We start from the raw sequence: 57,174 nt of genomic DNA, 5'->3' as shown, positions 1-57,174 counted from the left end.
CACGGCCGGCGACCTGGACGCGCGCTGGGTCATCCACACCGTGGGCCCGGTGTTCTCGCCCACCGAGGACCGCTCCGCCCTGCTCGTCTCCTGCTACCGCGAGTCCCTGCGGGTGGCCGACGGACTCGGCGCCCGTACGGTCGCGTTCCCTGCCGTTTCCACGGGTGTCTACAGGTGGCCGATGGACGACGCGGCCCGTATCGCCGTGCAGACGGTGCGGGAGACGGAGACCGCCGTGGAGGAAGTCAGGTTCGTCCTGTTCGACGAGCGGGCGTTCGAGGCGTTCGCCGGGCAGGTCCACGGGCACGGGAACTAGGGAGTATCAGCCGGTCGAGCGGTACTGGGCCTTCCAGTGGCCGGAACCCGGGATGCACCTCGGTTCCGCGATGCCGCTCGGGGCGTCGGGGATGTGGCGGATCAAGGGCCGGCTCACCTGAAGCCGCACAGGCCGAGTCGCACAGGCCGAGTCGCACGGGCCGGGCCGGCCACATGGGCGGGGCCGGTGACCGTTCGCACAGGACGGGGACGGTCACCGCCGTGATTCACTCGGCCGCGGGTGGGCCCGCCACGGGTTCGTCCACGGCGATCAGCCGGATCCCCGTCACCAGGTCGGGGTGGATACGGACCGTGTAGTCCATGGTCTGCTGCACCCAGGGATGGAGGAGCGCCCGGTAGCGGGCCAGTTCGCGCGGATCGGTGACCAGGCGGGCGTACCCGGTGACGACCACGCTCCACCCGAGGCGCGTGGCGGGGTCGATGTCGTCGGCCTCGTAGGCGACGACGACACCCGGGCCGTCCGAACCCTCCGAACCGCCCGGTCGGTCCGAACCGTTCGAGGCGTTGGAGTGACGGGTGTGCGACGTCAGGGCCGAGCCCTCGTGGGTGCGGATGATGATGGAGCCGTTGTCGAGAAGGTGGTTGACCGGGCGGATGGTCGGCAGCGCGTGCTGGGTGAAAACGATCCTCCCCAGGGAGACGCTGCCGAGCAGCCGCAGGGCTTCGGAGCCGTCGAGTGCCACGCTCTGCCGTGGCCCGGCGGTGGAGGGCAAGGCGCTGTTGATCGTCATGGTGGATGTCCGTATGGGGTCGTCGCTCAATGCCGTGTGTCTCCCGGCGGGCGTCCGCGGCGGCGGACCACGGGCAGGGTGGATCGGTCCATTGGACGCCGCGCGGTGACAGTGGCGGTAGGGCCGTTCGGTCCCGGTCCGCGTCCGGCCGAGGTGCGCACCGGGCGCGGGCGGAAATCAGGGCCGATCGGCCCTGGCCCTCCGGCCCTGGAACGAGAAGGATCCGGAGCGGGAGACTGATCCGTTCACCGGCGGACACCGGCACGGAGCGGCACGGAACGCATAATTCGGTAGACCGTGTACAACTCTGAACGCGACGCACAACGAGGAGCATCGACGATGGCGGACGGCGAACAGCCCGGACCCGACACCCCGATCCGGGTCTTCCTGCTGGACGACCACGAGGTGGTCCGGCGTGGGGTGCATGACCTGCTGAACGACGAGCCGGGCATCACCGTGGTCGGCGAGGCCGCCACCGTCGAGCAGGCCCTCGTCCGGGTCCCCGCCCTGCGCCCGCAGGTCGCGGTCCTCGACGTCCGCCTGCCGGACGGCGACGGGGTGACCGTCTGCCGGGAGCTGCGCTCCCGCATGCCCGACCTCGCCTGCCTCATGCTGACCTCGTTCGACGACGAGGAGGCCCTGCTGGACTCGATCATGGCGGGGGCCTCCGGATACGTGCTGAAGCAGATACAGGGCTCCGACCTGGTGTCCGCCGTCCGCACGGTGGCCCGCGGCCAGTCGCTGCTCGACCCCAGCGCGACCGCCAAGCTGATGGCCCGGCTGCGGGGCGGCCAGGAGAAGAAGGAGGAGCCGGACGCACTGCCGGGGCTGACCGAGCGGGAACGGGAGATCCTGGCCCTGATCGGCGAGGGACTGACCAACCGCCAGATCGGGCAGCGCCTCTACCTCGCCGAGAAGACGGTCAAGAACCACATATCCCGCCTGCTGGCCAAGCTCGGTGTCGAACGCCGCATCCAGGCGGCCGTCATCGCCACCGAGGCCCGGGACCGGCTGCGCCACGGCGGCCACTGACCTGGAGCCGCGGTCTCCCCCGCCGCATTCCCCCGAGCCCCCCTCGCATCCCCCGACCTGACATGGAGAGCATGTGGAGATCGTCGCGTACGGCGTCCTCGCGGACGAGGAGGCCCTGCTCCAGCAGGCGCTCGACCGGGCGTTCACCGGCAGCCATGAGCTGCGCTGTCTGAGGATGTTCCTGGACGCGGACACGGTACCCACCGCCGCGGGCCACGAGATCGTGCTCAGCAGCGTCAACGACACCCTGGACGCGCGGGTGCTGCGGGCCCTGGCGGACGGCGGGACCAGGATGATCGCCCAGCGCTCCACCGGCTACAACAACATCGACCTGGCCGCCGCCGGCGAACTGGGCCTGACGGTGGCCCGGGTCTCGTACTACTCGCCGTACTCGGTCGCCGAGTTCGCCTGGACACTGGCGCTCTCCGTCAACCGCAGGATCGTGCGGGCCGCCCACCGTACCCGCGAGTTCGACTTCCGGCTGGACGGGCTGATGGGCCGCGACCTGCACGGCCGGACGGCCGGCGTGGTGGGCACCGGCAAGATCGGCGCCGCGTTCGCCCGGATCGCCCACGGCTTCGGGATGCGGCTGCTGGGCTGGGACATCAACGAGAACCCCGACTGCCTGGCCCTCGGCATGAAGTACGTCGAGCGCGACCGGCTGTTCGCGGAGGCGGACCTCGTCAGCCTGCACGTGCCGCTGATGGAGAACACCCACCACCTGGTGGACGCCGACGCCCTGGCCCTGATGAAGGACGACGCCCTCCTGGTCAACTCCAGCCGCGGCGGCCTGGTCGACACCGACGCCCTGCTGGCCACCCTGCGCGCGGGGCGGCTCAGCGGCGTCGGCCTGGACGTGTACGAGGAGGAGGCCGGGGTCTTCTTCCTCGACAAGTCCCTGGAGGTGATGACCGACGAGCGGCTCGCCCGCCTCATGACCTTCTCCAACGTCCTCGTCACCTCCCACCAGGCGTACTTCACGCGCGACGCGGTCGGCCAGATCGTCGAGACGACGGTGGCCAACGTCGGGGACTACCTCGCGGGCCGTCCGCCCGGTTCCGGTGACAACTTCCTCGTCGGGCCGCCCGCCGGGGCCTGAGCCCCGGCCCGCCGCCGGTAGACCAGGTAGGGGCGGACGAGATAGCCGACCGGCGCGCTCCACACGTGGACCAGGCGGGTGAACGGCCAGGCGGCGAAGAGCAGGCAGGCGGTCAGGGCGTGGAGCTGGAACAGCAGCGGAGCGCCGCTGATCGCCTCGGGCTGCGGCTGGAGGGTGAACAGGCCGCGGAACCAGACGGAGACCGTGGAACGGTAGTCGTAGCCACCGCCGAAGACGTTGTGCGCGGCGGTGGCCGTGATACCGAGCACGACGGTCGCGGACAGCAGCGGGAAGAGGAGCTTGTCGCTGCGGTCGGTGCCCAGGCGGATCCGCCGCGTCAGCAGCCGCCGGGCGCACAGCATGCCCAGCCCGGCGACCATGGCCACGCCCGCGACCGAACCGGCCCAGACGGCGGTGGTGTGGTACGTGTGCTCGCTGATGCCGGCCGCCTCGGTCCAGGAGGCGGGCACGGCCAGCCCCACCACATGCCCGGCGATCACCATGAAGGCACCGAGGTGGAACAGCGGGCTCCCCCAGCGCAGCCAGCGGTGTTCCAGGAGCTGGCTGGTGCGGGAGGTCCAGCCGAACTGGTCCTGCCGGTACCGCCAGACATGTCCCACCGCGAAGACGGCGAGGCAGATGTAGGGCACGGCGACCCAGAGGAGCAGGTCGGCGGCGTTCATCGGGTACCTCCTGGGATCGTGAGGGGCGGTACGAGGGTGGGGGCGGCCTGCTCGGGCGGTACGAAGGCGCCGGGCGGCGCGAACTCACCGGCGCCGTACGTTCCGTAGGGGTCGAGGCCGACCTCCTCGTCGGGCGGGCCCTGGGCGGCCAGCTCGGCCACGGCCCGCGCATCGGCCTCGGTGGGCGGGGGCAGCAGCGTGAGCAGCGCGGCCAGGACGTGCCCGTAAGGCGAGTCCGCGTCGGTCAGCGCACGGTGGATCAGAGCCAGACCGCGGCGGTGCCGGCGCAGCGGTGCCTCACCGGCGCGCGGCCCGGCGAGCGCGGCGTACTCCAGCACGACCGGGAGGTGGTCGGGGAGTTCGCCCGTGCCGGCGTCCCAGCCGGCGGCGCGGTAGCACTGGGCCAGGGCGAGCAGGGCCATGCCCCGGCGGCGGGTGTCGCCGTGCAGGTAGTAGGTCAGGTACAGGCTGCTCTTGCGGCGCAGGTCGAACATGTCGACGTAGTGCCGCTCCAGTGCCTGGGGCTCCTGCCCGGCGAACCAGGTGGTGAAGGCGGCCAGGTGCACGGCCGCCGCGGAGGGCGGCAGCGCCTGGACGGCGGCCGACAGCTCGGGCCGGGCGGCAGCGAGCTCGGCGTCCGGGTACTGCAGCAGCAGGGACGTCAGCCGCAGCAGCAGGGCGCGTTCCTCGGCCTCCTCGGGCGTGAGCGAGGACGGCCGGACGGGGCGGGGCGGGCGGCGCAGGGCCGCGCGGACGCGGCCGCGCACCATGCCGCTCACAGTGGTGGGCTGCGGGCTCACGGGCGGCCTCCGGCGGGGGCTTCGGGCGCACGGCGGCGCAGGGTCGGGATGCCGAGGGACACACGGCGGCCGTCGGCGCCGGACGGTTCGCCGGACGACTCGACGGGGCAGCGGTTCTCCATCGCGGACAGCGCGGCCGCGTCCTCCTTGTGGGCGGCCGGGACGACGTACCGGTCGGCGTACTTGGCGACGGCGAGCAGCCGGTGCAGGTCCTCCGCCTCGCGCGCGGTGAGTCCGACGGCGTCGAGCACGGCCTCGTCACCCGGCTCGCCGAGGGTGCGCTCGCGCATGTACGACCGGAGCGCGGTGAGCTTCATCAGCACCCCGGCGACCACGTCCGTGTCCCCGGCCGTGAACAGTTCCGCCAGGTACTCCAGCGGGATGCGCAGCCGGGTGACGGCCGCGAAGACGTGGTCGGGGTCGTCGGAGTTCCCGCCCGCCGCGCCGACGGCGTCCAGCACCGGGGACAGCGGCGGCACGTACCAGACCATCGGCAGGGTGCGGTACTCCGGGTGCAGCGGCAGCGCCACCTTGTAGCGGGACACCAGGTCGTACACGGGGGAGCGGCGGGCGGCCGCCAGCCAGTCCTCGGGGATGCCGGACTCCCGTGCCGCGGCGATCACCTCGGGGTCGCGCGGGTCGAGGAAGACATCGCGCTGGGCGTCCAGCAGATCCTTCTCGTCCGCGGTGGCCGCGGCCTCGCCGACCCGGTCGGCGTCGTACAGCAGCAGGCCGAGGTAGCGCAGGCGGCCGACGCAGGTCTCGGAGCAGACGGTGGGCTGCCCGGCCTCGATGCGGGGGAAGCAGAAGGTGCACTTCTCCGCCTTGCCGGTGGCGTGGTTGACGTACACCTTCTTGTACGGGCACGCGGTGACGCACATGCGCCAGCCCCGGCAGCGGTCCTGGTCGACGAGCACGATGCCGTCCTCGGTCCGCTTGTACATCGCGCCGGACGGGCAGGCGGACACACAGGCCGGGTTGAGGCAGTGCTCGCACAGGCGGGGCAGGTGGAAGAGGAAGGTCTGCTCGAACTCGAACCTGACCCTCTCCGCCCACTCCCCGGTGAGGTTGGGGTCGCCGCCGGCGTGTTCGGGTGCGCCGCCGAGGCCGTCCTCCCAGTTGGCGCCCCAGGTGATGGAGGTGGGCTTGCCGGTGAGGACGGAGCGGGGGCGGGCGACCGGCAGGTCCGGTCCGGCCGGGGCGCTGACCAGGTTGTCGTAGTCGTACGTCACCGGCTCGTAGTAGTCCTCGATGCCGGGCAGGTCGGGGTTGGAGAACAGGGAGAGGAGCCGCTTGACGCGGCCGCCCGAGCGCAGGACCAGCCGGCCGCGCTTGTCGAGCATCCAGCCGCCCTTCCACTGCTGCTGGTCCTCGTAGCGGCGGGGGTAGCCGACGCCGGGCTTGGTCTCGACGTTGTTGAACCAGGCGTACTCGACGCCGGTGCGGTTGGTCCACGTCTGCTTGCAGGTGACGGAGCAGGTGTGGCAGCCGATGCACTTGTCGAGGTTCATGACCATCGCGATCTGAGCCAGCACCCGTCCGATAGTGGCTTCGCCACGGGGCATCAGTAGTCCACCTCCTGGGCGCGGCGGCGGATGACGGTGACCTCGTCGCGCTGGTTGCCGGTCGGGCCGTAGTAGTTGAAGGCGTAGGTGAACTGGGCGTAGCCGCCCGCGAGGTGGGTCGGTTTGAGCAGCAGCCTCGTGAGTGAGTTGTGCATACCGCCGCGCCGGCCGCTGACCTCGGTCTTCGGGACGTTCACCGTGCGGTCCTTGGCGTGGTACATGTACACGGTGCCCGCGGGCATGCGGTGGGTGACCACGGCGCGGGCGGCGACGACGCCGTTGCGGTTGTACGCCTCGATCCACTCGTTGTCCCTGACGCCGATCTTCTCGGCGTCGGTGGTGGACATCCAGATCACCGGGCCGCCGCGGGAGAGCGCGAGCATGTACGCGTTGTCCTGGTACTCGGAGTGGATGGACCACTTGGAGTGCGGGGTGAGGTAGCGGACGGTGACCTCGGCCCGGCCGTCCTCGTGCAGGTGCTCGTCCCCGTAGTGCCGTACGGCGTTCAACGGCGGCCGGTAGACCGGGAGTTGCTCGCCCAGTTCGGCCATCCAGTCGTGCTGGACGAAGAAGTGCTGGCGGCCGGTGAGGGTGTGCCAGGGCTTGAGGTGCTCGACGTTGATGACGAACGGAGAGTAGCGGCGGCCGCCCGTCTCGCTGCCCGACCACTCGTAGGAGGTCATGACGGCGCGGGGCTGGGTGCGGGTGTCGGCGAAGGTGATGCGCTCCGCCTCGCGCTCGGCGGCCAGGTCCACCAGGCCCTCGCTGCCCGTCTGCCGCTCCAGTTCGCGGAAGCCCTCGGTGGCCAGGCGGCCGTTGGTGGTGCCGGAGAGCGCGAGGATCGCCTCACACATGTCGGACGCGGTGGCGATGGAGGGGCGTCCGGCGGCAATCCCGTCGCGTACGGTGCCGTTACGCCGCCGCAGCTCGTCGAGCTCCCGGCCCGGGTGGACGGTGATGCCCTTGGTGGTGGTGCCGAGGCTGTCGAGCAGCGGGCCGACCGCGCGCATCTTCTCCGCCACGGCGGCGTAGTCCCGTTCGACGACGACCAGCTTCGGCATGGTGCGGCCGGGGATCGGTTCGCATTCGCCGGCCTTCCAGTCCCGTACGACCCCGCCGGGCTGGGCGAGTTCGTCGGGGGTGTCGTGCAGGAGCGGCACCGGGAGGACGTCGGTACGGGTGCCCAGGTGGGTCGCGGCGAGCTCGCTGAACCGGTCGGCGATGGTCAGGAAGGTGTCGTGGTCGGTGCGGGCCTGCCAGGGCGGGGCGATGGCCGGGGTGAAGGCGTGCACGAAGGGGTGCATGTCCGTGCTGGACAGGTCGTCCTTCTCGTACCAGGTGGCGGCCGGGAGGACGACGTCGGCGAGCAGGCCGGTCGACGTCATCCGGAAGTCCATGGCGACCAGCAGGTCGAGCTTGCCCTCGGGGGCCTCGTCCCGCCACACCACGTCCTCGGGGCGGTGCTCGGGCGGGGTCTCGTCGGAGCGGACGGCGGCGTCGGTGCCGAGCAGATGGCGCAGGAAGTACTCGTTGCCCTTGCCGGAGGAGCCGAGGAGGTTGGCCCGCCAGACGGTCAGTACGCGGGGGAAGTTGGCCGGGTCGTCGGGGTCCTCGACGGCGAACCGCAGCCGCCCCTCCTTCAGCTCGTCCACGATGTGCTCGGCGACGGGACGGCCGGCCGCGGCGGCCTCGTCGGTCAGGTCCAGCGGGTTGCGGTCGAAGCCGGGGTGACCGGGCGTCCAGCCCAGCCGTACCGCCTGCGCCAGGCAGTCCGCGAACCCCTTGCCCGCGAAGCGGCCCGCACCGAGCGGCGAGGCGAGCTCCTCGGGGCCGAACGCCTCGTACCGCCACTGGTCGGTGTTCAGGTACCAGTACGAGGTGCCCGCCATGTGCCGGGTCGGGCGCTGCCAGTCGAAGGCGAACGCGAGGTGCTGGAGCCCGGTGAGGGGACGGATCTTCTCCTGGCCGACGTAGTGGGCCCAGCCGCCGCCGTTGACGCCCTGGCAGCCGGTCATGGTCACCAGCGCCAGGAAGGCCCGGTAGATGGTGTCGGAGTGGAACCAGTGGTTGGTGCCCGCGCCCATCGCGATCATCGAGCGGCCGTTGGTGCGCTCGGCGTTGCGGGCGAACTCGCGGGCGATGCGGGCCGCCTGCTCGGCCGGTACGGAAGTGATCGTCTCCTGCCAGGCCGGGGTGTACGGCTCGGTCGCGTCGTCGTACGAGGACGGCCAGCTGCCCGGGAGGCCGGGGCGGGCCACGCCGTACTGGGCCAGCATCAGATCGAAGACCGTGGTGACCAGGCGTCCGCCGATACGGCGCACCGGTACGCCCCGCACCATGACCGAGCCGCCCTCGGTGGCGCCCTCGTCGAAGCGGGGGAGCGCGATCTCGGCCGTGCGCTCGGCGCGGTCGATGAGGCTCAGCTCCGGGACGACGTCGCCCAGGTCGAGGTTCCAGCGGCCCGGCTCGGCCTCCCCCCAGCGGAAGCCGAGGGAGCCGTTCGGCACGACCGGTTCGCCGGTGGCCGCGTCGAGGAGGACCGTCTTGGATCCGGCGTGTTCCGTGTCGTGTCCGAGGTCGGCGGCGGTCAGGAACCCGTCCGGGACCAGACCGCCGCCCCCGTCGCGCTCGCGCAGCGCCACCAGGAACGGCGCGTCGGTGAATGCACGGAGGTACTTACGGAAGTACGGCACCTCCCGGTCGACGAGGAACTCGCGCAGGATCACATGGCCCATGGCCATCGCCAGCGCCCCGTCCGTGCCGGGATGCGGGGCCAGCCACTCGTCGGCGAACTTCACGTTGTCGGCGTAGTCGGGGCTGACCGCGACGACCTTGGTGCCGTTGTAGCGGGTCTCGGTGAGGAAGTGGGCGTCAGGGGTGCGGGTGACCGGGATGTTGGAGCCCCACATCACCAGATAGCCGGCGTTCCACCAGTCCGCCGCCTCCGGGACGTCGGTCTGGTCGCCGAACACCTGCGGGGAGGCGATCGGCAGGTCGGCGTACCAGTCGTAGAACGACAGCAGCGTGCCGCCGATCAGTGACATGAAGCGCGCCCCGGCCGCGAACGACGCCATCGACATCGCCGGGATCGGCGAGAAGCCCGCCACCCGGTCCGGGCCGTACGCCTTGACGGTGTGGACGTGGGCGGCGGCGACCAGCTCGGCCACCTCGTCCCAGTCCGCGCGGACCAGTCCGCCCTTGCCGCGCGCCCGCTTGTAGGCGCGGGCCTTCGCCGGGTCGCCGGTGATCTCGGCCCAGGCCGCCACCGGGTCACCGAGCCGGCGCCGCGCCTCGCGCCACAGCTTCAGCAGCGCACCGCGTACGTACGGGTAGCGGACCCGGCTGGGGGAGTAGGTGTACCAGGAGAACGACGCCCCGCGCGGGCAGCCGCGCGGCTCGTACTCGGGGCAGTCCGCGCCGATGGACGGGTAGTCGGTGGCCTGATGCTCCCAGGTGATGATGCCGTCCTTGACGTACACCATCCACGAGCAGGACCCGGTGCAGTTCACGCCGTGGGTGGAGCGCACCACCTTGTCGTGGGCCCAGCGCTCCCGGTAGAAGCCCTCCCACTTGCCGTCGTTCTCACCGAACACCGCGCGTCCGTCGGCCGACACCTCGGTGCGGCTCAGCAGCCGGCGGCCGGCCAGCGGCCAGTTCCGGGCGGGGGCGACGCGCGACTGTCCCCGTCGAGCGTTCTGGTCGTTCTCCATGGTCCAGACGCTAGGTGGCGGCGCCGTGCGGAACCCGGGGCCGAAGGTCCCTTCCCGGGCGGCTCTCCGGCCCGATCCAGGACCGTACGGCCCAGGTGCCGGCACCCGTCAGGCGGAGATGCTGGTCCGTGACCGGCCGGGGCGGGCGGCCGCGGACCGCCGGACCGTCGCGTTCGGCCGCGCATTCTCGTCTTCTCGTGTGCGGTGGCAGCAGCGGTGGCGGGCGCGGTGTGCTCCTCCGGACCGGTTCCAGCAGAGGTGAGTGGCAGAAAGAGGGCATGTCATGAGTGGTGCGCACCGACGGACCGGCGCGCTGGTGGGAACGGTCGGCGCGGCGCTGCTCGCCGCCGGTCCCGTCATGCTGCTGCGCGGCCGCGGCGGACGGAAGGAGATCCGTACCGAACTGGCCGCCCAGCGGATCACGTTCCCGGACGGCGGGCTGCCCGTCGAGCTGGCTCCGTTCGCGGGGCGGACGGTGGAGACCGGCCCGCAGGCCCGGGCGTACGCCGAACTCATCAAGGACCACCTGGCCAAGACCACCGGTGGCCGCACCTACGCCGAGATCACCGACGAACTGCACGCCGCGGACAACGACGACGAGAAGCTCGCCCAGCTCCGCCAGACCGCCTTCATGGGGGAGACCCTGCGCGGCTCGCTGCTCTCCGCCTACCAGGCATGGGAGCTCACCACGCTGGTCACGGGGCTGGGCGCCGTGCTGACCGGGCTGGGAGCGGCCCTCGTGGCCACCGGCGGGGCTCTGGGGACGGACACGGGGCGGCCCTGAGCGCGGGAAGCGCGGTGCCGCGCACAGAGGGACCCTCGGCCCACCCGCGAGGGACTGTCGGCCGAAGCGCCGGCCTCGCGCGGCACCGCATGCTGAAGACGACCGAACCGGAGGTACCGAAGGTGTACGACCGCAACGGGCGCCCGCCCGGTCCATCCCGCCGTCCCGGGACCAGGGCGGTGCGCCGTGCGGCCCGGTCCGGTCACCGTCCGGCCGCCCCTCACGTCTGCCCTGACGCACGGGCGGCCGGACGCACGCGGCGCGACTGTCCGGCGCGGGTGGCGGTGACTTCGTGGTGAGCGCGGCCCGAGTGGTGCGCCGACAGCACCAGGACGTGGCGGACAAGCCGTTCATCGTGATCTGGGAGTCCACCCGGGCCTGCCCGCTGGCCTGTCTGCACTGCCGCGCCGAGGCCGTGCCCGGCCGTGATCCGCGCGAGCTGGACACGACGGCGGCCAAGGACCTGATGCACCAGGTGGCCGCCTTCGGGCAGCCCGCGCCGCTCTTCGTCATCACCGGCGGCGACCCCTTCCAACGCCCCGACCTGCTGGAACTGATCGCCCACGGTGAGGCGGCGGGCGTCCGCGTCGCCGTCTCCCCCTCGGGCACCCCGACCCTGACCCCGGACCGGCTGCGGGCCGTGCACGCGGCGGGCGCGGTCGGGCTGTCGCTGAGCCTGGACGGCTCCACCGCCGCCCTGCACGACGGGTTCCGCGGGGTGTCCGGCGTGTTCCGCTGGACGCTCGACGCCTGGGACGCGGCCCGTGCGCTGGGTATGAAAGTGCAGATCAACACCACCGTGGCCCGGCACAACCTGCACGACCTGCCGGACGTCGTCCGTATGGTGCGCGATCACGGGGCGATGCTGTGGAGCGCCTTCTTCCTGGTGCCCACCGGCCGCGGCAGGCAACTCGGCGTGCTCAGCCGGGCCGAGGCGGAGGACGTCCTGAACTTCGTCCACGACATCGGCATGGCCGTGCCCGCGAAGACCACCGAGGCGCACCACTTCCGCCGGGTCGCGCTCCAGCGCAAGGTGCTGGCGGACGCGGGCGAGGACCACGTCAAGGTGCTGGGCCTCGGCCGTCTGTACCGCCAGCTGCGGGACCGCGCAGCCGAGTTGGGTCTGCTGTCCGCGGCCCGCCGGGCCCGCCGGCCGCCGCTGGACGTGAACGCGGGACGCGGGTTCGCCTTCGTGTCGCACACCGGCACCGTGCACCCCAGCGGGTTCCTGCCGCTGGGCGCGGGCAGTGTGCGCACGACGCCGCTGACGGAGATCTACCGGACGTCGGAGCTGTTCACCGGCCTGCGGGACCCCGACCGGCTGGGCGGCCGGTGCGGGCGGTGCGAGTTCCGTACCGTCTGCGGCGGCTCCCGGTCCCGGGCGTACGGCGTCACCGGCGACCCGTACGCCGAGGAGCCGTGGTGCGGGTACCGTCCCGGTTCCTTCCCCCACCGACGTGAACTCGCGGCCCTGCTGGCGGATCACGGACAGCGAGACAGCCGCCCGTCGGGGCGCCGAGGAGCAGCGAGAGCATGACCAGCCGGCACGACGGCCCCGCGCTCGGCGGTGGCCGGTTCCCGAGCAGGTTCCGGGCGTCGGGGCTGAAGCGGCGTCATCTGCGCGCCCACGTCGTCATCGTGATGTGGGCCGGGCTGGCGCTGACGGCGGCAACCGGGCAGCAGTCCCTGCCGGTGGCGCGCTGGCTGGCGATCCACCTGTTCCTGCTGGGTGCCGCCACGACGGCGATCGTGGTCTGGAGCGAGCACTTCGCGGTCGCCCTGCTGCACGCCCGGGTGCCGGACGAGCGGTGGAGCGACGCCCGGCTCGCCGGGGTGAACCTCGCCGTGGCCGGGGTGCTCATCGGTGTCTGGGCGGACCGGCCGGCGCTGACCGGCGCCGGGTGCGCCCTGCTGGTCGCGGCGGTGGCGGCCCACTGGGTGGTGCTGGCCCGCATGGGCCGGGGCGCGCTCGGGGGACGGCTCGCCCCGGTCGTCGGCTACTACCGGGCCGCCGCGGCGGCGCTCGTCGTGGGTGCGGTGCTGGGCTGGCTGCTCGCCACCGGCCGGGCCGGAACCGGCGGGTACGCGGGCGTGCGGCTGGCCCACGTCCATGTGACGCTGCTCGGCTGGATCGGACTGCCGGTGCTGGGCACGTTGTTCATGCTGTGGCCGACCGTGCTGGGCGTGCGGATGAGGGAGCACACCACGAAGGTGGCGCCCCGGGTGCTGGCCCTCACCGGGGGCGGCCTGCTGACCGCGGTCGCCGCCCTGGCCGCCGGACGGCGGTGGCCGGCCGTGGCCGGGGTCGCCGCGTATCTGCTCGGGGTGGCCGTCGCGGCGCGCCTGTTCGCCCGTACGGTGCGTGGGCGCCGCCCGGTCTCGGCCGCGGCCGCCTGGTCGCTGGGCGCGGCCGCCGGCTGGCTGCTCGCCGGAGTGACGGTGGACCTGGGCGCCCTGGTCACCGGACCGCTCGCCGAGGCGCAGGACGCCGCCGGGTCCCTGGTCCCGGTGCTGCTCGTCGGCTTCGTCGCCCAGGTCCTGATCGGCGCCCTGACCTATCTGCTGCCGGTCGTCCTCGCCCGGGGCCCGGAGGAACGGGCCGCGCTGCGGGCGGTGCTGGAGCGGTGGTGGCCCGTCCGGCTGGTCGCCCTCAACCTCGGCGTCGGGCTCCTGCCGCTGTCCGGTCCCGGCGGTACGGCGGGCACGGCACTGACCGCGCTGTCCGGGGCGGCCTTCCTCGCCCAGGCCGTCTCCGTGCTCGTCCGCGGCGGCCGCGGCGCCGGAGAGGAACGCCCCTCCAGGTGGCCGCTCCCGCTCGGCACGGCCGCCGGAACCCTGCTGACCGTACTGGCCGTGCTGGTCGCGAACAGCGGCGGCGACACGGGCGATCCGGCCGTCGCCGGCGGTTCCGGTACCAGCGCGGGTGCCAGTGCCAGTGCCGGCACCATCACCCGCACCGTCGACGTCACCCTGGCCGGCATGCGCGTCCGGCCGAGCCGGATCGAGGTCGCCGCGGGCACCGTCCTGCGGCTCCAGGTCACCAACGAGGACGCCCAGCGCCATGACCTCCGGGTCGACGACGGACCCGCCACCCCGCTGCTGGCCCGCGGCCGGTCCCACACCCTCGACGTCGGCCGGATCACCGAGGACCGGCAGGCGTGGTGCACGCTGCCCGGACACCGCGCGGCCGGCATGACCCTGGACATCGTCGTCGAGGACAGCGCGAGCGAGCACACCGGGGGACACGACGGACGGGACTCCCTCGCGGACGGCACCGGCAGCCCGGACCTCTCCGGCGACTTCTCCAGCGGGTGGCGGCCCCGCACGGCCGGCCTGGCCCCGGCCCCCGGCGGTACGGTCCACAAGGTCACGCTGCGCGCCGCCACCACCGACATTGAGGTCGCCCCGGGTGTGCGGCAGCGCATGTGGACCTTCGGCGGCACCGCCCCGGGCCCGACCCTGCGTGCCAAGGTCGGCGACGTCCTGGAAGTGACCCTCGTCAACGACGACGACAGCATGGGCCACGGCATCGACTTCCACGCCGGGTCCCTCGCCCCGGACCGGCCCATGCGCACCCTCCAGCCCGGTGAGCGCCTCACCTACCGCTTCCGCGCCGAGAAGGCCGGGGCCTGGCTGTACCACTGCAGCACCGCGCCCATGCTCCAGCACATCGGGAACGGCATGTACGGGGCCGTCGTCATCGACCCGCCGGACCTCCCCGAGGTGGACCACGAGTACGTACTGGTCGCCTCCGAGCTGTACCTCGGCACTCCCGGCAGTACGGCCCAGGTCGCCAAGATGCGCCGGAACACCCCGGACGCGTGGGCGTTCAACGGCGTCGCCGCCCAGTACGCCAAGGCCCCGCTGACCGTGCGCGCCGGGGAGCGGGCCCGCTTCTGGGTGGTCGCCGCCGGGCCCAACGACGGGGTCGCCTTCCACGTCGTCGGCACGGTCTTCGACACCGTCTACAAGGAGGGCGCCCATCTGCTGAAACGCGGTGGGGCAGGGGGTGCGCAGGTGCTCGATCTGGCCACGGCCCAGGGGGGATTCGTCGAGACGACGTTCCCGGAGGCCGGCCACTACTCCTTCGTCGACCACTCCATGCGCCACGCGGAAGCCGGCGCCCACGGCGTCGTGGAGGTGAAGTAGGTGGACACCGTCGGACTGTGGTCCCTGGTGCGGTTCGCCCATGTGGCCGGTGCCGCGCTGTGGGTCGGCGGGCAGCTGGCCCTGTCCCTGGTGATCCTGCCCCTGGCCCGCCGCCTGCTCCCGCCGGAGGCCAAGGACACCTTCACCGCCCGGGCGGGGCGCCGCTTCGGGCTGCTGACCGGGGCGGTGTTCCTGCCGGTGCAGCTGGCCACCGGCTGGGCCATGGCCTGGCACAAGGGCGTCACCTGGGCAGCGCTCGCCGATCCGGGCTACGGCCGCACCCTGACGGCCAAACTCGGTCTGTTCGCCCTGGTGATGCTCGCCGCGGCGGGCCACGGCATCGCACACGCCAAGGGCCGCCCCGAACTGGCCCGCGCCCTGGCGGTCGTGTCCCTGGCCGGCTCGCTCGGCGTCGTCCTGCTGGCCACCGCCCTGCCCGTGACATGACCGGCGACCCGGGCCGCCGTTCCCCGGCCGGCGCCGCGGCAGGCGCCGGCGGCCGGACCCGCGGCCCCGGACGACACAGGAGGCACCATGCGCACTCCCATCCTGGACGCCGCCGCTCTGGAGACGCTGCTGGCAGCGGCCGTGGCGGCCCCGTCGATCCACAACACCCAGCCCTGGCGCTTCCGGGTGAACCCGGACGACTGGTCGCTGGAGGTCCACGCGGCGGCGGAGCGATCACTGCCGCGGACCGACCCGCAGGGGCGCGCCCGGCATCTGTCGGTGGGCGCGGCGGTGCTCAACCTCCGCCTCGCCGCCGCCCATCTGGGCCTGCGGCCGAGAGTGCGGCTGCTGCCGAAGCCCGGGGAGCCCGACCTGCTGGCCGCCGTCCACCTGACCGGGCCGCCGGACGGCCGGAACGGCCCGGACGGCCCGGGTGACCAGCACAGCCCGGAGCCGGACCTCTACGGCGCGATCGCGCGGCGGCACACCAGCCGGATGCCGTTCACCGGCCGCCCGGTGCCCGAACCGGTCGTCGCGAGGATGACCGCGGCCGCGCGCACCGAGGGCGCCCGGCTGTACGTACCGGACTTCGCCGGCACCCGGCGGCTGCTGCGGCTGACCGCCGCGGCCGAGGCCCGCAACCACGCCAGCCCGCTGCGCGCCGCCGAGTCCCGTGGCTGGATCGCCGCTCCGGGGGCGGACGCTCCCTACGGCATCCCGTTCACCGCTCTGGGCCCGGCGGACGCGACGGGGCGGATGCCGATGCGTGACTTCACCGGCCCGCATCCCGCGCTGCGCCCGCCCGCCCTGCGTTTCGAACGCCACGCCCAGGTGGCCCTCCTGTGGACCACGCAGGACGGGCCCGAGGACTGGCTGCGGGCAGGCCAGGCCCTTCAGCACGTGCTGCTGACGGCGACCGCGCACAAAGTGCGCACCTCACCGCTGCACCAGGCCGTCGAATGGCCGGACCTGCGGGCGGCGATGGGCGGATCGCGACGGCGGTGCTTCCCGCAACTGCTGATCCGGTTCGGCTACGGCCCCGACGGCCACCGGACACCGCGCGCATCCGCACGGGCGGCGCAGTCGACGTGACCCCGGCCGTCCGGCCCCGGCAGCCGGGGACCGCCGGGCCCGGCGACGGGGACTGTCGGCCCACCCGCGCGCGGGGTCCGCACGCGGATGCTGACAGTGGGCCACCGGAACCGGTGTGCGGCCGAAAGGGCCCGCGGTCCCGGTGTGAACCCCGGGGCCGCACCCACTGCGAGCAGGAAGGACGGGCGGCATGCTGCAGCCGTCGAGGACACATGACGAGGTAGGGACACAGGCGGCTCCGGCGTCCGGCCGGGCCTGGACGATGCTGGCGCTGGCCACGGCCGGATTCGCCGTCAACTTCTGGGCCTGGGCGTTGCTCAGCCCTCTCGGCCCGCGCTTCAAGGACAGCCTTTACCTGACCTCGTTCGAGCAGTCGCTCCTGGTGGCGGTGCCCGTGGTGGTCGGCTCGCTGGGGCGGATCCCGGTCGGCGCGCTGACCGACCGGTTCGGCGGCCGGGTGATGTTCCCGCTGGTCTCGGCGGCCACCATCGTGCCGGTCCTCTACCTGGGTCTGGCCGGCCACTCCTCCCTGGGAGCGCTGCTGGCGGGCGGCTTCTTCCTCGGCATCGGCGGCACCGCCTTCGCCGTCGGGGTGCCGCTCGTCAGCGCGTGGTTCCCGCCCGAGCGGCGCGGGCTCGCGATCGGCGTCTTCGGCGCCGGGATGGGCGGCACCGCGATCAGCGCGCTGACCACGGTGCAGCTCGTCGACGCACACAGCATGGCCACCCCGTTCCTGATCACCGCCGCCGTCCTCGCCGCCTACGCCGCCGTGGCCTGGCTGGTCCTGCGGGACGCGCCCGGCCGCACGGTCCCCACGGAGCCGCTGGCCCGCCGTCTGGCCGCCACCCTGCGCCTCGGCATCACCTGGCAGGCGTCCGCGCTCTACGCGGTCGCGTTCGGCGGCTACGTCGCCTTCTCCGTCTACCTGCCCACCTACCTCAAGACCGGGTACGGCCTCACGCAGGCGGACGCCGCCAACCGGATGGCGGGTTTCGTGCTGCTCGCGGTGGCGATGCGCCCCGTGGGCGGCTGGCTGTCGGACCGTTTCGGCCCGGTGCGGGTCCTGGCCGGCACCCTGGCCGTGGTCCTCGCCGGCGCCCTCGCCCAGTCCTTCACCCCGTCCCTCGCACCGGTCGGCACCGTCGCGTTCCTGGCCCTGGCAGCCGCCCTGGGCGCGGGCAGCGGCGCCGTCTTCGCCCTGGTCGCCCTGCTGGCCCCCGCCGACATGGTTGGTTCGGTCACCGGCGTCGTCGGCGCCGCGGGCGGCCTGGGCGGCTTCGTACCGCCGCTGCTGATGGGCTCGCTGTACGGCGCGTACGGTTCGTACGCGCTCGGGCTGGCCCTGCTCGCGGTGGTGGCGGCCGCGGCACTGGCCTTCACCGGAACCGGTGTGCGCCACGCGGTCACCCGCCGGGTCCCCGCAGTTCAGCCGCACTGACCTGGGAACCTCGGCCCTCTGTACACGCGTACGCCCGGCGCGGGCAGCCTGCGCCGGGCGTACCGTGCACCGTCACGTCACGGCAGGGCGAGCTCGAACCGCACGTCCACCACCCCTTCGACGGCCCGGGCCAGGCGCGCGGCCGCCGGGACCAGGGACCTGTCCGGGATGCTGCCGGTGAGCGTCACGATCCCGTCCCGCACCACCACGCGGACGGCGGACGGGGGGCTGGGGAAGAGGTACGACACGATCTCCCGCCGCACCTGCCGGGCGATGTCCTCGTCGTCCCGCAGGAACACCTTGAGCAGGTCGGTGCGGCTGACGATGCCCTGCAGCAGGTCCTGGCCGTCGACGACGGGAAGCCGCCTGACCTGGACGGTCGCCATGATCTGCGCCGCCTCCGCGAGCGTCGTGTCGGCGCGGACGGTGAGGGCCGGCGAGGTCATCAGCTCCCCGGCGGTCACCGCGCCGGCCTTCGCCGGATCGGACAGGCGCCGCATCTGGGTGACGGGGGTCCCCCCGGTCGAGCGGAGCCGAGACCGGGGGAGGTCCGGATCGCTGTCACGGAACCGCTCCCGGAACTCCTCCTTGGGCAGCAGGTCGGCCTCGGAGACGACGCCGACGACCCGGCCCATGCCCTCCAGGACGGGCAGGGCGCTGACCTGCCTCTCCTGCATCAGCCGCACGATCCGCTTGAAGCGGGCCTCACGGCCGACCGTGACGACTCTCCGGGTCATCACGTCGCTCACGAGGTGAGGATCGCTCACAGGAGGCTCCCGCTGCCGTACGGGGCGTACAGGTCCAGCAGCCGGGTGCGGGCCGCGCGCAGCCGGTGGGCGAGCACGTCGCCCACCCACTGGGCGACCGCACGCCCCAGGTCGGGATCGTCCTGGCACATCGAGCGGACCGCCACGGCGTCGAACTCGTACGCCCGTACCGGAGTCACGGCCTCGGCCCCCATGTGCCAGGTGTGCGGGCCGAACAGCCAGGACCAGCCGACCAGTTCGTCGTGGCCGAGGGACTCGACCACGGCCGCCCGGCGGCCCGGTACGTGCATGTCGAGCTCGACGGTGCCCGTACGGACGATCCAGAAACGGTCCGCGCGCCCGCACTCCTCGAACAGCCGGGTCCCCTGGGGGAACGACACCTCCTGAGCGAGCCGCATGAGCCGGTGCCGGTGCTCGGCCGACAGCGCCCGCAGCATGCCGGCGGTCGTGAGCGAAACGTTCATCGGGACCTTCCTTCGCGAATACCCCGGCCTGCGGGCCGGGATGGGGATGCCTCCCGTTTGCGGGAGAGGAACGAGGCTCCTGCGGAGCGAGGCAGCAAGAGCCGGTTCGCCGCCAGGGCGGACCGGCGTCCACCGCCCACTGACCGACACCCGAGTCCCGGGCGTCGGCCGAGTACACCCGCAGCGCCTTCAAGTGGGGCGACGGACGACTGACACCGGCCGAATCGGCGGAGCCCCCGGACATCCGCCGGTCGCGTCCGCTGCCCGAGGGCGCGGAGCCGACCACCGTGACCGTGTCCCGTGACGCGGCGGGACGCTGGTTCGTGTCCCTGCTGTGTGAGGACGGCATCGCCCCGGCTCCCGCCACCGCAGCGACGATCGGCCTGGACGCCGGGATCACCTCCCTGGTGACCCTGTCCACCGGGGAAAAGGTCACCAACCCGAAGCACGAGCGGCGTGACCGCGCCCGCCTGGCCCGCGCCCGGCGTGAGCTGTCGCGGACGGCGAAGGACTCGGCGGACCGGGAGAAAGCCCGGCGTCGCGTTGGCAAGGTCCACGCACGGATCGCCGACCGGCGCCGGGACTTCCTGCACAAGCTGACCACTCGACTCGTCCGTGAGAACCAAACGGTCGTGATCGAGGACCTCACCGTCCGCAACCTGCTGAAGAACGGCAAGCTCGCGCGCGCCATCTCCGATGCGTCGTGGACGGAACTGCGCTCCATGCTGGAGTACAAGTGCGCCTGGTACGGGCGCGAACTCGTCGTGACCGACCGCTGGTTCCCCGGCTCGAAGCTGTGCGGAACCTGCGGCGCGGTCCGCGAGAAGCTGCCGCTGAACGTCCGCGAGGGGACGTGCGACTGCGGCACTGTGCATGACCGCGACGTGAACGCGGCACGCAACATCCTGGCCGCCGGGCCGGCGGCGGCTGCCTGTGGAGACGGTGTAGGACCTCAACGGGAGTCCTCCCGGACGGGGCGGTCGTCGGTGAAGCAGGGAAACCAGCGGGCGACCGCTGGAATCCCCCGCCTCTGAGGGGGAGGAAGTCAAGACGTGCCTCCAGGAGGGGGCGGGCGTGCAGGTATGAGGAACCTGCCGTTCCCAGCCTTGTCCGGCGCCGCATTCCTGGACCAGGGGCCAACCGGCCCTGATGTCGGTCCGCTCGGTCTCGTCTCCCCGGTGTCCGCTCCGGTTTGGCCGCCCGGCCCCTGCCCGCCGCCCGCTCCCGGGTCCGATAGTGGAGACGGAGGTGTGGACCATGTCCCGCACTGTCACCGTGGGTGTCGACGGCTCACGGGAGAGCCCGGCCGCCGTCGAGTGGGCGGCACGCGAGGCGAGGCTCCGCGGCGTGCCGCTGCGGCTCGTCGGCGTGCGCGAACCCCTCCCCGGTCCGCTGGCACGGGCGCCGTTCCTCGGCGCCGAGAGCCGGCAGGACTGGACCGTGCGGAGCGAGAGGCTCCCCCGGGAGACGGCCGACGGAGTACGGCTCCGGCATCCGGATGTCGACGTGACGGTCGAGCAGCACACCGGCCGGCCGGGCGAGACGCTGGTGACGGCGGCGAAGGGGTCCGGGCTGCTGGTTCTCGGCTCCCGTGGACTGAGCGGTGTAGGTGGCTTCCTGCTCGGCTCCGTCAGCCAGGCGGTCGTCGCGCACACCGAGGTTCCCGTGGTCCTCGTACGCGCGGGGGAGCGGGACGCCGACGAGTATGAGCCGGACCCGGCCGGGACCGGGGGCCCCTTCGCGGCGACCGGCTTTCGGCCCGTCGTGCTCGGCCTCGACACCGCGCGCCCGGCCGAGGCGGTGCTCGCCTTCGCCTTCGAGGAGGCCGCGCGCCGTACCACCGCCCTGCGCGTCGTCCACGGCTGGACCCTGCCGCCGTACGTCGCGTTCGGCCTTCCCGGGGACCCCGAGCCGTACCTCGAGGCGTACCCCGAGGCCTACGCACCGCCGTACGACTCGCCGTACGTGCAGCCGTACGCCGAGCCGGGCCGGCAGGCCGCCGCGCACTTGGCCGCGGTGCTGCGGCCCTGGAAGCAGAGGTTCCCGGCGGTCGAGGTCGTCGAGGACTCTCGCCCCGGCAGTCCCGCGGACCACCTGGTCGACGCCTCCCGCGACGCCTCCCTCGTCGTCGTGGGCCGCCGGATCCGCCGCAGCCCGTTCGGCATCCACATCGGCCCCGTCGCGCACGCGGTGCTGCACCACGCCACCGCGCCCGTCGCCGTCGTCGCGCACGGCTGACGCGCCCACCGCCACCCGTCCCGGCCGCTGTACCTTGGCGGACCGTTACCGTGGCCAGGCCGCGGAAACGGTTGGCCGGCGGCACGGTGAAGGAATGCGGAGGATCGCTGGTGGGAAGCTCCGAGGAGGCCCGTGTGCGGCTGCCTCAACTGAGGCTGGACGAGCTGCTGGAGGAGCTGCAGGCCCGTCTGGACGCGGCCCGCGGCACCCGGGACCGGGTGCACAGCCTGCTGGAGGCGGTCCTCGCGGTCGGCCGGGAGCTGGAGCTGGAACAGGCGCTGCGCAGCATCGTGCAGGCCGCGGCGGTGCTGGTGGACGCCGAGTACGCCGCGCTCGGCGTGATCGGTCCGGACGGCAGACGGCTGTCGGAGTTCCTCACGGTCGGGGTCACCGAGGAGCAGATAGCCAGGATCGGCCCCTACCCGGAGGGCCACGGCATCCTCGGCGAGCTGATCCGCCACCCGGAGCCGCTGCGGCTGGCCAAGCTCTCGCAGCACCCGGCCTCGTACGGCGTCCCGGCCCACCACCCGCCGATGAACACCTTCCTCGGCGTTCCGATCCGGGTGCGGGACCAGGTCTTCGGCAATCTCTACCTGACGGAGAAGCGCGGCGGGGCGCAGTTCGACGAGGAGGACGAGTCGGTGCTGTCCACGCTGGCCGTGGCGGCCGGCGTGGCCATCGACAACGCCCGTCTGTACGAGGAGTCCCGGCTGCGCGAGCGCTGGCTGCGGGCGAGCGCGGAGATCACCCACAGCCTCATGTCCGGCAGCGACCGCAGCGAGGTCCTCGCGCTGATCGCCGAACGGGCCAGGGAGATCACCGGCGCGGCCCTGGCCGTGGTGGCGGTGCCCATGGCCGGCACCGACTCCCTCACCGTGGAACTGGCCATCGGACGCGAGGCCGAGGCGCACCGCGGGATGGTGCTGCCCACGGACGGCAGCCTGATCGGTGAGGCCTTCTCCCGTGCGGCCCCCGTCTCCACTCCGGACATCTCGTGCGACGGGCGCGTCTGTGCCGGGCCGCCGCGGTTCACCGGTCTCGGTCCGGCCGTGGCCGTCCCCATCGGCAGCGGCGACGGCGTACGAGGTGTCGTCCTGCTGGTCCGGGAGGCGGGCCGGACGGTCTTCGCCGAGCAGGAGGACGGACCGCTGCAGGGCTTCGCCGCGCAGGCCGCGGTGGCGATGGAACTCGCCGAGCGCCGCCGGGACGCGGAGCGGATCGCGGTGCTCCAGGACCGTGACCGGATCGCCCGTGACCTGCACGACCTGGCGATCCAGCGGCTGTTCGCCACCGGGATGACCCTGCAGAGCGCGGGCCGCTTCATCGAGCACGAGGAGGCCTCTCGGCGCGTGCTGCGGGCGGTGGACGACCTGGACGAGACCATCAAGATCATCAGGTCGACGATCTTCGGGCTGCGGTCGCGTGACGACGAGGCCGCCGGCCCCGGCCTGCGGGCGCGGGCGGTGCGCGTGGTCGGCGAGGCCGCACCGGTGCTGGGCTTCGCGCCCAGTGTGCGCATGGAGGGCCTGCTGGACACCCATGTGCCGAAGGAGACCGCCGACCATGTGGTGGCGGTCCTCTCCGAGGCCCTGACCAATGTCGCCCGGCACGCGCGGGCCGGGCGCGTCGAGGTCGCGCTCGAGACGGACGGGCGGGACGTACGGCTGGAGGTGTCCGACAACGGCGTGGGCATCCCGGCCGGCGGCCGCCGCAGTGGTCTGCGCAACATGGCGGAGCGGGCCCGGCAGCTCGGCGGTGCGCTGGAGACGACCGGCCCGCCCGACGGCGGCACCACGCTGGTGTGGCGGGTGCCGGTGACGGAGCGGTAAGCGCCTTCCTCCGCTCCTTCGGTACCTGCTCCTTGTCCGCTCCTTCGGTACCTGCCTCTGCTCCGCTCCTTCGGTACCTGCCTTTCCTCCTCCCCTTCGGTACCCGCCCCCGCCCTGCTCGGGACCTTCGGCCCCGGTCGGTCGGGGACCGTTCGGCCCTGTCCGCCCGAGCCGGCCCGGATGAGCATGAGGGCAGCCGGGAAGGACCGCGCTTCCCTCGCGTGTCATCTGGTCCTTCCCGGCTCGTGAGTTCGGTACCAGAGGTGGAGGTCGCGTCCAGGTGGACGTCAATCACGCACACGGCCAGAAGCGCCCGGGAAGACAGCGGAGCGCCGAGGGGGTGCCCGGCGGCAGCGGAGCCGAGCCGGTCGTCCGGGTGCGGGCCAGAGGCCATGTGGTGGAGTGGCTGACGACCACCGACCACAAGAAGATCGGAACGCTGTACCTGGTGTCGGCGTTCGTGTTCTTCCTCGTGGGCGGCGCGCTCGCGCTGCTGATGCGGGCCGAACTCGCCCGCCCCGGCACGCAGATCGTCTCCAACGAGCAGTTCAACCAGGCGTTCACGATGCACGGCTCGATCATGCTGCTGCTGTTCGCGATGCCGCTGTTCACCGGATTCGCCAACTGGATCATGCCGCTGCAGATCGGCGCCCCGGACGTCGCCTTCCCGCGGCTGAACATGCTCTCCTACTGGCTGTTCCTGTTCGGCTCGCTCATCGCGGCCGGCGGCTTCCTCACCCCGCAGGGCGCCGCCAGCTTCGGCTGGTTCCTGTACGCCCCGCTGTCCAACGAGGTGTTCTCGCCGGGCATCGGCGCCGACATGTGGATCATGGGCGTGGCGCTCTCCGGCTTCGGCAGCATCCTCGGCGCGGTCAACTTCATCACCACGATCGTCTGTATGCGCGCCCCCGGCATGACCATGTTCCGGATGCCGATCTTCACCTGGAACGTGCTGCTCACCGGCGTCCTGGTGCTGATGGTCTTCCCGGTGCTCGCCGCCGCCCTGTTCGCCCTGGAGTGCGACCGCAGGTTCGGCAGCCACATCTTCGACGCGGCCAACGGCGGCGCCCTGCTCTGGCAGCACCTGTTCTGGTTCTTCGGGCATCCGGAGGTCTACATCCTGGCGCTGCCCTTCTTCGGCATCGTCAGCGAGGTCATACCGGTCTTCTCCCGCAAGCCGATGTTCGGCTACATGGGCCTGGTGGGCGCCACCATCGCCATCGCCGGTCTGTCGGTGACGGTGTGGGCGCACCACATGTACGTCACCGGCGGCGTACTGCTGCCGTTCTTCTCCTTCATGACCTTCCTGATCGCCGTACCCACCGGGGTGAAGTTCTTCAACTGGGTCGGCACCATGTGGAAGGGCTCGCTGTCCTTCGAGACGCCGATGCTGTGGGCGACCGGCTTCCTGGTGACGTTCCTGTTCGGCGGGCTCACGGGCGTGATCCTGGCCTCGCCGCCGCTCGACTTCCATGTCTCCGACACGTACTTCGTCGTCGCGCACTTCCACTACACGCTCTTCGGCACGGTCGTGTACGCCATGTTCGCCGGCTTCCACTTCTGGTGGCCGAAGTGGACCGGCCGGATGCTCGACGAACGCCTCGGCAAGATCACCTTCTGGACGCTGACGGCCGGCTTCAACCTCACGTTCCTCGTCCAGCACTGGCTCGGCGCCGAGGGCATGCCGCGCCGGTACGCCGACTACCTCGCGGCCGACGGCTTCACCGCCCTGAACACCCTGTCCTCGATCGGGTCCTTCCTGCTCGGCCTGTCGATCCTGCCCTTCCTCTACAACGTCTGGAGGACCGGCAAGTACGGCAGGAAGGTCGACGTCGACGACCCGTGGGGCTACGGCCGCTCGCTGGAGTGGGCCACCTCCTGCCCGCCCCCGCGGCACAACTTCACCGTCCTTCCCCGCATCCGCTCCGAGTCCCCGGCGTTCGACCTGCACCACCCGGAGGTCGCCGCGCTCGACGAGCGTGCCGAGCGTGACGAGCGCGCAGCGGTGCAGGGCTGAGGGAGGGACGGAACCGAAGAGGAGCGGAACCGAAGGAGAAGCGGACCATGACCGACGGAGTCCTGGCCCTGGGAACCGCCGTGCTGTGCGCCTCCGGCTGCGTCTGGTACCTGCCCGCGGTGGCGGACGTCCGCGCGGGTGCCGACCGGCCCCGGTCGCAGCGGTCGGCGGCCGTCGCGTGCCTGATCACGTGGGGCACGCTCGCGGCCGTCGGCGTGCTGCTGCTCACGCCGATGCCGTGGACCGGGACGGCGGCGACGGCGGCGGCGGGCCTGGCCGCCGCCGCGGCGGTCCGGGTGCGCGCCCGCCTCCAGCGCGGACGCGAACAGCGGGAGGAGAGCCGGCGCTGGGCGGCTCTGGGAACGCGGGCGCCGGCAGTGCCCGGACCGCGTCGCGCGTCACGGGTGTTCGTCGCCTGCGCCGTGTCGGGACTGTTCCTGACGGCCATGGCCGCCGCCACGGTCCTGCTGGTCGTCGGCCCTACGGCGTAGCAGCCGGTCCACGAGGGGCACGGGGGCGGTCAGCGGTCAGTCCCCGTCCCCCTCGGGCGCGTCGCTGATGCCCAGCCGCAGGTGCTCCACGTGGTAGACGGCCTGGTCGAGCAGCTCGGCGACATGGTGGTCGTGCAGGGCGTACACCACGGAACGGCCCTGCCGCTCGCCCACGACCAGCCCCAGGTTGCGCAGCAGCCGCAGCTGGTGCGAGCACGCCGACTGTTCCATGCCCACCTCGGCCGCCAACTCCGTGGCGGGCAGCGGGCCTTCGCGCAGCCGGGCGAGGATCAGCAGCCGGGACGGGGTGGAGAGGGCCTGGAGGGTGGTGGCCACCTTCGCGACGTTGGCCGCGTCGAGACGTACGCGTGCCGTTTCTTCCCGTGCGGCGGCTCCATGACCCATGGCCCACATCTTACTCATCGCATATGAAGGCATGAATGAGTCTTCATGTGTTCCTGTATGGTGTGCCGCGTGTCCGCGACTCTCACCACCTCCGCATCCCCGTCCGGGGCATCGTCCAGGCCGCCCGGGACGCCCGCCCCGCGCCGCCGTACCCGTGTCCTCGCCCTGCCCGAGGCCCGCTGGGCGCTGGCCTCGACCCTCGCCTTCCTGCTCGCGCTCCCGCTGGACCTGACCGGCGCCTCGGCGTGGCTGTACGGGCCGCTCTACGCGATCGCCTACGCGGCCGGCGGCTGGGAACCCGCCCTCGAAGGGCTCCGTGCACTGCGCGAGAAGACCCTGGACGTCGACCTGCTGATGATCGTCGCGGCGCTGGGCGCGGCCGCGATCGGCCAGGTCCTCGACGGCGCGCTGCTCATCGTCATCTTCGCCACCTCCGGCGCGCTGGAGGCCCTGGCCACCGCCCGCACCGCCGACTCCGTACGCGGTCTGCTCGATCTCGCCCCCGCCACGGCCACGCGCGTCTCGCCGAAGGGCGACGGCACCGAGGAGACCGAGGAGACGGTCCCGACCGATCGGCTCGCCGTCGGCGACGTCCTCCTGATCCGCCCGGGCGAGCGCATCGGCGCCGACGGGCGCGTCCTCGACGGCGAGAGCGAGGCCGACCAGGCCACCATCACCGGTGAACCCCTGCCCGTCCCGAAGGCCCCGGGCGACGAGGTCTTCGCCGGCACCCTCAACGGCACCGGCGCGCTGCGCGTCCGCGTCGAACGCGACCCGGCCGACTCGGTGATCGCCCGCATCGTGACCCTGGTGGAGGAGGCGTCGCAGACCAAGGCGCCGACACAGCTGTTCATCGAGAAGATCGAACAGCGCTACGCCGTGGGCGTCGTCGCCGCCACGCTCGCCGTCTTCGCGATCCCGCTCGCCTTCGGCGCGGACCTCACGAGCGCGCTGCTCCGGGCGATGACGTTCATGATCGTCGCCTCGCCGTGCGCGGTGGTCCTGGCCACCATGCCGCCCCTGCTCTCCGCCATCGCCAACGCCGGCCGGCACGGTGTGCTCGTCAAGTCCGCCGTGGCCATGGAACGGCTCGGCGAGATCGACACCGCCGCCCTCGACAAGACGGGCACCCTGACGGAGGGCACTCCCGAGGTCACGGCCGTACGGCCGCACCCGGGCTCCGGACTCGGCGAGGACGCCCTGCTCGCCCTGGCCGCGGCCGCCGAGCACCCGAGCGAACACCCGCTGGCCCGCGCCGTCGTGGCCGCCGCCCGGGCCCGCGGTCTGCGGATCGCCCCCGCGGAGGACTTCACGGCCAGGCCGGGACGGGGCGTCAGCGCCACCGTGGAGGGGCGCGTCGTGACGGTGGGGAGAGCCGGGGAGGACGGTGCCGGCCCGGACCCCACGGCCGCTGTTCGCGCCGACGAGGTCCCCGGCACCACGGTCCTGGTGCGCGTCGACGGCACCCCCGTCGGCACCCTCACCCTCACCGACCGCCTCCGCCCCGACGCCGCTCCGGCCGTCTCCGCGCTCACCGCCGTCACCGGCACGTCCCCCGTCCTGCTCACCGGCGACAACCGGTCCGCCGCGGCACAGGTGGCCGCCGACACCGGCATCACCGACGTCCGCGCGGACCTCCTCCCCGAGGACAAGGTCGACGCCGTACGCGGACTCCAGGGCACCGGCCGCAAGGTGCTCTTCGCCGGCGACGGTGTCAACGACGCGCCCGCCCTGGCCTCCGCGCACTCGGGTGTGGCGATGGGACGCGCGGGCTCCGACCTGGCGCTGGAGACCGCGGACGCCGTCGTCGTACGCGACGAACTGACGGCCATCCCCGCCGTCGTCCGCCTGTCCCGCGCGGCCCGGCGCCTGGTCGTCCAGAACCTGGTCATCGCCGGCACCTGCATCGCCGTACTGGTGGTGTGGGACCTGGTGGGCCATCTGCCGCTGCCGCTGGGCGTGGCCGGTCACGAGGGCTCGACGGTCCTGGTGGGCCTGAACGGGCTGCGGCTGCTGCGGGAGTCGGCGTGGCGGAAGGCGTCCTCCCCCGGTTCGCTCCCGCGCTAGCGCGGGAGCCCGGGCGGGCGGAACGCGCGGCGGTCCCGGACCCCGCGGCCCGCAGGTGGATGTCGGATTCCTGCCAGCCACGCGTTCCGCCCTGCCCGAAGCTTGAGCCATGCGAAACGGGATGCACACCGACGTCGAGCGCTGCGTACGCGCCGTCCGGTCGAAGGACGCGCGCTTCGACGGCTGGTTCTACACGGCCGTCACGACCACGCGGATCTACTGCCGGCCGAGCTGCCCGGTCGTGCCGCCGAAGCCGGAGAACATGACGTTCCACCCGAGCGCGGCCTCCTGCCAGCAGGCCGGGTTCCGGGCGTGCAAGCGGTGCCGCCCGGACGCCAGCCCGGGCTCGCCCGAGTGGAACCGGCGCGCCGACCTCGTGGCCCGCGCGATGCGCCTCATCGGCGACGGCGTCGTGGACCGGGAGGGCGTCCCCGGCCTCGCCCGGCTCCTCGGCTACAGCACCCGCCAGATCGAACGGGAGCTCCGCACCGAACTGGGCGCCGGACCGCTCGCCCTGGCCCGCGCCCAGCGCGCCCAGACCGCGCGGCTGCTGATCGAGACGACCGCGCTGCCGATGGCGGACATAGCCTTCGCGGCCGGTTTCGCCTCGATCCGCAGCTTCAACGACACCGTGCGCGAGGTCTTCGCACTGTCACCGAGCGAACTGCGCGCCCGGGTCGGCACCCGCAAGCGGTCCCCCGCGCGAGCGAACGAAGCGGCTGGAGCGACCGAAGCGACCGGAGCGGCTGGAGCGGCCGGCGCGACCCCCGGCGCGCTGACCCTCCGCCTCCCCTTCCGCGCCCCCCTCAACCCCGACAACCTCTTCGGCCACCTCGCGGCGACCGCCGTACCCGGGGTCGAGGAGTGGCGGGACGGCGCCTACCGCCGCACCCTGCGCCTGCCCTACGGCCACGGCATCGCCGCCCTCACCCCGGCCCCCGACCACATCGCCTGCCGCCTCACCCTCAGCGACCTGCGCGACCTGCCCGTGGCGATCGCCCGCTGCCGCCGCATGCTCGACCTGGACGCCGATCCGGTAGCGGTGGACGACCAGTTGCGCACCGACCCGGTACTGGCGCCGCTGGTCGACAAGGCGCCGGGCCGCCGGGTGCCGCGCACGGTCGACGAGGCCGAGTTCGCCGTACGGGCCGTGCTCGGACAGCAGGTCTCCACGGCCGCCGCCCGCACCCACGCGGCCCGCCTGGTCATGGCCCACGGCGAACCGATCGACGACCCCGAGGGCGGTCTCACCCATCTGTTCCCGTCCCCGGAGGCGCTCGCGGCGCTCGACCCCGGGACCCTGGCCATGCCCCGCACGCGCCGCACCACCTTCACCACCCTGGTGAACCGACTGGCCGACGGCACGATCCACCTGGGTGTCGAGAGCGACTGGGAGGAGACACGGACCCGGCTCCTCGCCCTCCCCGGCTTCGGCCCCTGGACGGTGGACGTCATCGCGATGCGCGCCCTCGGCGACCCCGACGCCTTCCTCCCCACCGACCTCGGCATCCGCCGCGCCGCGAAGGAACTGGGCCTGCCGTCGACGCCGGCGGCGCTCACCGCACGCGCGGCGGCCTGGCGGCCGTGGCGGGCGTACGCGGTGCAGTACCTGTGGGCGACGGACAGCCACCCGATCAACTTCCTTCCCGTATAGGAATGCTCGTACAGGAATGCTCGAAGGACACACCATGAAGCAGCACACCGTCATCGACAGCCCCTACGGTGCCCTCACCCTCGTCGCCACGGACGGCGTCCTGTCCGGCCTCTACATGACCGACCAGCGCCACCGCCCGCCGGAGGAGACCTTCGGCGTCCCGGACGACACACCCTTCGGCGAGGCCACGGAGCAGCTCCGCGCCTACTTCGCGGGAGAGCTGAAGGAGTTCACCCTCGGCCTCCACCTCGCCGGAACACCGTTCCAGCGCACGGTCTGGGAGGAACTCCGCCGCATCCCCTACGGCGAGACCCGCACGTACGGGGAACTGGCCACCACCCTCGGCAACCCGAAAGCCTCCCGCGCGGTGGGCCTGGCCAACGGCCGCAACCCGATCGGCATCATCGTCCCCTGCCACCGTGTCGTCGGCGCGGACGGCGGCCTGACGGGCTACGGCGGCGGTCTGCCCCGCAAGCGGCGGCTGTTGGACTTCGAACGGGAGGCGGCGCTCTTCTAGAGCTCCTGGGCCACTAGACCTTCTGGGCCGCGGCCAGTCGGCCGGCGATCTCCTCGGCGGTCAGCACGAGGGCGAAGCCCTTGCGCAGGACGGCGAGTTCCGGTTCCTGCCGGGACTCGTCGTCGGTGGCCGTGACGTCGGACCCGAAGACGACCCGGTAGCCGCGCTCGTACGCCTGCCGGGCCGTGGTGCCGCAGCAGTAGTTGGTGAGCGTTCCCGTGACGATCACCGTGTCCCGGCCGAGGTTGCGCAGCACGGTGTCGAGCGGGGTGTCGTAGAACGCCCCGTAGGAGGGCTTGCGGATCAGGACCTCGTCGGGGCGGCGGCCCATCCCGTCCCACACCTCGGCGGGGCCCGGCCGGCGCCAGTCGGTGTCACCGTGCGGCAGGAACCGCAGGGCGTGCGGGCGGTCCAGTCCGAGATGGGTGTCGTCGAAGATGGTCCAGATCACCGGGACGGCGGCGGTCCGGCAGACTGCGACCAACTGCCGGAGCCGGGGTGCCATCCGGGTGGCGGCGGGCACCCAGTAGGGGCTCCAGCCGGGCCGGACGAACTCGTCCTGCATGTCGATGACCAGCAGCGCCGTCCGCTCGGGCCGTACGTCGAACGAGGCCCGGCCGCGCTCGTAGGCGTCGCGCGCCCGCGCGGTCACCCATTCCTCGGTGTACGCCATCCCCGTCATCCCCGTCATCCCCGCCCTCTACATCGATTCGAGGTACCTCGTTTCGATGTGCGAGAGTAGCAGCATGCTCGAACTCGCGATCCTGGGATTCCTGGCCGAGGGGCCGCTGCACGGCTACCAACTGCGCCACCGGATCGCGCACTTGTCCGGCCATGCCCGGCCGGTCAGTGACGGCAGCCTCTACCCGGCGATCAACAGGCTGGTCCGCGCCGGGCTGCTGGACCGGCGCACCGAACCGGGCGCCTCGGCGGCCCAGCGGCACACCCTGAGCCTGACCGGCGCCGGCCGCCGCGAGCTGCTGCGCCGGCTGCGGGACGCCGACGGCCTGGACATCAGCGACAGCACCCGGTACTTCACGGTGCTGGCGTTCCTCTCCCACCTCCCGGACACCGCGGACCAGCACGCGGTGCTGCGCCGGCGGCTGGCGTTCCTGGAGCGGCCCGCGAGCTTCTTCCACGACGGTGACCGCCCGCTGGGCGCCGAGGACACCGGCGATCCCTACCGCCGCGGCATGCTCGTCGTCGCCCGCGCCACCAGCCGCGCGGAACGGTCCTGGCTGCGCGAGGTCCTGGCCTGACAGCGCGCCGGTGGAGACGTCAGGCGGCAGGCTCGAGGGAGTCGAGCCAGCTCAGCAGCCGGGCCCCCTCGCGCGTCATGATCTCCGGGTCGCGCAGGGCGTTGGCCAGGAGCGACATGCCCTGGTAGCCGGAGATCAGGGTGACGGCGAGGTCGTCCGGGGCGGACAGGCCCAGCTCGCGGAACTGGCCCGCGGCCCAGTCCAGCAGTCGCCGGAGCACCGCACCCGCCTCCATGTCCAAGGTGCCGTCCGCGCGCTTGTCGAGTTCGACGGCCAGGGTGCCGGTGGGGCAGCCGTGGCGGGCGGCGGTCTCGCGCTGGTCGACCCATGTGTTGATCAGGGCCTTGAGGCGGTCGCGCGGGTCGGGCAACCGGGCCAGTTCGCCCGTGAGCTCGTCCAGGTGGGCGCTGTGCTCGGACAGGGCCGCCCGGACCAGCTCGTCCTTGGTCTTGAAGTAGTAGTAGACGTTCCCGACGGGGACGTCGGCCGCGCGCGCGATGTCGGCGAGGGTGGTCCGCTCGACGCCCTGCTCGTGCAGGACACGGGCCGCCGCCGCCGTCAGCCGTCGGCGCTTCTCGGATGCGCGGGCCCGCGGCTTCGCTGCTGAGTCAGTCACCCAACTCACTATAGACAACGGGTGTGGGACGCATGCTACGGTCCTTTTTAGTCAGCTGACTAACTCACTGGGGAGTGGCAATGATCGTAGTGACGGGTGCGACCGGCAACATCGGACGGACGCTGGTGCCTCGGCTGGTCGAGGCGGGGGAGGAGGTCGTGGCCGTGTCGAGGCGTCCGCAGCCCGCGGGCCTCCCGGGCGGCGTGCGCCACGCACAGGCCGACCCCGGCGACTCCGCGACCATGCGACCGGTCCTCGAAGGCGCCCACGCCTTGTTCCTCCTGCTGGGCGGCGAGCTCAACAGCCGCGGGGAAAGCCCGGACGCCCTGCTGGAGGCGGCCGTGGACGGCGGGGTCGAGCGGGTCGTCCTGCTCTCCTCGCAGATCAACTCCACCCGCTCCGAGGCGCTCTCGCACACCCGCCTGCGGGAGTACGAGGCGGCCGTGCGCGCGTCGGGAGCGGAGTCCGTGATCCTGCGCCCCGGCAACTTCGCCTCGAACGCTTTCGCCTGGGCCGAGTCGGTCCGCGTGCAGCGGGCGGTCTTCGCCCCGTTCGGTGACGTGGCGCTGCCCGTCGTCGACCCCGCGGACATCGCCGAGGTCGCCGCGGCCGCGCTGCGCGAGGACGGCCACGCGGGACGTACGTACGAGCTCACCGGCCCGGAGGTGATCAGTCCGCGGCAGCAGGCCGCGGTGATCTCCGGGGCCCTGGGGGAGGACGTGACGTTCGTGGAGCTGACGCGCGAGGACGCGCATGCCCACATGGCGCGGTTCATGCCGGAGGAGGTCATCGACGGCACCCTGGACGTCCTCGGGGCCCCGCTCCCGGCCGAGCAGGCGATCAGCCCCGACGTGGAGCGCGTCCTCCACCGCCCGGCCAGGCCCTTCGGGGAGTGGGTGGCGCGCAACCTGCCGGCGTTCCGGTGACACCTGTTCCGGGCGCGCGGCAGGCGGCGCGCCCGGAACAGGGCATGGCGTCGGTACGTCGGCCGGCGGGCGCCGAGCCGGCCGTCAGCCGGCGATCCGGCGCAACAGTTCCGGCAGCGCCGTCCCGATCGGTTCCCGGATCACCTCGTCGGCGCGGTCGTCGTACGGCGTCGGCTCGGCGTTGACGATGATCAGCCGTGCTCCGTGGTCGGCGGCCACGCCGGCGAGACCCGCGGCGGGCTGCACCTGGAGGCTGCTGCCGACCGCGACGAACACCTGGCTCGCCTTGGTGACGGCCACCGCCTCGCCGAGGACGACCGGGTCGAGCCGCTCGCCGAACATCACCGTCGCCGACTTCAGGACGCCGCCGCACTCCAGGCACGGCGGGTCGTCCTCGCCGGCCTCCACCCGGGCGAGCGCGTCCTCCATCGGCCCGCGCGCGTGGCACTTCGTGCACACCACGCTCCGCGAGCTGCCGTGCAGTTCGAGCACCTTGCGGGCGGGCATCCCGGCGAGCTGGTGCAGACCGTCCACGTTCTGCGTGATCACCCTGACCGGCACTCCGGAGCGCTCCAGCCCGGCCACCGCCCGGTGCGCGGCGTTCGGCTCGGCTTTCAGCGTCCGGTTCTCCCGCCGCATCCGCCACGAACGGCGCCGGATCTCCGGGTCGCCCATGTAGTACTCGTAGGTGACGAGCTTCTCGGCCTCCGGGTCGCGGCGCCACAGTCCGTTCGGGCCGCGGTAGTCGGGGATGCCGGAGTCGGTGCTGATGCCGGCCCCGCTGAGGATGGCGACGAGGGGCTTGGTGGTCATGGGGTCGAGGGTAGGGGGGACCGGAAGGGCCCGGCGAACGGTTATCCGTCCACCCGGTGGCCGCCCACCCGGTGCCCGTTCTCCAGCTCCGCCGTCCCCGAGCCCTCCGCCAGGACATCGAGCGCGGCCAGCACCCGGCGGCCGAGCGAGCCCGGCAGGTACGCGGTCAGCTCCTCGCGGGGCACGAGCCGCCAGGACAGCAGTTCCTCCTCCTGCAGGACGATCGCCTTGAAGTCGTCCTCGCCGAGCACCCCGCCGTCGTACAGGTACGCCACCAGCGGCGGGCGCCCGGCTCCGGTCACCCAGTCCACCGCGAGCAGCCGGCCCGGCTCGACGTCGAGCCCGATCTCCTCGGCGGTCTCGCGGCGCGCCCCCTGCCGCGGGCTCTCCCCGTCGTCCGACTCCACCGTGCCGCCCGGCAGCGCCCAGCCCTCCCGGTAGTTCGGCTCGACGAGCAGCACCCGGCCCTCGGCGTCACGGAAGAGCGCGGCGGCACCGGCGAGCACACGGGGAAGGCTCGCGATGTACGCGGCGAAGTCCTGGGGGGTGTTCGGGGTGTTCTGCGTGGTGGTGTCCGAGGTCGTCATCCAGGAAGGGTATCCAGCCACGGTGACGACTTGCGTCCTTCCTCCTCACCGGCCGGACCCGGCGCCGGAGTCACCGGCGCCGACCCGCCGCCGGAGTCACCGGCCGGTCCCGGCCCCGAAGCGGCGTTCCCGGCCGGTGTACGTGCGCACGGCCGTCCACAGGTGCGTGCGGTCGGCGTCGGGCCAGAGGGTGTCCAGGAAGACGAGTTCGGCGTGGACGGACTGCCAGGTGAGGAAGTCGGAGGTGCGCTGTTCCCCGGCCGTACGCACCAGGAGGTCCACGTCGGGCAGCTCGGGCCGGTGCAGCTGGCGGCCCACATGGCGCGCGGTGATGCGCTCGGGGGTGAGCTCACCGCGTACGGCCTGCGCGGCCAGGGCGCGGACCGCCCGGGTGATCTCGTCGCGTCCGCCGTGGTTGAGGCAGAGGTTGAGGGTGAGGCCGGCGCGGTCCCGGGTGGCGTGCACCGTGTCGTCGAGGTCCCGGACCAGGCCGGCGGGGAGTCCGTCGGCCGAACCGGACCACACCAGCCGCACGTCGCGCTGCCAGAGCTCCTCCGTCCGCAGGTCCAGCCCGGTGCGGAGCACACGCAGCAGGGTGCCGGAGTCCGCCGTGGCGCAGGCCCGGTTCCCGGCGGACAGCGCGTACACGCTCAGGTACGGCAGGCCGATCTCCAGCGCGCCGTACACGATGTCGCGCAGGGCCCGGCCGCCGGCGCGGTGCCCGTCGCCGCGGGACAGACCGCGTTCGGTGGCCCACCGTCCGCTGCCGTCCATGGTGATCGCCACATGCCGGGGCAGCCGGTCGGCGGGCAGCCGCGGCGGGCGGGCACCGTCCGGGTGCGGCGCGGGCGGCAGCGGGCCGGTCCGGGCGGCGGGGTGGTCCGCGGTGGCGGCCCGGGGCACGGGGACCGGCAGCACGGCGGGCGGTGTGGCGGCCGCCGTCCGCGCGCGTCGCCAGGCGCGGGCGACGCGCAGCCGGCCCGCCAGCAGAAGACAGTGGAAGCGGATCCGGTCCGCCGTGGTGAACGGGTGGCGGTCCCGGCCCGGGGCGGCCGTGCCCGGCCGGACGCGGTGCCGCAGCCGTCCCGGACGGCGCCGCATCCGGTTCAGTTCGAGCCGTTGCAGCGCCACGACCGTGCGCCAGGCCGCCGCCGCGGGCGGATGCTGCCCCCCGAGGCACGCGGCCTGGTCCAGCCATGCGTCGGCCCGGTCCGCCAGGGCGTTCACCAGGGCGGTGACACGCTCGCTGGACCGGGGCTGCCGCAGGTCGTCGGCGGTGACCGCGTACTCCTCCAGGACGGCGTGCGGCAGCTGGACGAAGCCCTGCCGGGCGTCCTCCCGCAGGTCGCGCAGGGCGTCGACGAGGTTGTGCGCGTCGCTCCAGCGGTGCAGCGCGTCGGCGTCCTCCGCGGTGAAGGCCATGCCCGGGCCGCTGAGCAGGGCCGGCAGCCGGGAGACGCCGAACGGGAACGACAGCCCGTCCCAGTACGCGTGCCAGTCCTCCCAGGTGAGCAGGCGGGTCTCGCGCGCCGCGTCCAGCCGGTGCCCGGCGGCCATGACCGACAGGTCGTCGGCGGGCAGGTCCCAGCGCCAGACCGCGTCGACCAGCGCCGCGCGCACCGGGTCGTCGCTGCGGCCGTGCCGCAGGTCGGTCTCCAGGGCGCGGCTGTGGGCGCCCACCCGCTCCGCCCGCCGCCGCGGTGTGTCGTCCGGGGCGTCCGCGACGCCGTCGAGAGTGCGCCCGTAGCCGTACATCGCCCACAGCAGCGGCCGCAGTCCGGGCGGGAAGAGCTGCACGATCGCGCTGTCCAGACGGCGGGAGCGCCGCACCAGCCGACGGCAGGCCTCGTACCCGGCGCGCACCTCCGGATCGGTGATCCCGGCCAGCCGGTACGCCCGCGCCGGGCCGCCGGGCGAACGGTCCGCAGGCCCGGGGCCGGACGAACGTTCCCGCGCAGACCCGCCGGGGACCGGCCGTCGCGCGGCCGGTGCTGCCTTCCGGCCGCCGGTACGCGCCGTGAAGACGACGAGAGCGGCCAGGGACAGCACGGCCGCCCACCACAGCCCCAGCAGCAGGTGCTCCCACGGGGTGCCGCCGGTGCTGACGGCGGAGACGGCGGACTGCATCGCGCCGTACGCCGGCAGCAGGCGCACCACGGGACTGTCCGCGCAGGAGTTGGCGACCGGGTTCTGCAGGGTCAGGTCGACGAAGCCGACCACGGTGACCGTGAACAGGCCCGCGAGTTCGCTGCGGGTGAGCGTGGCCAGCAGGATGCCGGCCGCGCCGTAGACGAGGGCGCCGACGCAGAGGGCGGCCGCCAGGACGTCGACCCGCTCCGGCTGCCGGAAGAAGCACACCCACGCGGTGGCGTACGCGGCGGTCGGCGCGGCCCACATCAGCAGCACGGAGCCCTGCGCCGGCACCAGGCAGGAGCGCGGACAGCCGGCCGTGGCCAGCCGGCGGTAGAAGACCGCGGACCGGCTGGTGGACAGGAACATCATGAAACCGACGACCAGGGTGAGCGAGTGCAGGGCCCCCGACAGTTCGGCGACCGCGTTCGCGTCGAGCCGCACCGGCCGGTCCGCCGCACGCAGCAGGAACAGCACCGGATCCGCGGGCAGCACCAGATGGGCGAGGCACAGCCACAACGGCACGAAGAACACCGCCAGCACCAGCGCCGAACGGTTGCGCGACTGCTCCAGCACCGCGTGCCAGACGGCCGTACGGGCACATCGCCACCAGCGGCTCATCCCGCGGCCTCCGCGGGATCCCCAACGAGGTCCTTCACGGCATGGCCAACGAGGTACGGACCCGGCGGTGTCGCGGTGCCCGCGACGACCGCTCGAAACAGCGACCAGTCAGCAGTTCGAACCCGGCGCGTCCGGACCGTGCGCCACCAGCCGCACCGTCCGTTCCGCCAGTTCGCTGATCCGCACCCCGTCGAACCCGAAGACCGCGCTGCGCACCGTGTCCCGCAGGGGATCCGTCCACTGGGGCGGGATCGCCCCGGCTCCGCACAGCACGCCGGCCACCGAGCCCGCGGTCGCGCCGTTGGAGTCGGTGTCGAGCCCGCCGCGTACGGTGAGGGCGACCGTCCTGGTGAAGTCCCCGGCGCCGTACAGCAGGCCCGCCGTGAGGACCGCGGCGTTCGGGACCGTGTGGATCCAGCCGAGCCCGGCGGTCTCCCCGGCCAGCGTGTCCAGGGTGTCCTCCCAGCCGAGCCCGGCCTCGTGGAGGGTGAGCACCCGGCGCACGGTGCGGGCGAGGCGGCTGCCCGCCGGGATCACCGTGAGGGCCGTGTCGAGGGCGGGGCGCACGGCGGGCGCGGTGAACGCGGCCGCGATCAGGGCCGCCGCCCACATCGCGCCGTACACGCCGTTCCCGGTGTGCGAGAGCACCGCGTCCCGGCGCGCCGACGCGGCCGCGCGGCGGGGGTCGCCCGGGTGCGTCCAGCCATGGATGTCGGCGCGGATGAGGGCACCGATCCACTCCTGGTACGGGTTGTCGTACGTGGCGGTGAGCGGCGGTTTCAGGCCGGTGGTGAGATTGCGGTACGCGGCCCGCTCCGCCGTGAACGTCTGCAGATACGGCAGCCGCAGCAGCCACAGGTCGCCGACCTGCTCGGTGGTGAAGCCGAAGCCGTGCGTCTCCAGGAGGTCCAGGCCGAGGATCGCGTAGTCCACGTCGTCGTCGCGGCAGCTGCCGTGGATCCGGCCGCGGACGCAGGCGCGCCACTCCGGGCGCAGCGCGAGCCCGTCGCTCTCACTGACGGGCTCCGGGAGGTAGTCGGTGAGCGGCAGGGCGCCGGCCTGCCGCAGATAGCGGTCGATGCGCTCCCGCGTCCAGTGGTCGCCCCGCTCGACCGGTTTGCCGAGCATGTTGCCCGCGATCCGGCCCAGCCAGCCCCCGAGGACGCGGTCGGGGAACTCGGTGCCCACAAGGGTCATACCTCCGGTGTACACCGGCGTGCCGGATCCGGGGCGGCTGCGGGGCGACTCAGCGCGGGCTCCGCGCGCGTCAACTCCGCTTTCGTATCCGCGTCAACCCGGTGGCCACTTCCGGGTTAACTTTCGTCCCTTTCCACAACAGCATGAGATGTTCGTCTGGTTTACTGCCGGTCGTCCGCTTGGTTCCGGCCGGCCGCCGATCACCGCGACGCCGCCGGAAACTGCACGCACTCCCCTCAGGAGCGTCATGAACAAGCTGCGCCGTGCGATCGTGCTCGCCGTCTCGTCCCTCACCGTCCTCCTCCCCGCCGCCTCCGCCCACGCCAAGCCCCCCGCGCCCGTCGTCGGGGCCGGCGACGTGAGCGTCCTGACCGGGGACTTCGACGTCCTCGAGGATGTGATGGAGCACATCACCATGAAGCGCGGCAACGGCCCCACGGCACACCAGATCTACGACCACTCCCGGGGCGGGGCACTCCCGGAGTGAGTCTCCGGTCGAGGGACGTCCACCCTGGGCAGCGGTGCCCTCCTCCGGTTAAGGTCACAGCGGCGCGACTGCCTTGACATGTGCAAGGCCCGAGTAGCGAGGGGAATGCAAGGTGCGCGTGCTGATCGCCGCTGACAAGTTCAAGGGTTCGCTGACCGCCGTCCAGGTCGCCGAGAGGGTGACCGCGGGACTGCGCCGGGCCGTCCCCGGGCTCGCCGTCGAGGCGCTGCCCGTGGCCGACGGCGGCGACGGAACCGTGGACGCGGCGGTCGCCGCCGGGTTCGAGCGGCGCGAGATCCAGGTCGCGGGGCCGCTCGGCGAGCCCGTCACGGCGGCGTACGCCCTGCGCGGCGACACGGCCGTGGTGGAGATGGCCGAGGCCAGCGGGCTCCAGCGGCTGCCCGCCGGGGTCCTCGCCCCGCTCACCGCGTCGACGTACGGATCGGGCGAACTGCTGCGCGCCGCGCTGGACGCCGGAGCCGGCACCATCGTGTTCGGCGTGGGCGGCAGCGCCACCACCGACGGCGGCGCCGGCATGCTCGCCGCGCTCGGGGCGCGCTTCCTGGACGCGGACGGACGGCCCGTCGGGCCCGGGGGCGGGGCGCTGCGCGACCTGGCGACCGCCGATCTGTCCGGGCTCGACCCCCGCCTCGCCGACGTCGGGTTCGTACTCGCGAGCGACGTCGACAACCCGCTGACCGGCCCCAAGGGCGCGCCCGCCGTGTACGGGCCGCAGAAGGGGGCGAGCCCCGAGGACGTGGCGGTGCTCGACGAGGCGCTGGCCCACTTCGCGGCGGTCCTGGAGAAAGCGGTCGGCCCGAAGGCCGCCGAGTACGCCGGCGCGCCCGGCGCCGGTGCCGCCGGCGGGATCGGGTACGGGGCGCTCCTCCTCGGCGCCCGCTTCCGGCCCGGCATCGAGGTCATGCTCGACGTGCTGGGCTTCGCGCCCGCGCTGGAACGGGCCACCCTGGTGATCACCGGCGAGGGCTCCCTCGACGAGCAGACCCTGCACGGCAAGGCGCCCGCGGGTGTCGCCGCCGCCGCGCGCGCCGCAGGCAAGGAGGTCGTCGCGGTCTGCGGGCGCCTCGCGCTGGCGCCGGAGGCGCTCGGCGGGGCCGGTATCCGCCGCGCCTACCCGCTCACCGACGTCGAGCCGGACGTCCAGCGGTGCATCGCGGAGGCGGGGCCGATCCTGGAGGACGTGGCGGAGCGGATCGCGCGGGACTTCGTGGGCTGACCCGGTCCTCGCCCGCCCGGGACAGGCGGACGTACGGGCGGAAGCGGTGAGGGAGCGCCTCCCTCACCGCGCCGCCCCCGACAGCCGGTACGCGTCCAGCGCCAGCGTCATCTCGATCAGGTCCCGGGGCCGCGCCAGCGACCGCGACGTCAGCTGTTCCAGGCGCCGCAGCCGGTTGAAGACCGTGTTGCGGTGGCAGTACAGCCGTCCCGCGGCCCGCCCCGCCGACCCCTCGCAGGCCAGCCACACGTCCAGGGTCTCCAGCAGTACCGCCCGGTCCGCCGGCTCCAGCTCCAGCAGCGCCCCGAGGACGTCCGCCACCAGCCGGTCCGCCAGCTCCGGCTGGCTCACCACCAGGGCCGTGGGCATCCGCCGGTCCAGCCGTACGACCTCCGGCGCGTCCGGCGGGCAGGTGCGCAGCGCCAGCTCGGCCAGCCGCCGGGCCGGGCCGAGTTCGGCGAGGCCGCCCACCACGGGGCTGATCCCGCCGGGCCCGGAGGAGCGCTCCGTCAGCACCCGGGCCACCCCGTCGAGGTCCTGCCCCTCGGCCAGCGCCACCACGCCGACCTCGCGGTCCGTGCGCATCCGCCAGACGAAGCGGAACCCGGCGCCCCGCAGCGGCCGGTGGAAGGTCTCCCGGCGTTCCGCGCGCAGCACCACCACCGCGTACCGCCCGTGCTCCGGCAGGTCCAGGCCCGCCGCCGCCCGCGCCGCGAGCCCCGGCGCGGCGTGCCCCTCCAGCAGGGCGTCCAGCAGCGCCTGCACCTGCTCGTCGGTGCGCTGCCGCAGTTCCCGCTCGGTCGCCCGGTACGCCTCCGACGCCGCCGCGGCCTGCGCGTCCACCGCCGACCACACCATGGTGGCCGACCGCAGCAGGGCCCGCAGCCGCTCCGGCTCCCGGGCGGCCGGCCCCTCCAGCAGCGCGTCCCAGACCAGGTAGCCCGCACTGCGGTAGGCGTGCACCAGCAGTTCCAGGGGCAGCCCCTGCTGGGCCCGGCGACGGCCGGTGTCCTCCGCGTACGCGAGATCGCGGCGCGGTGCGTCCGGGGCCGCCGAGATCGTCTCGATGCCGATCCGTATCGCGTCCTCGGCCTCCCGCCAGTGCTGGTCGTACGGGATCGCCCGCCCGTAGACGGAGGAGTGCTCGGCGAGCCGTCGCAGGTGCTCGTCGACGAGCTCGGGCACCCGCTCCAGCAGCGCCGCGCAGGACTCCGCGAGCAGCTTCCAGTCATGGCCGGTACGCCTTCTGCGCGCTCCCATGGCCCGGAGGATGCCATCGGGTCACCGCGCCGCGCAGGCCCCTGACACGCGGTGTTGTGCGCGCGCACAACGCGCGGGCGGGCCCGCTGGTCACCCGCAGCGATTCCGCACCGGCCCGTGGACGGGCCCGACACGGCGGTGCTGTCGTGAGCGCGACACAAGCACGGAACGGCACGGAACGGCTCCGGGCACATCGGCACTTCGGCACTTCGGCACTTCGGCACATCGGCACATCGGCACTTCGGGTGAGAGCAGGGAGACACATGGGCGGTGGCGGCGCGGGTCTCGTCGTACGGGACCTCTCGGTGGGATACGGACCCGTACGCGCGCTGCGCGAGGTGTCGCTGGAGGTGCCCGAGGGGGCCGTGGTGACGGTGCTCGGCGGCAACGGCGCGGGCAAGACGACGCTGTTGCGGGCCGTCAGCCGCACCCTCGCCTTCCACGGGGGCACGGTCACCGGCGGCACGGTGAGCCTCGGGGACCGGCGGCTCGACGGGCTGCCGCCCGACCGCGTGGTCGCCGCCGGGGTGTGCCAGGTGCCGGAGGGGCGGCAGGTGTTCGCGCGGATGACCGTGGCCGACAACCTGCGCGCCGGCACCTTCGGCAGCTCCGGAGGGCGTACGGCACGGGCGGCGGCCCTGCGCCGCGTGCACGAGCTCTTCCCCGTCCTCGCAGAGCGCGCCCAGCAGCACGCGGGCCTCCTCTCCGGCGGCGAACAGCAGATGCTCGCCGTCGGGCGCGCCCTGATGGCCGCCCCGAAGGTGCTGCTCCTCGACGAGCCGTCCCTCGGGCTCGCCCCGCTGATGGCCGAGCGGATCGCCGACACCGTGCGGGAGATCAACGACCAGGGCACGTCCGTGCTGCTGGTCGAGCAGAACGCCGCGATCGCGCTCCGGCTCGCCGACCGCGCGTACGTCCTGGAGGTCGGCGAGGTGACCCTGTCCGGGCCCGCCGACGAACTGGCCGCCTCGGACGAGGTACGCCGCCGCTACCTCGGTGTGGTCGACGAGGACGCCGCCGCCGACGCGTCCTCCGCCCGGGGCACCCTGCCCGCGCTGTCCCGGTGGGAGGGGTGACCGCACACATGACATCGGCTCTTCCCCACACCGATCTTCCCTCCGCCGGCATCCCGCCGCTGGAGGTCAGCGACCTGACCGTACGGTTCGCGGGCCTCACCGCCCTCGACAGCGTCACGTTCACCGTCCGCCCCGGCACCGTCCACGCCCTCATCGGCCCCAACGGCGCCGGCAAGTCCACCTGCTTCAACGTCCTCACCGGCGTCTACCGCGCCACCGAGGGCAGCGTCCGCCTCGGCGAGCAGGAGCTGACCGGGCTGCCCCCGCACCGCATCGCGGACCTGGGGGTCGCACGGATCTTCCAGAACCTGGCGCTGCCCCCGCACGCCACGGTCGAGGACAGCCTGCTCCTCGGCCGGCACCGGCTGACCCGCACCGGCTTCCTCGCGGCGGGGCTGCGGCTGCCCTCCGCCGCGCGCGAGGACCGCCGGCACCGCGCCCGCGTCCGTGAGATCGCCGAATTCGTCGGCATCGCGGACTGCCTCGGCCACCCGGCCGGGTCCTTGCCGTACGGGCGGCAGAAGCTCGCCGAACTCGCCCGCGCCTTGTGCATGGAGCCAAAAGTGCTGCTCCTCGACGAGCCCGTCGCGGGCATGACCGCCGACGAGCGGCGCCGTACGGCCGCCGTGATCGCGGGCGTGCGCGACAGCCTCGGCATCTCGATCGTCCTCGTGGAACACGACATGGGAGTGGTGATGCGACTCGCCGACTCGGTGACCGTCCTGGACTTCGGACGCAGGATCGCGGACGGCGCCCCCGGCGACGTACAGAACGATCCCGCCGTCATCCGCGCCTACCTGGGTGAGGAGGCGACGCAGCAGTGACCACCTTCGCCGAACTCCTCCTCAACGGCATCTCCCTGGGCTCGGTCTACGCCCTCATCGCCCTCGGCTTCGTGGTGATCTTCCGCGCCACCGAGGTCGTCAACTTCGCCCACGCCTCCCTGCTGCTGGCCGGCGGGTACGTCACCGCCGTCCTCCACGAGGACATCGGCTTCTGGCCCGCGCTGCTCGTGGGGATCGCGGGCGCCGCGGCCGTCGGGGCGGCCGTGGAGTTCCTGGTCATGCGCCGCTACCGGGGCGCCGACCACAGCGTCCTCGCCATCGTCACCATCGGCGTGGACATCCTGCTCACCACCGAGCTCACCCGCCGCATCGGCACGGACGTCCTCGCACTCGGCGACCCCTGGGGCGACGCGGTCCTCACCCTCGGCCCGATCTCCCTCGCACACACGCGCATCGCCGCCTTCCTGGCCGCCGGCCTGCTCATCACCGCGTTCCTGCTCACCTTCCGCTACACCTCCTGGGGCGTGGCGATGCGGGCCGCCGCCGAGAGCGCGGAGACGGCCGCGCTGATGGGCGTACGGCTCGGCAGGGTGTCGCTCGGCGCCTGGGCCGTGGCGGGCGGCCTCGCGGCCGTCGCCGCCCTGTTCCTGACCGTCTTCCCGACCCCGGGCCTGGAACGGGCCACCTCGCTGGCCGCGCTCAAGGCCTTCCCGGCAGCGATCCTCGGCGGGCTCGACTCCACCACCGGCGCCCTCGTCGGCGGCCTCCTCATCGGGATCACCGAGTCGCTGGCCACCGGCTACCAGAGCGACCTCGCCTTCCTCGGCCGGGGCCTCGGCGACCTCGCCCCGTACCTCGTGATGATCGCCGTCCTGCTCGTCCGGCCCGCCGGGCTGTTCGGCACGAAGGAGCTGGCCCGTGTCTGACGTCCTGGCCACCGAGAAGGGCACACCCGGTACACCCCGTACGGCCCGCAGCGCGCCCGTACGGAGACTCCCCGGCCCCCGCGCCTGGGTCTGGGCGGCCCTCGCCGTCCTCCTCCTCGCCCTGCCGTTCTACCTCGACCGCTTCTGGCTCCAGGCCGGACTGTTCGCGATGGCGGCCGCGATCGGGGCGATCGGCATCAACCTCCTCACCGGAGCGACGGGCCAGCTGTCCATGGGGCACGCCTTCTTCCTGGCGGTGGGGGCGTACGGCTACTGCGTGCTGGCCGGGGACGGGGGCGGGAGCGGCGGCGACGGTCTCGTCGGCCTCGGGCTGCCCACCTGGCTCGCCGCCGTCCTCGCCGTGCTGCTCGCGGGGGCCGCCGGCGGGCTCTTCAGCCCCATCGCCGGGCGGCTGCGCGGCGCGTATCTCGGCATCGCCACCCTCGCGCTGATCTTCATCGGACAGCACGTGCTGTTCAACGCCCAGGATCTGACCGGCGGCTTCAACGGCCGGGACGTCCCGCCGCTGAACCTGTTCGGCCTCACCTTCGACGACAGCGAGCTGGTCGTGGCCGCCGTGCCGTTCGGTTCGGCCGAGAAGCTCTGGTACCTCGGGCTGGCGCTGCTGCTGGGCGGCGCGCTGTTCGCCCGCGGGGTGCTGCGGGGCCGGCCCGGCCGGGCCATGAACGCCATCCGCGACCACCGCATCGCCGCTGGGGTGATGGGCGTGCCCGTGGCCCGCTACCGGGCCGCCGTCTTCGTGCTGTCGTCGATGTACGCGGGCCTCGCGGGGGTGCTGCTGGCGCTGGTGTTCCAGCGGACGGTGCCCGACTACTTCGGCATCACGCTCTCGCTCGAGTACCTCGCCATGATCGTCATCGGTGGGCTCGGCTCGGTGTCCGGCGCGGTGGCGGGGGCGCTCTTCGTCTCCCTGCTGCCGCAGCTCCTGACCCGCTACAGCGACGCGCTGCCCCTGGTCTCCGCCCCCGGCACGGGCGGGATCGCACCGGGCGAGGCGTCCCGGTACCTGTACGGCGCCGCCGTCGTCGCGGTGGTGCTCTTCCTGCCGGGCGGCCTGGTCAGGGTGGCCGCCCGGCTCCGCTCCAAGCTCAGGCACATCCCAGGGGACCCAGTGGAGGAACGATGAGGACGACATCCGCGGCCAGAGCGGCCGCCGGAGCGCTCGCGGCACTGCTCGTGCTGTCCGCGTGCAGCTCGAAGGCCGAGGACGGCGGAGGCGAGGGCGGGAAGGAGAGCACCGGCGGCGTACGGACCGGGGACGGCGTCTCGGGCGACACCATCAAGCTGGGTGTGCTCACCGACATGACCGGCGTCTACGCCACGCTCGGCAAGAGCGTCACCCAGGCCCAGCAGCTGTACGTGAAGCAGCTCAACGCCGAGGGCGGCGTCTGCGGCTACAAGATCGAGCTCACGGTGCGGGACCACGGTTACGACCCGCAGAAGGCCGTCGCCGCGTACACCGAGCTGGAGCCGGACGTGCTGGGCTTCCCGCAGTTCCTCGGCTCGCCGTTCGTCGCCGCCGTGCGGCAGCGTATCGAGGGGCAGGACAAGGGACTGGTGCTCCCGCAGGCGTGGGCCCACTCGCTGCTCGGCAGCGAGTACATACGGGTCCTCGGCTCCACGTACGACGTCGAGACGATCAACGCCATCGACTTCCTGATGCAGGAGAAGGGCATCAAGAAGGGCGACAAGATCGGTCACGTGTACTTCGAGGGCGACTACGGCGAGAGCGCCGTGGAGGGCTCCCGGCACATGGCGGAGGAGGCCGGGCTCACGGTCGTCGAGCAGAAGATCAAGCCGACCGACAACGACATGACCGCCCAGGTCGCCGCCCTGAAGAAGGCCGGCGTCAAGGCCATCGTGATCAGCGCGGGCCCGCGCCAGGCCGCCTCGCTGGTGGGCGTCGCCGCGGCCGGCGGCTTCGACGTGCCGATCATCGGCAACAACTCCGCCTTCTCGCCGCAGCTCCTCGCCACCCAGGCGGGCCCGGCGCTGATGAAGAACTACTACGTCGCCTCGCCCTCGCTGCCCATCGGCGCCGACACCGAGGAGGCGAAGAAGCTCGTCGCCGACTACAAGGCGGCCTACCCGGAGGACTCCCTCGACAACGGCGTCGTCGCCGGCTGGACAGCGGCGGCGGTGTTCACCGAGGCCCTGGAGGAAGCCTGCGCCAAGAAGGACCTCACCCGTGACGGCGTCGGCAAGGCCCTGCTCTCGCTGAACTCCTTCGACAACGGCTTCGGCGTCGCGAACGACTTCTCCGACCCGAAGGCCCCGTCCTCCAAGGAGAGCGTCATCCTCCAGCCGGACAAGGCCGTGACGGGAGGCATGAAGGTCGTCCGCGAGCCGGAGGCGTCCGAGGCGGCACAGGCGTACACGCCGGGCGCCTGAACAGGAACCTCACGGAAGAACGGGTGTGGGCCCGAGCCATCAGGCTCGGGCCCACACCCGTTGCTCACTGCTTCGTCCGCCGTTACGGCAGCTGCGCCGCACGTGCCTCGCGCCGGTTGTCGCGGAAGTTGTTCACCCGGCGGGCCGTGGCGAACAGCGGGATCACCGCGCCCAGCACCAGCTGCAGGGCACAGCCGGTCTGGAGCAGCAGCTGGCCGCCGGGGGCGTCGAACGCCCAGGCCGCCAGGAGACCCATGGACACCACGATCCAGGAGAGCATCGCCGCGGCGAGCGGACCGCGGGGCTTCGGGTACTCCACCCGGCTCACCATCAGCCACGCCGTGCCCAGGATCGCCAGCAGCGTCGCCACGAAGGGCAGCTCCAGCAGCACGATCGAGACGACCGTCAGCGCGCCGAACGGCGACGGCATGCCCTGGAACATCCCGTCCTTCATCGTCACGCAGGAGAACCGCGCCAGTCTCAGCACCACGGCCAGCAGCACCACGATGGCCCCGAGCGCCGCCACCCGCTGGTGGGCGTCGTCCGCGACCATCCCGTACACCAGTACGAAGTACGCCGGTGCCAGGCCGAAGCTGATCAGGTCGGAGAGGTTGTCCAGCTCGGCGCCCATCGGGGACGAGCGCAGCTTGCGCGCCACCAGGCCGTCGAACAGGTCGAAGACCGCCGCGCAGAGCATGAGGATGACCGCCGTGGCCGCGCTGTGGCGGGCCATGCCGGTCTCCTGGCTGCCCTGGAGGTGCGGGATCAGGATGCCGGTGGTGGTGAAGTACACCGCCATGAAGCCGCACGTGGCGTTGCCGAGGGTGAGCGTGTCCGCTATCGAGAGGCGGAGGGAGAGCGGCATCTCCTCCTCTTCGTCGTCCTCGACCGCCTCGGGTGCCCAGCCCGGCTTCGTATCCGGATCAATCACGGTCAATGCGAGTCACCCCAGCCACGGTCTTCTGACCGACCTCCACGGCGACCTCGATCCCCTCGGGGAGGTAGATGTCGACGCGGGAGCCGAAGCGGATCAGGCCGATCCGGTCCCCCTGCTCCACCTTGGTGCCCTGCGGCACGTAGGGAACGATACGGCGGGCGACCGCGCCGGCGATCTGGATCATCTCGATGTCACCGAGCTCGGTGTCGAAGTGCCAGACGACGCGCTCGTTGTTCTCGCTCTCCTTGTTGAACGCCGGAACGAACCCGCCGGGGATGTGCTCGACCGAGGTGACCGTGCCGGAGAGCGGGGCGCGGTTCACATGGACGTTGAGCGGGCTCATGAAGATGGCGACGCGGGTGCGGCCGTCCTTCCACGGCATGATGCTCTGCACCACACCGTCGGCGGGCGAGATGACCCGGCCCTGGGTGATCTCGCGCTCGGGGTCGCGGAAGAACCACAGCATGCCCGCCGCGAGCGCGGTGGCGGGCACGGCCACGGCCTTGGCGGCGCCGGAGCGGCGTGCGCGGGCGAGGCTGAGGGCTGCGGTGGCGACGGTCGGGAGGAGCCACGGCGATGCTCCGCGCGCGAGGCGTACGCCAGCGAGGCTGTCGCGAGGTGCAGAGGTTTGGCTGTGGGGCATGGATGACCTTCGTAGCGGATGATGCCGCGCAGTAACGGGGGACGGCGGCTTTCCCGGATCGTACCGGTCGCGGGCTACAACTGGGCAAGCCAGGAAGCCGAGTCGGCGGCCGAAGACCGTTGACGGGGTGTGATCTTCTTCTCGAAGAAAACACCCCTAAAACGGTATGAACCGGACATCTAGCCCTGGAATCGATACTCTTCGAGCAGCCTCCGCCCGATGATCATTTTCTGGATTTCAGCGGTACCTTCACCGATCAGCAGCATCGGCGCCTCGCGGTACAGGCGCTCGATCTCGTACTCCTTGGAGAAGCCGTAGCCGCCGTGGATGCGGAAGGCGTCCTCCACGACCTCCTTGCAGTACTCGGACGCGAGGTACTTGGCCATGCCTGCTTCAAGGTCGTTTCGTTCCCCGGAGTCCTTTTTGCGGGCCGCGTTCACCATCATCGCGTGGGCGGCCTCGACCTTGGTGGCCATCTCCGCCAGCTTGAACTGGATGGCCTGGTGCTGGGCGATCGGCTTGCCGAAGGTGTGCCGCTGCTGCGCGTACCGAACGCCCAGCTCGAACGCGCGCTGGGCGACGCCGCAGCCGCGCGCGGCCACGTTCACCCGGCCGACCTCCACGCCGTCCATCATCTGGTAAAAACCTCGGCCGGTGACGCCGCCGAGCACCCGGTCGGCCGGTATGCGCAGCCCGTCCATGATGAGCTCGGTGGTGTCGACGCCCTTGTAGCCCATCTTGTCGATCTTGCCGGGGATGGTGAGGCCGGGGCGGACCTCCCCGAACCCGGGCTCCTTCTCGACCAGGAACGTGGTCATCGACTTGTGCGGGGCCGTGCCCTCGGGGTGTCCTTCGTCACTTCGGACGAGTACGGCGACGAGGGTTGACGTCCCGCCGTTGGTCAGCCACATCTTCTGACCGTTCAGGACGTAACTGTCACCGTCCTTGACCGCCTTCGATGTGATGGCGGACACATCAGAACCGAGGGCCGGCTCCGACATGGAGAACGCGCCCCGCACCTCACCGGTCGCCATCCGGGGCAGGAAGTGGTCCTTCTGCTCCTGCGTGCCGTGCTGCTTGAGCATGTACGCCACGATGAAGTGGGTGTTGATGATGCCGGAGACGGACATCCAGCCGCGGGCGATCTCCTCCACGCACAGCGCGTACGTGAGCAGGGACTCGCCCAGACCGCCGTACTCCTCGGGAATCATCAGCCCGAACAGCCCGAGCTCCTTGAGCCCGTCGACGATCTCCTGCGGATACTCGTCGCGGTGCTCCAGAGCGGTCGCGACGGGGAGGATCTCCTTGTCCACGAAGTCCCGGACGGTTGCGACGATCTCCTGCTGCACGTCCGTCAGTCCGGTGGTCTGGGCGAGTCGGGCCATGGCTACTTCTCCTGCTGCTTCAACTCGGGACGGCCGGGCTGCTCGCCGCCACGCTCCTTGATGTACGTCTCGGTCGGCACCATCACCTTGCGGCGGAACACGCACACGAGCGTGCCGTCCTGCTTGTAGCCCTTGGTCTCCACGTGCACGATCCCGCGGTCGCCCTTCGACTTCGACGGCCACTTGTCGAGCACGGTCGTCTCGCCGTAGATCGTGTCGCCGTGGAAGGTCGGCGCCACGTGCTTCAGCGACTCGATCTCCAGGTTGGCGATCGCCTTGCCGGAGACGTCCGGGACGGACATGCCGAGCAGCAGCGAGTAGATGTAGTTCCCCACCACCACGTTCTTGCCGAAGTCCGTCGTGTTCCCGGCGTAGTTCGCGTCCATGTGCAGCGGGTGGTGGTTCATGGTGAGGAGACAGAAGAGGTGGTCGTCGTACTCCGTGACCGTCTTCCCGGGCCAGTGCTTGTACACCGCCCCGACCTCGAACTCCTCGTAGGTGCGTCCGAACTGCATGGGCTTCAGGCCTCCGGGATCTCGAACTTCGAGGTGCGCTTCATGCCGGCGGCCCGGCCCTTGCCCGCGATGACCAGCGCCATCTTCCGGCTGGCCTCGTCGATCATCTCGTCGCCGAGCATCGCGGAGCCCTTCTTGCCGCCCGCCTCGGACGTGTAGTACTCGTACGCGTCGAGGATCAGCTCGGCGTGGTCGTAGTCCTCCTGCGAGGGCGAGAAGATCTCGTTGGACGCCTCGACCTGGCCCGGGTGCAGCACCCACTTGCCGTCGAAGCCGAGCGCGGCGGCGCGCTGGGCGACCTCGCGGTAGCCGTCGACGTTGCGGATCTGGAGGTAGGGGCCGTCGATGGCCTGGAGGTCGTTGGCGCGGGCGGCCATCAGGATCTTCATCAGGATGTAGTGGTAGGCGTCCGCCGGATAGCCGGGCGGCTGCTCGCCCACGACCAGCGACTTCATGTTGATGGAGGCCATGAAGTCGGCCGGGCCGAAGATGATGGTCTCCACGCGCTGGGAGGCCTCGGCGATCTCGTTGACGTTGTTCAGGCCGCGCGCGTTCTCGATCTGCGCCTCGATGCCGATCCGGCCGACCTCGAAGCCCATCGTCTTCTCGATCTGGGTGAGGAGCAGGTCGAGGGCGACGATCTGCTGGGCGTCCTGCACCTTCGGCAGCATGATGCAGTCGAGGTTCTGGCCGGCGCCCTCGACGACCGTGACCACGTCGCGGTACGTCCACTCGGTCGTCCAGTCGTTGACACGCACGACCCGCGTCTTGCCCGTCCAGTCGCCCTCGTTGAGGAACTTCACGACGGTGTGCCGCGCCTCGGGCTTGGCGAGCGGGGCGCAGGCGTCCTCCAGGTCCAGGAAGACCTGGTCGGCGGGGAGGCCCTGGGCCTTCTCCAGGAAGCGGGGGTTGCTGCCCGGGACCGCGAGGCACGAGCGTCGCGGCCGGAGCCGGTTGACCTGGGGAGCAGGGCTGGTCATGCGGGGACCTCCAGGGGGTCGAGCTTGTTCGCTTTCCGGATCTCGTCGACGATACGGCCGATGATTCCGGTGATGTCGAAGTCCTTCGGGGTGAAGACGGCGGCCACTCCGGCGGCCCTGAGCCGCTCGGCGTCACCGTTCGGGATGATCCCGCCGGCGATCACCGGGATGTCGGCCGCGCCGGCGTCGCGCAGCCGCTCCAGCACGTCCGGCACCAGTTGCGCGTGCGAGCCGGACAGGATGGACAGGCCGACCGCGTGCACGTCCTCGGCGAGGGCCGCGTCCACGATCTGCTCGGGCGTCAGCCGGATGCCCTGGTAGACCACCTCGAACCCGGCGTCACGGGCCCGCACGGCGATCTGCTCGGCGCCGTTGGAGTGCCCGTCCAGACCCGGCTTGCCGACCAGGAAGCGGAGCTTGCCGACGCCCAGGTCACGGGCGGTGGCGTCCACACGGCGGCGGACCCCGGCGAGCGCCGTCCCCTCCTCGGCGGTCACCGCGACCGGCGCGGACGACACACCCGTGGGCGCCCGGTACTCGCCGAACACCTCGCGCAGCGCGCCGGCCCACTCGCCGGTCGTGGCCCCGGCGCGGGCGCATTCGAGCGTGGCCTCCATGAGGTTGCCGGTGCCGCGGGCCGAATCCTTCAGCCGCTCCAGCGCCTTGCAGGGGCGGGGGTGGTTGAAGGGCGGCTGGTAGCGGGTGTCGCGCCAGTTCTGGAGGGCCTGCACCACCCGGGCCTCGACCGCCGGGTCGACCGTCTGGATCGCGGTGTCCAGGTCGGCCGTCAGCGGGTTCGGCTCGGTCGTCTCGTGGATGTTGACGCCGACGATCTTCTCCTGGCCGGACTCGATGCGCGCCCGCCGCTCGGCGTGCGAGGCGACGAGCTGCGACTTCAGATAGCCCGACTCCACGGCGGCCATCGCGCCGCCCATCTCCTGGATGCGGTCGATCTCGTCGAGGGCCTCCTCGACGAGCCGGGCCACCTTCTCCTCGATGACGTGCGAGCCGTCGAAGATGTCCTCGTACTCCAGCAGGTCGCTCTCGTGGGCGAGCACCTGCTGGATGCGCAGGCTCCACTGCTGGTCCCAGGGGCGGGGGAGGCCGAGGGCCTCGTTCCAGGCGGGCAACTGCACGGCACGCGCGCGTGCGTCCTTCGAGAGGGTCACGGCCAGCATCTCCAGCACGATCCGCTGGACGTTGTTCTCCGGCTGCGCCTCGGTCAGCCCGAGCGAGTTGACCTGGACGCCGTAGCGGAACCGCCGCTGCTTGGGGTTCTCGATGCCGTACCGCTCGCGTGTGATGCGGTCCCAGATGCGGCCGAACGCCCGCATCTTGCACATCTCCTCGATGAAGCGGACGCCCGCGTTCACGAAGAAGGAGATACGGGCGACTACATCGCCCATGCGCTCCTGGGGCACCTGGCCGCTGTCGCGCACCGCGTCGAGCACGGCGATCGCGGTGGACATCGCGTACGCGATCTCCTGCACCGGCGTGGCCCCCGCCTCCTGCAGGTGGTAGCTGCAGATGTTGATCGGGTTCCACTTCGGCATGTGGGAGACCGTGTACGCGATCATGTCGGTCGTCAGCCGCAGCGAAGGGCCCGGCGGGAACACGTGCGTGCCCCGCGACAGGTACTCCTTCACGATGTCGTTCTGGGTCGTCCCCTGGAGCTCGGTGATGTCCGCGCCCTGCTCCTCGGCGACCACCTGGTAGAGCGCCAGCAGCCACATGGCGGTGGCGTTGATGGTCATCGAGGTGTTCATCTGCTCCAGCGGGATGTCCTGGAACAGCCGGCGCATGTCACCGAGGTGCGAGACCGGGACGCCGACCCGGCCCACCTCCCCGCGCGCGAGGACGTGGTCGGGGTCGTAGCCGGTCTGCGTCGGCAGGTCGAACGCGACCGACAGTCCGGTCTGGCCCTTGGCGAGGTTGCGCCGGTAGAGCGCGTTGGAGGCCTCGGCGGTGGAGTGACCGGCGTAGGTGCGCATCAACCACGGCCGGTCCTTCTTACGTTCCGTCATGCACGCCCCCTAGACGTTCCGGAAGCGGTTGATGGCGTCGATGTGCTGGGCGCGCTTCTCCGCGTCGCGCACGCCGAGGCCCTCCTCGGGGGCGAGGCACAGGACGCCGACCTTGCCCTGGTGGAGGTTGCGGTGGACGTCGTACGCGGCCTGGCCGGTGTCCTCCAGGGAGTACACCTTCGACAGCGTGGGGTGGATCTTGCCCTTGGCGATGAGGCGGTTGGCCTCCCAGGCCTCGCGGTAGTTGGCGAAGTGGGAGCCGATGATGCGCTTCAGGGACATCCACAGGTAGCGGTTGTCGTACTGGTGCATGTAGCCCGAGGTGGAGGCGCAGGTGACGACCGTGCCGCCCTTGCGGGTCACGTACACGGACGCGCCGAAGGTCTCGCGGCCGGGGTGCTCGAAGACGATGTCGACGTCCTCGCCGCCGGTCAGCTCGCGGATGCGCTTGCCGAACCGCTTCCACTCGCGCGGGTCCTGGTTGTGCTCGTCCTTCCAGAACTTGTAGTCCTCGGCGGTGCGGTCGATGATCGCCTCGGCGCCCATGGCACGGCAGATCTCCGCCTTCTGCGGGCTGCTGACGACACAGATCGGGTTGGCGCCGCCGGCGAGGGCGAACTGCGTCGCGTACGAGCCCAGGCCGCCGCTCGCGCCCCAGATGAGCACGTTGTCGCCCTGCTTCATGCCGGCGCCGTTCCGCGACACCAGCTGCCGGTACGCCGTGGAGTTCACCAGGCCGGGAGCCGCGGCCTCCTCCCAGCTCAGGTGGTCCGGCTTCGGCATGAGCTGGTTGGACTTGACGAGCGCGATCTCGGCGAGGCCGCCGAAGTTGGTCTCGAAGCCCCAGATGCGCTGCTCGGGGTCGAGCATCGTGTCGTTGTGGCCGTCGCTCGACTCCAGCTCCACGGAGAGGCAGTGCGCGACGACCTCGTCACCGGGCCGCCAGGCGTTGACGCCGGGGCCGGTGCGCAGGACGACGCCCGCGAGGTCGGAGCCGATGACGTGGTACGGCAGGTCGTGGCGCTTGGTGAGCTCGCTGAGGCGGCCGTAGCGCTCCAGGAACCCGAAGGTCGACAGCGGCTCGAAGATGGACGTCCACACCGAGTTGTAGTTGACCGAGGAGGCCATCACCGCCACCAGGGCCTCGCCCGGGCCGAGCTCCGGGACCGGGACCCGGTCCAGGTGGATCGACTTGCGGGGGTCCTTGTCGCGGGTGGGGAGCCCGGCGAACATCTCCGTCTCGTCCTTGTGCACGGTGATCGCGCGGTACGACTCGGGGAGCGGCAGAGCGGCGAAGTCGGCGGGAGTCGAGTCCGGCGACTGGATCGCGTCCAGGATTTCCTTCACGGTGTTGCCTCCGGCGACGAGCGTCGAGCGTCCTGAGGGAAGACGCTTGCTGAGGGTTACGTCGGGTGCTGCTGAGGGGTGTGAGGGGTGCCGTCGGTTCGGCGCGGGGTGCGGTGGTACGGCAGCGCTTTGTGGCGCGGAAGGTGCCTGTGACGCAGGCGTCCGGGCGCGCTCGCCAAGGGCTCGCGGGGACAGTCGGCGTACAGGGGATCTCTGCTCGCCGGCCGCCCGGACAACATCAACGTATGGCACGCCGTGTCACCTGACAAGGCACCGAGTGCCAACAATTTCTCTCACTTGTTCTACGGTCGTCTCAAATGAGCGATGATCGATCAGAGTGGTGGGCGGCTGGGGGGTGAAACGGCCCGTGACATGGCAAAACGGCCACCCCTCGGGGTGGCCGTTCTCACAGTGCCGACAGGCGGAGAAACCGTTCAGCGGTCGCGCAGCGCCTGTTCGATCGTCTTCATGACCTCGTCGAGCGGGGCGTCGGTCCGGGCCACGGCCACCAGCACCTCGCCCTGCGAGGCGACGGACGCCGTGGACGGGGTGGCGGCCCGCGGCGCGGCCGTGCGGCCCGCGCCGATGCCCGTGCCGAACGTCCTGCGGACGATCGCGAAGGCATGGTCCAGCTGGGTCTCCACGTCGCCCTGCCCGCCGGCCCGCAGCCAGCGCCGCAGCACGTGGTTGTGCGCGGTGACGACCGCCGAGGCGGCGACCTCGGCCAGCAGCGGGTCGTCGTTGCCGTCGTCGTGGTGCGCGTGCTCGTCGAAGTGGCCCAGCAGGTAGCGCGTGAACAGCCGCTCGTAGCGGGCCACCGAGGCGATCTCGGCCTCGCGCAGGGTGGGGACCTCCCGCGTGAGCTTGTAGCGCTGCACCGAGATCTCCGGCCGCGCCGCGTACATCTTCATGACTTCCTTGATGCCGCGGCACACCGTGTCGAGCGGGTGCTCGTGCGCCGGGGCGGCGTTCAGCACCGCCTCGGCGCGGACCAGGGTGTCGTCGTGGTCGGGAAAGATCGCCTCTTCCTTCGAACGGAAGTGGCGGAAGAAGGTGCGGCGGGCCACCCCGGCCGCCGCGGCGATCTCGTCGACGGTGGTCGCCTCGTACCCCTTCGTCGCGAAGAGCTCCATGGCCGCGGCCGCCAGTTCCCGGCGCATCCTGAGCCGTTGCGCGGCGGCGCGACTGCCCGCGGCGCTCTCCGGGGCGTCGGGCGTGGCTGGTGTACGTGAGGTCTTCGCGGCCTGGGACATGCCTCGAACGTACTGCATATGTGCGAAGGATCGGGCCGGACCACCGGTTCCCCCGCCCTCGGCGGGCGGGGGACGATCGGCCGGATCCAGCAGGCCGCCCCAGTCGGCGCCGCCTGTGAACCAGTCGCCGGGCCGCTCAGCGCTTGGCATATTCGCGGAAGCCGCGGCCCGTCTTGCGGCCGAGGCAGCCCGCGGCCACCAGGTGCTCCAGCAGCGGCGCCGGGGCGAGACCCGGGTCGCGGAACTCGCGGTGCAGCACCCGCTCGATGGCCAGCGAGACATCGAGCCCGACCACGTCCAGCAGCTCGAACGGGCCCATCGGATAGCCGCCGCCCAGCTTCATCGCCGCGTCGATGTCGTCCAGCGACGCGTAGTGCTCCTGGACCATCTTGACCGCGTTGTTGAGGTACGGGAACAGCAGCGCGTTCACGATGAAGCCGGCGCGGTCGCCGCAGTCCACCGGGTGCTTGCGGACGGCGGTGCACAGCGCGCGGACCGTGGCGTGCACGTCGTCCGCGGTCAGCACGGTGCGGACGACCTCGACGAGCTTCATCGCCGGGGCCGGGTTGAAGAAGTGCATGCCGATCACGTCCTGCGGGCGCGAGGTGGCCTTGGCGAGGGCCACGACGGGCAGCGAGGAGGTGGTGGTGGCGAGGATCGCGCCCGGCTTGCAGACCTTGTCGAAGGCGGCGAAGAGCTGCCGCTTGATCTCCAGGTCCTCGGCGACGGCCTCCAGGGCGAGATCGACGTCGGCGAACGCGTCGTACGAGCCCGCCGGGGCGATCCGGTCCAGGGCCTGCGCGGCCGCCTCCGCCGTCATCCGGCCCTTGTCGACGGAGCGGGCGAGCGACTTGCCGATCCGGGCCCGCGCCGCCTGCGCCTTCTCCTCGCTGCGCGCGGCGAGCACCACGTCGTACCCGGCCTTCGCGAAGACCTCGGCGATGCCCGACGCCATCGTGCCCGAGCCCGCGACGCCGACGGAGCGGACGGCGCGGCCGGGCACCACCGAGGCGCCGTCGCGCGGCGTCAGCGCGTCCGGCACGACGGCGGCACTGCCCGGGGCCTCGTAGGTGTAGAAGCCGCGGCCGGCCTTCCTGCCTGTCAGGCCCGCCTCGCTGAGCTGCTTGAGGATGGGCGCGGGGGCGTGCAGACGGTCGTGCGAGGCGTTGTACATGGCCTCCAGGACCGTGCGCGCCGTGTCGATGCCGATTAGGTCGAGCAGGGCGAGGGGGCCCATCGGCAGCCCGCAGCCGAGCCGCATCGCCGCGTCGATGTCCTCGCGGGAGGCGTACCGGGCCTCGTACATCGCGGCGGCCTGGTTGAGGTAGCCGAACAGCAGCCCGTCGGCGACGAACCCGGGCCGGTCGCCCACGGCGACGGGCTCCTTGCCCAGGTCCAGGGCGAGGTCCGTGACCGCGGCGACGGCCTGGGGCGAGGTCAGCA

At 72.6% G+C, this 57,174-nt stretch carries 49 protein-coding genes and 1 pseudogene (2 of these 50 only partly in view); 26 read left to right on the top strand and 24 right to left on the bottom strand.

The window, feature by feature from the left end:
• Nucleotides 1-316, top strand: partial view of an O-acetyl-ADP-ribose deacetylase gene (locus IE242_RS12535; RefSeq protein ID WP_189858386.1) — the 3' portion only. The gene continues 206 nt to the left of window position 1, outside the view; the window shows 316 of its 522 coding nt (coding positions 207-522); the start codon falls outside the window, past its left edge; it ends in the stop codon at nt 314-316.
• Between the two features lie 226 nt (nt 317-542).
• On the opposite strand, the gene IE242_RS12530 is transcribed toward IE242_RS12535, so the two are convergent.
• A complete protein-coding gene (locus IE242_RS12530; protein WP_189858384.1) occupies nt 543-1,067 on the bottom strand; it encodes a pyridoxamine 5'-phosphate oxidase family protein in 525 nt (174 codons plus the stop codon).
• A gap of 339 nt (nt 1,068-1,406) precedes the next feature.
• Between IE242_RS12530 and IE242_RS12525 the strand changes: the two genes are divergently transcribed.
• Together IE242_RS12525 and IE242_RS12520 are read left to right on the top strand one after the other, a co-directional pair.
• On the top strand, nt 1,407-2,099 hold the full coding sequence (locus IE242_RS12525; protein ID WP_189858382.1) for a response regulator: 693 nt from the start codon (nt 1,407-1,409) through the stop codon (nt 2,097-2,099).
• Between the two features lie 73 nt (nt 2,100-2,172).
• Nucleotides 2,173-3,198: a 2-hydroxyacid dehydrogenase gene (locus IE242_RS12520; RefSeq protein ID WP_189858381.1), complete on the top strand. Its 1,026-nt coding sequence runs from the start codon at nt 2,173-2,175 to the stop codon at nt 3,196-3,198.
• On the opposite strand, the gene narI is transcribed toward IE242_RS12520, so the two are convergent.
• The 4 genes from narI to IE242_RS12500 are packed head-to-tail and all read right to left on the bottom strand — an operon-like array spanning nt 3,132 to nt 9,956.
• The gene (gene narI, locus IE242_RS12515; RefSeq protein WP_189858379.1) at nt 3,132-3,881 is read right to left on the bottom strand and encodes a respiratory nitrate reductase subunit gamma; all 750 of its coding nucleotides are present in this window, start codon (nt 3,879-3,881) and stop codon (nt 3,132-3,134) included. The two genes, IE242_RS12520 and narI, sit on opposite strands and share 67 nt — an antisense overlap.
• A complete protein-coding gene (gene narJ, locus IE242_RS12510; protein WP_189858376.1) occupies nt 3,878-4,681 on the bottom strand; it encodes a nitrate reductase molybdenum cofactor assembly chaperone in 804 nt (267 codons plus the stop codon). Before narJ ends, narI begins: the two co-directional genes overlap by 4 nt.
• Nucleotides 4,678-6,246 carry a nitrate reductase subunit beta gene (gene narH, locus IE242_RS12505; RefSeq protein WP_189858375.1) on the bottom strand — a complete coding sequence of 523 codons (1,569 nt, stop codon included), beginning with the start codon at nt 6,244-6,246 and terminating at the stop codon, nt 4,678-4,680. The genes narJ and narH overlap by 4 nt, the downstream gene beginning before the upstream one ends.
• Nucleotides 6,246-9,956, bottom strand: coding sequence for a nitrate reductase subunit alpha (locus IE242_RS12500; RefSeq protein WP_189858373.1), 3,711 nt, complete (start codon nt 9,954-9,956; stop codon nt 6,246-6,248). The genes narH and IE242_RS12500 overlap by 1 nt, the downstream gene beginning before the upstream one ends.
• Before the next feature lie 283 nt (nt 9,957-10,239).
• Here IE242_RS12500 and IE242_RS12495 point away from each other — a divergent pair, with 283 nt between their 5' ends.
• From IE242_RS12495 to IE242_RS12470, 6 genes are all read left to right on the top strand, one after another.
• Entirely contained in the window at nt 10,240-10,740 is a 501-nt protein-coding gene (locus IE242_RS12495; protein WP_189858371.1) for a hypothetical protein, read from the top strand.
• Between the two features lie 295 nt (nt 10,741-11,035).
• Nucleotides 11,036-12,277, top strand: a complete 1,242-nt coding sequence (locus IE242_RS12490) for a TIGR04053 family radical SAM/SPASM domain-containing protein (protein WP_229858830.1) — start codon at nt 11,036-11,038, stop codon at nt 12,275-12,277.
• Entirely contained in the window at nt 12,274-14,889 is a 2,616-nt protein-coding gene (locus tag IE242_RS38585) for a multicopper oxidase domain-containing protein (protein WP_189858370.1), read from the top strand. The genes IE242_RS12490 and IE242_RS38585 overlap by 4 nt, the downstream gene beginning before the upstream one ends.
• A complete protein-coding gene (locus tag IE242_RS12480) occupies nt 14,890-15,336 on the top strand; it encodes a hypothetical protein (protein ID WP_189858368.1) in 447 nt (148 codons plus the stop codon).
• Between the two features lie 87 nt (nt 15,337-15,423).
• On the top strand, nt 15,424-16,428 hold the full coding sequence (locus tag IE242_RS12475) for an Acg family FMN-binding oxidoreductase (protein ID WP_189858366.1): 1,005 nt from the start codon (nt 15,424-15,426) through the stop codon (nt 16,426-16,428).
• Nucleotides 16,429-16,618: 190 nt separating this feature from the next.
• A complete protein-coding gene (locus IE242_RS12470) occupies nt 16,619-17,866 on the top strand; it encodes an MFS transporter (RefSeq protein ID WP_189858364.1) in 1,248 nt (415 codons plus the stop codon).
• 77 nt (nt 17,867-17,943) lie between these two features.
• On the opposite strand, the gene IE242_RS12465 is transcribed toward IE242_RS12470, so the two are convergent.
• The gene (locus tag IE242_RS12465; protein ID WP_189858508.1) at nt 17,944-18,603 is read right to left on the bottom strand and encodes a CBS domain-containing protein; all 660 of its coding nucleotides are present in this window, start codon (nt 18,601-18,603) and stop codon (nt 17,944-17,946) included.
• Between the two features lie 26 nt (nt 18,604-18,629).
• The gene (locus tag IE242_RS12460; protein ID WP_189858362.1) at nt 18,630-19,097 is read right to left on the bottom strand and encodes a cyclic nucleotide-binding domain-containing protein; all 468 of its coding nucleotides are present in this window, start codon (nt 19,095-19,097) and stop codon (nt 18,630-18,632) included.
• Nucleotides 19,098-19,249: 152 nt separating this feature from the next.
• On the opposite strand from IE242_RS12460, the pseudogene IE242_RS12455 reads away from it, so the two are divergent.
• From IE242_RS12455 to IE242_RS12435, 5 genes and pseudogenes are all read left to right on the top strand, one after another.
• Nucleotides 19,250-20,131, top strand: a pseudogene (locus tag IE242_RS12455) (RNA-guided endonuclease InsQ/TnpB family protein); the annotation flags it as partial.
• A gap of 223 nt (nt 20,132-20,354) precedes the next feature.
• The gene (locus IE242_RS12450; protein WP_189858360.1) at nt 20,355-21,335 is read left to right on the top strand and encodes a universal stress protein; all 981 of its coding nucleotides are present in this window, start codon (nt 20,355-20,357) and stop codon (nt 21,333-21,335) included.
• A 110-nt stretch (nt 21,336-21,445) separates the two neighbouring features.
• Entirely contained in the window at nt 21,446-23,164 is a 1,719-nt protein-coding gene (locus IE242_RS12445; protein ID WP_189858359.1) for a sensor histidine kinase, read from the top strand.
• Nucleotides 23,165-23,504: 340 nt separating this feature from the next.
• Entirely contained in the window at nt 23,505-25,181 is a 1,677-nt protein-coding gene (gene ctaD / locus IE242_RS12440) for an aa3-type cytochrome oxidase subunit I (RefSeq protein WP_229858890.1), read from the top strand.
• Between the two features lie 47 nt (nt 25,182-25,228).
• Entirely contained in the window at nt 25,229-25,672 is a 444-nt protein-coding gene (locus IE242_RS12435; RefSeq protein ID WP_189858528.1) for a hypothetical protein, read from the top strand.
• Nucleotides 25,673-25,708: 36 nt separating this feature from the next.
• On the opposite strand, the gene IE242_RS12430 is transcribed toward IE242_RS12435, so the two are convergent.
• Nucleotides 25,709-26,077: an ArsR/SmtB family transcription factor gene (locus tag IE242_RS12430; RefSeq protein ID WP_189858357.1), complete on the bottom strand. Its 369-nt coding sequence runs from the start codon at nt 26,075-26,077 to the stop codon at nt 25,709-25,711.
• A 57-nt stretch (nt 26,078-26,134) separates the two neighbouring features.
• Here IE242_RS12430 and IE242_RS12425 point away from each other — a divergent pair, with 57 nt between their 5' ends.
• From IE242_RS12425 to IE242_RS12415, 3 genes are all read left to right on the top strand, one after another.
• The gene (locus IE242_RS12425) at nt 26,135-28,144 is read left to right on the top strand and encodes a heavy metal translocating P-type ATPase (RefSeq protein ID WP_189858504.1); all 2,010 of its coding nucleotides are present in this window, start codon (nt 26,135-26,137) and stop codon (nt 28,142-28,144) included.
• Between the two features lie 109 nt (nt 28,145-28,253).
• On the top strand, nt 28,254-29,798 hold the full coding sequence (locus IE242_RS12420) for an AlkA N-terminal domain-containing protein (protein ID WP_271208681.1): 1,545 nt from the start codon (nt 28,254-28,256) through the stop codon (nt 29,796-29,798).
• Between the two features lie 34 nt (nt 29,799-29,832).
• Nucleotides 29,833-30,315 (top strand): methylated-DNA--[protein]-cysteine S-methyltransferase, encoded by a 483-nt coding sequence (locus IE242_RS12415; protein WP_189858355.1) that lies wholly within the window; start codon nt 29,833-29,835, stop codon nt 30,313-30,315.
• Between the two features lie 13 nt (nt 30,316-30,328).
• On the opposite strand, the gene IE242_RS12410 is transcribed toward IE242_RS12415, so the two are convergent.
• On the bottom strand, nt 30,329-30,988 hold the full coding sequence (locus IE242_RS12410) for a cysteine hydrolase family protein (RefSeq protein WP_189858353.1): 660 nt from the start codon (nt 30,986-30,988) through the stop codon (nt 30,329-30,331).
• A gap of 73 nt (nt 30,989-31,061) precedes the next feature.
• Between IE242_RS12410 and IE242_RS12405 the strand changes: the two genes are divergently transcribed.
• Nucleotides 31,062-31,574 carry a PadR family transcriptional regulator gene (locus IE242_RS12405; RefSeq protein WP_189858351.1) on the top strand — a complete coding sequence of 171 codons (513 nt, stop codon included), beginning with the start codon at nt 31,062-31,064 and terminating at the stop codon, nt 31,572-31,574.
• Nucleotides 31,575-31,593: 19 nt separating this feature from the next.
• Here IE242_RS12405 and IE242_RS12400 read toward each other — a convergent pair whose 3' ends face one another.
• Nucleotides 31,594-32,190 (bottom strand): TetR/AcrR family transcriptional regulator, encoded by a 597-nt coding sequence (locus IE242_RS12400; protein WP_189858349.1) that lies wholly within the window; start codon nt 32,188-32,190, stop codon nt 31,594-31,596.
• An 80-nt stretch (nt 32,191-32,270) separates the two neighbouring features.
• Between IE242_RS12400 and IE242_RS12395 the strand changes: the two genes are divergently transcribed.
• Entirely contained in the window at nt 32,271-33,116 is an 846-nt protein-coding gene (locus IE242_RS12395) for an NAD(P)H-binding protein (protein WP_189858347.1), read from the top strand.
• Nucleotides 33,117-33,200: 84 nt separating this feature from the next.
• On the opposite strand, the gene IE242_RS12390 is transcribed toward IE242_RS12395, so the two are convergent.
• The 4 genes from IE242_RS12390 to IE242_RS12375 all read right to left on the bottom strand — a co-directional run bounded on the left by IE242_RS12390 (nt 33,201) and on the right by IE242_RS12375 (nt 38,464).
• A complete protein-coding gene (locus IE242_RS12390) occupies nt 33,201-33,929 on the bottom strand; it encodes an SIR2 family NAD-dependent protein deacylase (protein ID WP_189858345.1) in 729 nt (242 codons plus the stop codon).
• A 41-nt stretch (nt 33,930-33,970) separates the two neighbouring features.
• Nucleotides 33,971-34,516, bottom strand: coding sequence for an NUDIX domain-containing protein (locus tag IE242_RS12385; protein WP_189858343.1), 546 nt, complete (start codon nt 34,514-34,516; stop codon nt 33,971-33,973).
• 96 nt (nt 34,517-34,612) lie between these two features.
• Nucleotides 34,613-37,267 carry a polyprenyl diphosphate synthase gene (gene uppS / locus IE242_RS12380; protein WP_189858341.1) on the bottom strand — a complete coding sequence of 885 codons (2,655 nt, stop codon included), beginning with the start codon at nt 37,265-37,267 and terminating at the stop codon, nt 34,613-34,615.
• Between the two features lie 108 nt (nt 37,268-37,375).
• Nucleotides 37,376-38,464 (bottom strand): ADP-ribosylglycohydrolase family protein, encoded by a 1,089-nt coding sequence (locus IE242_RS12375; RefSeq protein ID WP_189858339.1) that lies wholly within the window; start codon nt 38,462-38,464, stop codon nt 37,376-37,378.
• Nucleotides 38,465-38,711: 247 nt separating this feature from the next.
• Here IE242_RS12375 and IE242_RS12370 point away from each other — a divergent pair, with 247 nt between their 5' ends.
• Together IE242_RS12370 and IE242_RS12365 are read left to right on the top strand one after the other, a co-directional pair.
• Complete coding sequence (locus IE242_RS12370) at nt 38,712-38,951, top strand: hypothetical protein (RefSeq protein ID WP_189858338.1); 240 nt, start codon at nt 38,712-38,714, stop codon at nt 38,949-38,951.
• 118 nt (nt 38,952-39,069) lie between these two features.
• Complete coding sequence (locus IE242_RS12365) at nt 39,070-40,188, top strand: glycerate kinase (protein ID WP_189858336.1); 1,119 nt, start codon at nt 39,070-39,072, stop codon at nt 40,186-40,188.
• Between the two features lie 63 nt (nt 40,189-40,251).
• Here IE242_RS12365 and IE242_RS12360 read toward each other — a convergent pair whose 3' ends face one another.
• Nucleotides 40,252-41,448 carry a PucR family transcriptional regulator gene (locus IE242_RS12360; RefSeq protein WP_189858334.1) on the bottom strand — a complete coding sequence of 399 codons (1,197 nt, stop codon included), beginning with the start codon at nt 41,446-41,448 and terminating at the stop codon, nt 40,252-40,254.
• Between the two features lie 263 nt (nt 41,449-41,711).
• Here IE242_RS12360 and IE242_RS12355 point away from each other — a divergent pair, with 263 nt between their 5' ends.
• The 5 genes from IE242_RS12355 to IE242_RS12335 are packed head-to-tail and all read left to right on the top strand — an operon-like array spanning nt 41,712 to nt 46,647.
• A complete protein-coding gene (locus IE242_RS12355) occupies nt 41,712-42,524 on the top strand; it encodes an ABC transporter ATP-binding protein (RefSeq protein ID WP_189858332.1) in 813 nt (270 codons plus the stop codon).
• Between the two features lie 8 nt (nt 42,525-42,532).
• Complete coding sequence (locus tag IE242_RS12350; protein ID WP_189858330.1) at nt 42,533-43,348, top strand: ABC transporter ATP-binding protein; 816 nt, start codon at nt 42,533-42,535, stop codon at nt 43,346-43,348.
• Nucleotides 43,345-44,235 carry a branched-chain amino acid ABC transporter permease gene (locus tag IE242_RS12345; protein ID WP_189858328.1) on the top strand — a complete coding sequence of 297 codons (891 nt, stop codon included), beginning with the start codon at nt 43,345-43,347 and terminating at the stop codon, nt 44,233-44,235. The genes IE242_RS12350 and IE242_RS12345 overlap by 4 nt, the downstream gene beginning before the upstream one ends.
• On the top strand, nt 44,228-45,382 hold the full coding sequence (locus IE242_RS12340) for a branched-chain amino acid ABC transporter permease (RefSeq protein WP_189858327.1): 1,155 nt from the start codon (nt 44,228-44,230) through the stop codon (nt 45,380-45,382). Before IE242_RS12345 ends, IE242_RS12340 begins: the two co-directional genes overlap by 8 nt.
• Complete coding sequence (locus IE242_RS12335; protein WP_189858325.1) at nt 45,379-46,647, top strand: ABC transporter substrate-binding protein; 1,269 nt, start codon at nt 45,379-45,381, stop codon at nt 46,645-46,647. The genes IE242_RS12340 and IE242_RS12335 overlap by 4 nt, the downstream gene beginning before the upstream one ends.
• A gap of 82 nt (nt 46,648-46,729) precedes the next feature.
• Here IE242_RS12335 and pssA read toward each other — a convergent pair whose 3' ends face one another.
• The 9 genes from pssA to IE242_RS12290 form a co-directional block, all read right to left on the bottom strand.
• Entirely contained in the window at nt 46,730-47,584 is an 855-nt protein-coding gene (pssA, locus tag IE242_RS12330; RefSeq protein ID WP_189858323.1) for a CDP-diacylglycerol--serine O-phosphatidyltransferase, read from the bottom strand.
• Nucleotides 47,571-48,227 carry a phosphatidylserine decarboxylase gene (locus IE242_RS12325; protein ID WP_189858321.1) on the bottom strand — a complete coding sequence of 219 codons (657 nt, stop codon included), beginning with the start codon at nt 48,225-48,227 and terminating at the stop codon, nt 47,571-47,573. Before IE242_RS12325 ends, pssA begins: the two co-directional genes overlap by 14 nt.
• A gap of 179 nt (nt 48,228-48,406) precedes the next feature.
• Nucleotides 48,407-49,612, bottom strand: a complete 1,206-nt coding sequence (locus IE242_RS12320) for an acyl-CoA dehydrogenase family protein (RefSeq protein ID WP_189858319.1) — start codon at nt 49,610-49,612, stop codon at nt 48,407-48,409.
• A 2-nt stretch (nt 49,613-49,614) separates the two neighbouring features.
• Nucleotides 49,615-50,127 (bottom strand): MaoC family dehydratase, encoded by a 513-nt coding sequence (locus IE242_RS12315; protein ID WP_189858317.1) that lies wholly within the window; start codon nt 50,125-50,127, stop codon nt 49,615-49,617.
• Nucleotides 50,128-50,132: 5 nt separating this feature from the next.
• On the bottom strand, nt 50,133-51,107 hold the full coding sequence (locus tag IE242_RS12310; RefSeq protein WP_189858315.1) for an HpcH/HpaI aldolase/citrate lyase family protein: 975 nt from the start codon (nt 51,105-51,107) through the stop codon (nt 50,133-50,135).
• A complete protein-coding gene (locus IE242_RS12305; RefSeq protein ID WP_189858313.1) occupies nt 51,104-53,131 on the bottom strand; it encodes an ethylmalonyl-CoA mutase in 2,028 nt (675 codons plus the stop codon). The genes IE242_RS12310 and IE242_RS12305 overlap by 4 nt, the downstream gene beginning before the upstream one ends.
• Nucleotides 53,132-53,140: 9 nt before the next feature.
• Nucleotides 53,141-54,478, bottom strand: coding sequence for a crotonyl-CoA carboxylase/reductase (gene ccrA / locus IE242_RS12300; protein WP_189858311.1), 1,338 nt, complete (start codon nt 54,476-54,478; stop codon nt 53,141-53,143).
• A 434-nt stretch (nt 54,479-54,912) separates the two neighbouring features.
• The gene (locus IE242_RS12295; protein WP_229858828.1) at nt 54,913-55,731 is read right to left on the bottom strand and encodes a TetR family transcriptional regulator; all 819 of its coding nucleotides are present in this window, start codon (nt 55,729-55,731) and stop codon (nt 54,913-54,915) included.
• A gap of 136 nt (nt 55,732-55,867) precedes the next feature.
• Nucleotides 55,868-57,174, bottom strand: the 3' portion of a protein-coding gene (locus IE242_RS12290; protein ID WP_189858307.1) for a 3-hydroxyacyl-CoA dehydrogenase family protein. It continues 499 nt past the right edge of the window; 1,307 of the gene's 1,806 nt are visible here — the last part of the coding sequence; its start codon lies off the right edge, out of view — the gene reads right to left on this strand; the stop codon is at nt 55,868-55,870.

This window comes from Streptomyces poonensis, from assembly GCF_014650915.1.
In the GTDB taxonomy this organism is placed as follows: domain Bacteria; phylum Actinomycetota; class Actinomycetes; order Streptomycetales; family Streptomycetaceae; genus Streptomyces; species Streptomyces poonensis.
Note: the sequence above shows the minus strand (reverse complement) of the source record. Positions and strands in the feature narration are given on the sequence as shown.

Coding starts and splice junctions, on each gene's coding strand:
- IE242_RS12530 (WP_189858384.1), bottom strand. CDS start 1,067: ATGACGATCAACAGCGCCTTGCCCTCCACCGCCGGGCCACGGCAGAGC.
- IE242_RS12525 (WP_189858382.1), top strand. CDS start 1,407: ATGGCGGACGGCGAACAGCCCGGACCCGACACCCCGATCCGGGTCTTC.
- narI (WP_189858379.1), bottom strand. CDS start 3,881: ATGAACGCCGCCGACCTGCTCCTCTGGGTCGCCGTGCCCTACATCTGC.
- narH (WP_189858375.1), bottom strand. CDS start 6,246: ATGCCCCGTGGCGAAGCCACTATCGGACGGGTGCTGGCTCAGATCGCG.
- IE242_RS12500 (WP_189858373.1), bottom strand. CDS start 9,956: ATGGAGAACGACCAGAACGCTCGACGGGGACAGTCGCGCGTCGCCCCC.
- IE242_RS12495 (WP_189858371.1), top strand. CDS start 10,240: ATGAGTGGTGCGCACCGACGGACCGGCGCGCTGGTGGGAACGGTCGGC.
- IE242_RS38585 (WP_189858370.1), top strand. CDS start 12,274: ATGACCAGCCGGCACGACGGCCCCGCGCTCGGCGGTGGCCGGTTCCCG.
- IE242_RS12475 (WP_189858366.1), top strand. CDS start 15,424: ATGCGCACTCCCATCCTGGACGCCGCCGCTCTGGAGACGCTGCTGGCA.
- IE242_RS12470 (WP_189858364.1), top strand. CDS start 16,619: ATGCTGCAGCCGTCGAGGACACATGACGAGGTAGGGACACAGGCGGCT.
- IE242_RS12465 (WP_189858508.1), bottom strand. CDS start 18,603: ATGACCCGGAGAGTCGTCACGGTCGGCCGTGAGGCCCGCTTCAAGCGG.
- IE242_RS12460 (WP_189858362.1), bottom strand. CDS start 19,097: ATGAACGTTTCGCTCACGACCGCCGGCATGCTGCGGGCGCTGTCGGCC.
- IE242_RS12450 (WP_189858360.1), top strand. CDS start 20,355: ATGTCCCGCACTGTCACCGTGGGTGTCGACGGCTCACGGGAGAGCCCG.
- IE242_RS12435 (WP_189858528.1), top strand. CDS start 25,229: ATGACCGACGGAGTCCTGGCCCTGGGAACCGCCGTGCTGTGCGCCTCC.
- IE242_RS12430 (WP_189858357.1), bottom strand. CDS start 26,077: ATGGGTCATGGAGCCGCCGCACGGGAAGAAACGGCACGCGTACGTCTC.
- IE242_RS12425 (WP_189858504.1), top strand. CDS start 26,135: ATGGTGTGCCGCGTGTCCGCGACTCTCACCACCTCCGCATCCCCGTCC.
- IE242_RS12420 (WP_271208681.1), top strand. CDS start 28,254: ATGCGAAACGGGATGCACACCGACGTCGAGCGCTGCGTACGCGCCGTC.
- IE242_RS12415 (WP_189858355.1), top strand. CDS start 29,833: ATGAAGCAGCACACCGTCATCGACAGCCCCTACGGTGCCCTCACCCTC.
- IE242_RS12410 (WP_189858353.1), bottom strand. CDS start 30,988: ATGGCGTACACCGAGGAATGGGTGACCGCGCGGGCGCGCGACGCCTAC.
- IE242_RS12405 (WP_189858351.1), top strand. CDS start 31,062: ATGCTCGAACTCGCGATCCTGGGATTCCTGGCCGAGGGGCCGCTGCAC.
- IE242_RS12395 (WP_189858347.1), top strand. CDS start 32,271: ATGATCGTAGTGACGGGTGCGACCGGCAACATCGGACGGACGCTGGTG.
- IE242_RS12390 (WP_189858345.1), bottom strand. CDS start 33,929: ATGACCACCAAGCCCCTCGTCGCCATCCTCAGCGGGGCCGGCATCAGC.
- IE242_RS12385 (WP_189858343.1), bottom strand. CDS start 34,516: ATGACGACCTCGGACACCACCACGCAGAACACCCCGAACACCCCCCAG.
- uppS (WP_189858341.1), bottom strand. CDS start 37,267: ATGAGCCGCTGGTGGCGATGTGCCCGTACGGCCGTCTGGCACGCGGTG.
- IE242_RS12375 (WP_189858339.1), bottom strand. CDS start 38,464: ATGACCCTTGTGGGCACCGAGTTCCCCGACCGCGTCCTCGGGGGCTGG.
- IE242_RS12370 (WP_189858338.1), top strand. CDS start 38,712: ATGAACAAGCTGCGCCGTGCGATCGTGCTCGCCGTCTCGTCCCTCACC.
- IE242_RS12360 (WP_189858334.1), bottom strand. CDS start 41,448: ATGGGAGCGCGCAGAAGGCGTACCGGCCATGACTGGAAGCTGCTCGCG.
- IE242_RS12355 (WP_189858332.1), top strand. CDS start 41,712: ATGGGCGGTGGCGGCGCGGGTCTCGTCGTACGGGACCTCTCGGTGGGA.
- IE242_RS12350 (WP_189858330.1), top strand. CDS start 42,533: ATGACATCGGCTCTTCCCCACACCGATCTTCCCTCCGCCGGCATCCCG.
- IE242_RS12335 (WP_189858325.1), top strand. CDS start 45,379: ATGAGGACGACATCCGCGGCCAGAGCGGCCGCCGGAGCGCTCGCGGCA.
- IE242_RS12325 (WP_189858321.1), bottom strand. CDS start 48,227: ATGCCCCACAGCCAAACCTCTGCACCTCGCGACAGCCTCGCTGGCGTA.
- IE242_RS12320 (WP_189858319.1), bottom strand. CDS start 49,612: ATGGCCCGACTCGCCCAGACCACCGGACTGACGGACGTGCAGCAGGAG.
- IE242_RS12315 (WP_189858317.1), bottom strand. CDS start 50,127: ATGCAGTTCGGACGCACCTACGAGGAGTTCGAGGTCGGGGCGGTGTAC.
- IE242_RS12310 (WP_189858315.1), bottom strand. CDS start 51,107: ATGACCAGCCCTGCTCCCCAGGTCAACCGGCTCCGGCCGCGACGCTCG.
- IE242_RS12305 (WP_189858313.1), bottom strand. CDS start 53,131: ATGACGGAACGTAAGAAGGACCGGCCGTGGTTGATGCGCACCTACGCC.
- IE242_RS12295 (WP_229858828.1), bottom strand. CDS start 55,731: ATGTCCCAGGCCGCGAAGACCTCACGTACACCAGCCACGCCCGACGCC.